The organism is Caballeronia fortuita, from assembly GCF_001544835.2.
In the GTDB taxonomy this organism is placed as follows: Bacteria; Pseudomonadota; Gammaproteobacteria; order Burkholderiales; family Burkholderiaceae; genus Caballeronia; species Caballeronia fortuita.
Window position 1 is genome coordinate 114,359 of record NZ_FCNX02000017.1, and the last position, 54,634, is coordinate 168,992.

59 protein-coding genes (2 of these 59 cut by a window edge) are annotated in these 54,634 nt (G+C 64.1%); 30 read left to right on the forward strand and 29 right to left on the reverse strand.

The window, feature by feature from the left end:
* Window positions 1–307 carry the 5' portion of a hypothetical protein gene (locus AWB77_RS27745; RefSeq protein ID WP_061137669.1) on the reverse strand. The gene continues 32 nt to the left of window position 1, outside the view, so 307 of the gene's 339 nt are visible here — the first part of the coding sequence; its start codon is at window positions 305–307; its stop codon lies beyond the left edge, outside the window.
* A 97-nt stretch (window positions 308–404) separates the two neighbouring features.
* Entirely contained in the window at window positions 405–1,349 is a 945-nt protein-coding gene (locus AWB77_RS27750) for a LysR family transcriptional regulator (RefSeq protein WP_061137738.1), read from the reverse strand.
* 481 nt (window positions 1,350–1,830) lie between these two features.
* On the opposite strand from AWB77_RS27750, the gene oxlT reads away from it, so the two are divergent.
* The 5 genes from oxlT (at window position 1,831) to AWB77_RS27775 (ending at window position 6,336) form a co-directional block, all read left to right on the forward strand.
* A complete protein-coding gene (oxlT, locus tag AWB77_RS27755; RefSeq protein ID WP_061137670.1) occupies window positions 1,831–3,162 on the forward strand; it encodes an oxalate/formate MFS antiporter in 1,332 nt (443 codons plus the stop codon).
* Window positions 3,159–4,094, forward strand: a complete 936-nt coding sequence (locus AWB77_RS27760) for a LysR family transcriptional regulator (protein ID WP_061137671.1) — start codon at window positions 3,159–3,161, stop codon at window positions 4,092–4,094. The genes oxlT and AWB77_RS27760 overlap by 4 nt, the downstream gene beginning before the upstream one ends.
* A 159-nt stretch (window positions 4,095–4,253) precedes the next feature.
* Window positions 4,254–5,267 carry a 2-dehydropantoate 2-reductase gene (locus AWB77_RS27765; protein ID WP_061137672.1) on the forward strand — a complete coding sequence of 338 codons (1,014 nt, stop codon included), beginning with the start codon at window positions 4,254–4,256 and terminating at the stop codon, window positions 5,265–5,267.
* 114 nt (window positions 5,268–5,381) lie between these two features.
* Window positions 5,382–5,603: a hypothetical protein gene (locus AWB77_RS36170; RefSeq protein WP_051079075.1), complete on the forward strand. Its 222-nt coding sequence runs from the start codon at window positions 5,382–5,384 to the stop codon at window positions 5,601–5,603.
* On the forward strand, window positions 5,593–6,336 hold the full coding sequence (locus AWB77_RS27775; RefSeq protein WP_061137673.1) for a GntR family transcriptional regulator: 744 nt from the start codon (window positions 5,593–5,595) through the stop codon (window positions 6,334–6,336). The genes AWB77_RS36170 and AWB77_RS27775 overlap by 11 nt, the downstream gene beginning before the upstream one ends.
* Window positions 6,337–6,403: 67 nt before the next feature.
* Here the strand turns inward: AWB77_RS27775 and sucD are convergent, their stop codons facing one another.
* Together sucD and sucC are read right to left on the reverse strand one after the other, a co-directional pair.
* Window positions 6,404–7,276, reverse strand: coding sequence for a succinate--CoA ligase subunit alpha (gene sucD / locus AWB77_RS27780; protein ID WP_061137674.1), 873 nt, complete (start codon window positions 7,274–7,276; stop codon window positions 6,404–6,406).
* A complete protein-coding gene (gene sucC / locus AWB77_RS27785) occupies window positions 7,273–8,475 on the reverse strand; it encodes an ADP-forming succinate--CoA ligase subunit beta (protein ID WP_061137675.1) in 1,203 nt (400 codons plus the stop codon). The genes sucD and sucC overlap by 4 nt, the downstream gene beginning before the upstream one ends.
* 387 nt (window positions 8,476–8,862) lie before the next feature.
* Between sucC and frc the strand changes: the two genes are divergently transcribed.
* The 3 genes from frc to AWB77_RS27800 all read left to right on the forward strand — a co-directional run bounded on the left by frc (window position 8,863) and on the right by AWB77_RS27800 (window position 11,829).
* Window positions 8,863–10,125: a formyl-CoA transferase gene (gene frc / locus AWB77_RS27790; RefSeq protein ID WP_061137676.1), complete on the forward strand. Its 1,263-nt coding sequence runs from the start codon at window positions 8,863–8,865 to the stop codon at window positions 10,123–10,125.
* Between the two features lie 256 nt (window positions 10,126–10,381).
* Entirely contained in the window at window positions 10,382–11,161 is a 780-nt protein-coding gene (locus AWB77_RS27795) for a fumarylacetoacetate hydrolase family protein (protein ID WP_061137677.1), read from the forward strand.
* Window positions 11,162–11,247: 86 nt separating this feature from the next.
* Window positions 11,248–11,829, forward strand: a complete 582-nt coding sequence (locus tag AWB77_RS27800; RefSeq protein WP_244158671.1) for a hypothetical protein — start codon at window positions 11,248–11,250, stop codon at window positions 11,827–11,829.
* Between the two features lie 57 nt (window positions 11,830–11,886).
* Here the strand turns inward: AWB77_RS27800 and AWB77_RS27805 are convergent, their stop codons facing one another.
* From AWB77_RS27805 to AWB77_RS27815, 3 genes are all read right to left on the reverse strand, one after another.
* The gene (locus AWB77_RS27805) at window positions 11,887–12,141 is read right to left on the reverse strand and encodes a CsbD family protein (protein WP_008353889.1); all 255 of its coding nucleotides are present in this window, start codon (window positions 12,139–12,141) and stop codon (window positions 11,887–11,889) included.
* 85 nt (window positions 12,142–12,226) lie between these two features.
* Complete coding sequence (locus AWB77_RS27810; RefSeq protein WP_061137679.1) at window positions 12,227–12,583, reverse strand: response regulator; 357 nt, start codon at window positions 12,581–12,583, stop codon at window positions 12,227–12,229.
* Window positions 12,580–14,091 (reverse strand): ATPase domain-containing protein, encoded by a 1,512-nt coding sequence (locus AWB77_RS27815; RefSeq protein ID WP_061137680.1) that lies wholly within the window; start codon window positions 14,089–14,091, stop codon window positions 12,580–12,582. Before AWB77_RS27815 ends, AWB77_RS27810 begins: the two co-directional genes overlap by 4 nt.
* 364 nt (window positions 14,092–14,455) lie before the next feature.
* Between AWB77_RS27815 and AWB77_RS27820 the strand changes: the two genes are divergently transcribed.
* The 3 genes from AWB77_RS27820 to AWB77_RS27830 all read left to right on the forward strand — a co-directional run bounded on the left by AWB77_RS27820 (window position 14,456) and on the right by AWB77_RS27830 (window position 16,370).
* Complete coding sequence (locus AWB77_RS27820) at window positions 14,456–14,734, forward strand: hypothetical protein (protein WP_061137681.1); 279 nt, start codon at window positions 14,456–14,458, stop codon at window positions 14,732–14,734.
* 99 nt (window positions 14,735–14,833) lie between these two features.
* Window positions 14,834–15,451 (forward strand): DUF2968 domain-containing protein, encoded by a 618-nt coding sequence (locus tag AWB77_RS27825; RefSeq protein WP_061137682.1) that lies wholly within the window; start codon window positions 14,834–14,836, stop codon window positions 15,449–15,451.
* A 154-nt stretch (window positions 15,452–15,605) separates the two neighbouring features.
* On the forward strand, window positions 15,606–16,370 hold the full coding sequence (locus AWB77_RS27830) for an OmpA family protein (RefSeq protein ID WP_061137683.1): 765 nt from the start codon (window positions 15,606–15,608) through the stop codon (window positions 16,368–16,370).
* 82 nt (window positions 16,371–16,452) lie between these two features.
* On the opposite strand, the gene AWB77_RS27835 is transcribed toward AWB77_RS27830, so the two are convergent.
* The 3 genes from AWB77_RS27835 to AWB77_RS27845 are packed head-to-tail and all read right to left on the reverse strand — an operon-like array spanning window position 16,453 to window position 18,005.
* On the reverse strand, window positions 16,453–16,968 hold the full coding sequence (locus AWB77_RS27835) for a methylated-DNA--[protein]-cysteine S-methyltransferase (protein WP_061137684.1): 516 nt from the start codon (window positions 16,966–16,968) through the stop codon (window positions 16,453–16,455).
* 25 nt (window positions 16,969–16,993) lie between these two features.
* Window positions 16,994–17,221, reverse strand: coding sequence for a hypothetical protein (locus AWB77_RS27840; RefSeq protein WP_061137685.1), 228 nt, complete (start codon window positions 17,219–17,221; stop codon window positions 16,994–16,996).
* Window positions 17,222–17,246: 25 nt separating this feature from the next.
* On the reverse strand, window positions 17,247–18,005 hold the full coding sequence (locus AWB77_RS27845) for a DNA/RNA non-specific endonuclease (RefSeq protein ID WP_061137686.1): 759 nt from the start codon (window positions 18,003–18,005) through the stop codon (window positions 17,247–17,249).
* A gap of 195 nt (window positions 18,006–18,200) precedes the next feature.
* Between AWB77_RS27845 and AWB77_RS27850 the strand changes: the two genes are divergently transcribed.
* Window positions 18,201–19,208 (forward strand): alpha/beta fold hydrolase, encoded by a 1,008-nt coding sequence (locus AWB77_RS27850; RefSeq protein ID WP_244158673.1) that lies wholly within the window; start codon window positions 18,201–18,203, stop codon window positions 19,206–19,208.
* Here the strand turns inward: AWB77_RS27850 and AWB77_RS27855 are convergent, their stop codons facing one another.
* Complete coding sequence (locus tag AWB77_RS27855; RefSeq protein ID WP_061137739.1) at window positions 19,209–20,501, reverse strand: MATE family efflux transporter; 1,293 nt, start codon at window positions 20,499–20,501, stop codon at window positions 19,209–19,211.
* Between the two features lie 162 nt (window positions 20,502–20,663).
* Here AWB77_RS27855 and AWB77_RS27860 point away from each other — a divergent pair, with 162 nt between their 5' ends.
* On the forward strand, window positions 20,664–20,984 hold the full coding sequence (locus AWB77_RS27860; RefSeq protein ID WP_061137740.1) for a YnfA family protein: 321 nt from the start codon (window positions 20,664–20,666) through the stop codon (window positions 20,982–20,984).
* A 6-nt stretch (window positions 20,985–20,990) separates the two neighbouring features.
* Here AWB77_RS27860 and AWB77_RS27865 read toward each other — a convergent pair whose 3' ends face one another.
* The gene (locus AWB77_RS27865) at window positions 20,991–22,013 is read right to left on the reverse strand and encodes a DUF2891 domain-containing protein (RefSeq protein WP_061137688.1); all 1,023 of its coding nucleotides are present in this window, start codon (window positions 22,011–22,013) and stop codon (window positions 20,991–20,993) included.
* A 380-nt stretch (window positions 22,014–22,393) separates the two neighbouring features.
* Between AWB77_RS27865 and AWB77_RS27870 the strand changes: the two genes are divergently transcribed.
* Together AWB77_RS27870 and AWB77_RS27875 are read left to right on the forward strand one after the other, a co-directional pair.
* The gene (locus AWB77_RS27870; RefSeq protein WP_061137689.1) at window positions 22,394–23,689 is read left to right on the forward strand and encodes an MFS family transporter; all 1,296 of its coding nucleotides are present in this window, start codon (window positions 22,394–22,396) and stop codon (window positions 23,687–23,689) included.
* Window positions 23,690–23,899: 210 nt separating this feature from the next.
* Entirely contained in the window at window positions 23,900–24,571 is a 672-nt protein-coding gene (locus AWB77_RS27875) for a hypothetical protein (protein ID WP_061137690.1), read from the forward strand.
* On the opposite strand, the gene AWB77_RS36525 is transcribed toward AWB77_RS27875, so the two are convergent.
* Together AWB77_RS36525 and AWB77_RS27880 are read right to left on the reverse strand one after the other, a co-directional pair.
* On the reverse strand, window positions 24,572–24,748 hold the full coding sequence (locus AWB77_RS36525) for a hypothetical protein (protein ID WP_167354186.1): 177 nt from the start codon (window positions 24,746–24,748) through the stop codon (window positions 24,572–24,574).
* 63 nt (window positions 24,749–24,811) lie between these two features.
* Entirely contained in the window at window positions 24,812–25,834 is a 1,023-nt protein-coding gene (locus tag AWB77_RS27880) for an AraC family transcriptional regulator (protein ID WP_061137691.1), read from the reverse strand.
* Between the two features lie 171 nt (window positions 25,835–26,005).
* Between AWB77_RS27880 and AWB77_RS27885 the strand changes: the two genes are divergently transcribed.
* The 4 genes from AWB77_RS27885 to AWB77_RS27900 all read left to right on the forward strand — a co-directional run bounded on the left by AWB77_RS27885 (window position 26,006) and on the right by AWB77_RS27900 (window position 30,806).
* The gene (locus AWB77_RS27885) at window positions 26,006–27,139 is read left to right on the forward strand and encodes an acyl-CoA dehydrogenase family protein (protein WP_061137741.1); all 1,134 of its coding nucleotides are present in this window, start codon (window positions 26,006–26,008) and stop codon (window positions 27,137–27,139) included.
* 15 nt (window positions 27,140–27,154) lie between these two features.
* Window positions 27,155–28,870, forward strand: a complete 1,716-nt coding sequence (locus AWB77_RS27890; protein ID WP_061137692.1) for an AMP-binding protein — start codon at window positions 27,155–27,157, stop codon at window positions 28,868–28,870.
* Window positions 28,867–29,988 (forward strand): enoyl-CoA hydratase/isomerase family protein, encoded by a 1,122-nt coding sequence (locus tag AWB77_RS27895; RefSeq protein WP_061137693.1) that lies wholly within the window; start codon window positions 28,867–28,869, stop codon window positions 29,986–29,988. Before AWB77_RS27890 ends, AWB77_RS27895 begins: the two co-directional genes overlap by 4 nt.
* Before the next feature lie 110 nt (window positions 29,989–30,098).
* On the forward strand, window positions 30,099–30,806 hold the full coding sequence (locus AWB77_RS27900) for a hypothetical protein (protein WP_061137742.1): 708 nt from the start codon (window positions 30,099–30,101) through the stop codon (window positions 30,804–30,806).
* Window positions 30,807–30,897: 91 nt separating this feature from the next.
* Here the strand turns inward: AWB77_RS27900 and AWB77_RS27905 are convergent, their stop codons facing one another.
* Both AWB77_RS27905 and ydiK read right to left on the reverse strand, forming a co-directional pair.
* Window positions 30,898–31,440, reverse strand: coding sequence for a DUF6572 domain-containing protein (locus AWB77_RS27905; protein WP_061137694.1), 543 nt, complete (start codon window positions 31,438–31,440; stop codon window positions 30,898–30,900).
* Window positions 31,441–31,632: 192 nt separating this feature from the next.
* On the reverse strand, window positions 31,633–32,805 hold the full coding sequence (gene ydiK / locus AWB77_RS27910; RefSeq protein WP_074168981.1) for an AI-2E family transporter YdiK: 1,173 nt from the start codon (window positions 32,803–32,805) through the stop codon (window positions 31,633–31,635).
* 375 nt (window positions 32,806–33,180) lie between these two features.
* Here ydiK and AWB77_RS27915 point away from each other — a divergent pair, with 375 nt between their 5' ends.
* From AWB77_RS27915 to AWB77_RS27925, 3 genes are read left to right on the forward strand one after another with little or no spacing between them, the layout of a single operon-like run.
* Window positions 33,181–34,920: a pyrroloquinoline quinone-dependent dehydrogenase gene (locus AWB77_RS27915; RefSeq protein ID WP_061137696.1), complete on the forward strand. Its 1,740-nt coding sequence runs from the start codon at window positions 33,181–33,183 to the stop codon at window positions 34,918–34,920.
* 2 nt (window positions 34,921–34,922) lie between these two features.
* On the forward strand, window positions 34,923–35,540 hold the full coding sequence (locus tag AWB77_RS27920; RefSeq protein ID WP_374728721.1) for a c-type cytochrome: 618 nt from the start codon (window positions 34,923–34,925) through the stop codon (window positions 35,538–35,540).
* A 3-nt stretch (window positions 35,541–35,543) separates the two neighbouring features.
* The gene (locus AWB77_RS27925; RefSeq protein ID WP_061137697.1) at window positions 35,544–36,191 is read left to right on the forward strand and encodes an ankyrin repeat domain-containing protein; all 648 of its coding nucleotides are present in this window, start codon (window positions 35,544–35,546) and stop codon (window positions 36,189–36,191) included.
* Here the strand turns inward: AWB77_RS27925 and AWB77_RS27930 are convergent.
* The 8 genes from AWB77_RS27930 to AWB77_RS27960 all read right to left on the reverse strand — a co-directional run bounded on the left by AWB77_RS27930 (window position 36,188) and on the right by AWB77_RS27960 (window position 41,840).
* Window positions 36,188–37,336, reverse strand: coding sequence for a DUF1501 domain-containing protein (locus tag AWB77_RS27930; RefSeq protein WP_061137698.1), 1,149 nt, complete (start codon window positions 37,334–37,336; stop codon window positions 36,188–36,190). The two genes, AWB77_RS27925 and AWB77_RS27930, sit on opposite strands and share 4 nt — an antisense overlap.
* A gap of 4 nt (window positions 37,337–37,340) precedes the next feature.
* Window positions 37,341–38,771 carry a DUF1800 domain-containing protein gene (locus tag AWB77_RS27935; protein ID WP_061137699.1) on the reverse strand — a complete coding sequence of 477 codons (1,431 nt, stop codon included), beginning with the start codon at window positions 38,769–38,771 and terminating at the stop codon, window positions 37,341–37,343.
* Between the two features lie 65 nt (window positions 38,772–38,836).
* Window positions 38,837–39,310, reverse strand: coding sequence for a periplasmic heavy metal sensor (locus AWB77_RS27940; protein WP_061137700.1), 474 nt, complete (start codon window positions 39,308–39,310; stop codon window positions 38,837–38,839).
* Window positions 39,307–39,747 (reverse strand): hypothetical protein, encoded by a 441-nt coding sequence (locus AWB77_RS27945; protein ID WP_061137701.1) that lies wholly within the window; start codon window positions 39,745–39,747, stop codon window positions 39,307–39,309. Before AWB77_RS27945 ends, AWB77_RS27940 begins: the two co-directional genes overlap by 4 nt.
* Window positions 39,744–40,307 (reverse strand): RNA polymerase sigma factor, encoded by a 564-nt coding sequence (locus tag AWB77_RS27950; RefSeq protein ID WP_244158675.1) that lies wholly within the window; start codon window positions 40,305–40,307, stop codon window positions 39,744–39,746. The genes AWB77_RS27945 and AWB77_RS27950 overlap by 4 nt, the downstream gene beginning before the upstream one ends.
* A 51-nt stretch (window positions 40,308–40,358) precedes the next feature.
* Window positions 40,359–40,502, reverse strand: a complete 144-nt coding sequence (locus AWB77_RS36175; protein ID WP_157694933.1) for a hypothetical protein — start codon at window positions 40,500–40,502, stop codon at window positions 40,359–40,361.
* A complete protein-coding gene (locus AWB77_RS27955) occupies window positions 40,499–40,831 on the reverse strand; it encodes a YXWGXW repeat-containing protein (RefSeq protein WP_061137703.1) in 333 nt (110 codons plus the stop codon). The genes AWB77_RS36175 and AWB77_RS27955 overlap by 4 nt, the downstream gene beginning before the upstream one ends.
* A 94-nt stretch (window positions 40,832–40,925) precedes the next feature.
* A complete protein-coding gene (locus tag AWB77_RS27960; RefSeq protein ID WP_061137744.1) occupies window positions 40,926–41,840 on the reverse strand; it encodes a LysR family transcriptional regulator in 915 nt (304 codons plus the stop codon).
* 106 nt (window positions 41,841–41,946) lie between these two features.
* Between AWB77_RS27960 and AWB77_RS27965 the strand changes: the two genes are divergently transcribed.
* Both AWB77_RS27965 and AWB77_RS27970 read left to right on the forward strand, forming a co-directional pair.
* A complete protein-coding gene (locus AWB77_RS27965) occupies window positions 41,947–42,909 on the forward strand; it encodes an alpha/beta fold hydrolase (protein ID WP_061137704.1) in 963 nt (320 codons plus the stop codon).
* Window positions 42,910–42,963: 54 nt separating this feature from the next.
* On the forward strand, window positions 42,964–43,905 hold the full coding sequence (locus tag AWB77_RS27970; RefSeq protein WP_061137705.1) for a glutathione S-transferase family protein: 942 nt from the start codon (window positions 42,964–42,966) through the stop codon (window positions 43,903–43,905).
* Here the strand turns inward: AWB77_RS27970 and AWB77_RS27975 are convergent.
* Window positions 43,902–44,753 (reverse strand): 3-hydroxybutyryl-CoA dehydrogenase, encoded by an 852-nt coding sequence (locus tag AWB77_RS27975; RefSeq protein ID WP_061137745.1) that lies wholly within the window; start codon window positions 44,751–44,753, stop codon window positions 43,902–43,904. The genes AWB77_RS27970 and AWB77_RS27975 overlap by 4 nt on opposite strands.
* Before the next feature lie 87 nt (window positions 44,754–44,840).
* The gene (locus AWB77_RS27980) at window positions 44,841–45,326 is read right to left on the reverse strand and encodes a 2,4'-dihydroxyacetophenone dioxygenase family protein (RefSeq protein ID WP_061137706.1); all 486 of its coding nucleotides are present in this window, start codon (window positions 45,324–45,326) and stop codon (window positions 44,841–44,843) included.
* 121 nt (window positions 45,327–45,447) lie between these two features.
* Here AWB77_RS27980 and AWB77_RS27985 point away from each other — a divergent pair, with 121 nt between their 5' ends.
* Genes AWB77_RS27985 through AWB77_RS28000 form a run of 4 tightly spaced genes read left to right on the forward strand, consistent with a single transcriptional unit; the run spans window position 45,448 to window position 48,259 of the window.
* Window positions 45,448–46,374, forward strand: a complete 927-nt coding sequence (locus tag AWB77_RS27985) for an ABC transporter ATP-binding protein (RefSeq protein ID WP_061137707.1) — start codon at window positions 45,448–45,450, stop codon at window positions 46,372–46,374.
* Window positions 46,371–47,132 (forward strand): ABC transporter permease, encoded by a 762-nt coding sequence (locus tag AWB77_RS27990; protein ID WP_061137708.1) that lies wholly within the window; start codon window positions 46,371–46,373, stop codon window positions 47,130–47,132. Before AWB77_RS27985 ends, AWB77_RS27990 begins: the two co-directional genes overlap by 4 nt.
* Before the next feature lie 30 nt (window positions 47,133–47,162).
* The gene (gene msrB / locus AWB77_RS27995; protein WP_063936574.1) at window positions 47,163–47,642 is read left to right on the forward strand and encodes a peptide-methionine (R)-S-oxide reductase MsrB; all 480 of its coding nucleotides are present in this window, start codon (window positions 47,163–47,165) and stop codon (window positions 47,640–47,642) included.
* Between the two features lie 35 nt (window positions 47,643–47,677).
* Window positions 47,678–48,259: a hydrolase gene (locus AWB77_RS28000; protein ID WP_061137709.1), complete on the forward strand. Its 582-nt coding sequence runs from the start codon at window positions 47,678–47,680 to the stop codon at window positions 48,257–48,259.
* Between the two features lie 237 nt (window positions 48,260–48,496).
* Here AWB77_RS28000 and AWB77_RS28005 read toward each other — a convergent pair whose 3' ends face one another.
* Window positions 48,497–49,660, reverse strand: coding sequence for a metallophosphoesterase (locus tag AWB77_RS28005; protein WP_061137710.1), 1,164 nt, complete (start codon window positions 49,658–49,660; stop codon window positions 48,497–48,499).
* Between the two features lie 257 nt (window positions 49,661–49,917).
* Between AWB77_RS28005 and AWB77_RS28010 the strand changes: the two genes are divergently transcribed.
* Window positions 49,918–50,523 carry a hypothetical protein gene (locus AWB77_RS28010; RefSeq protein ID WP_061137711.1) on the forward strand — a complete coding sequence of 202 codons (606 nt, stop codon included), beginning with the start codon at window positions 49,918–49,920 and terminating at the stop codon, window positions 50,521–50,523.
* Between the two features lie 79 nt (window positions 50,524–50,602).
* On the opposite strand, the gene AWB77_RS28015 is transcribed toward AWB77_RS28010, so the two are convergent.
* Both AWB77_RS28015 and gabT read right to left on the reverse strand, forming a co-directional pair.
* Complete coding sequence (locus tag AWB77_RS28015; protein WP_167354187.1) at window positions 50,603–52,057, reverse strand: NAD-dependent succinate-semialdehyde dehydrogenase; 1,455 nt, start codon at window positions 52,055–52,057, stop codon at window positions 50,603–50,605.
* A 722-nt stretch (window positions 52,058–52,779) separates the two neighbouring features.
* Entirely contained in the window at window positions 52,780–54,075 is a 1,296-nt protein-coding gene (gene gabT, locus AWB77_RS28020; protein ID WP_279616196.1) for a 4-aminobutyrate--2-oxoglutarate transaminase, read from the reverse strand.
* Between the two features lie 115 nt (window positions 54,076–54,190).
* Between gabT and pdxR the strand changes: the two genes are divergently transcribed.
* A protein-coding gene (pdxR, locus tag AWB77_RS28025; RefSeq protein ID WP_061137714.1) for a MocR-like pyridoxine biosynthesis transcription factor PdxR crosses the window boundary here: on the forward strand, window positions 54,191–54,634 show its 5' end (the start). 1,044 nt of this gene lie beyond the right edge of the window; the window shows 444 of its 1,488 coding nt (coding positions 1–444); its start codon is at window positions 54,191–54,193; its stop codon lies off the right edge, out of view.

Below are 54,634 nucleotides of genomic sequence, written 5' to 3' on the forward strand. Positions count from 1 at the left end.
GCCAAAGCCGCGCCCGTTGCGCACTGTCTTCGTACTGGACAGTGTTCTGACGGCACGCTTCGATCGTCGAATTCTTGCGTTCGACGATCGCCTGGCACAGAAAGTCCGCGCTGTACGCCGTCAAAAGATGCGGCGTATGACGCTCGATGTATTGCGCAATTTTCCCGTAGTCGCTATCTGCCGATGCGAGCGAGCGGTACGTAGGCGCGTCCCAGCGGAACATCAGGTCGAGTTCTTCGAAAGCGGTGTTGAACGCGCAGACTTGCGCCTGAACTTCGCGGTCGTCGTTGTACATTGCATGGATCATGATCGTCTCCTGTATGGCCGTGGGGCTTGAAGGCAGGATAGGAAAAGCGATCCATAGACGATAGTTAAAGTTTTTTGGTTTATCTATTCATAAAGCGTTATGCATTGGGTTTGCCCGTCTTGGCGACGATCTGCGTGATCGCTTCGATCTGCGCGGCGCCTTCTTCGATCAAAAACTGCTTGAACGCGAGCGCCACCGGTGGGAGGCGTTTGTTGTTCCGATGCACGACGAACCAGCTCAGCATCACGGGAAAACCCTTGATATCCAGTACCGCGAGCTTGCCGACCTGCAACTCCATGCTGATCGTGTGCGCGGACAAAAAACTCAAGCCCATGCCGGCGATCACCGCCTGCTTGATCGTCTCCGTACTGGTGATTTCCATCGCGACGTTCAGGTTCGGAAGCCGACCGCCGAATCCTTCTTCCATCGAATTCCAGGTATCCGAACCACGCTCGCGGACGATGAACGGCTCATCGGCCAGCGCTTCGAGCGGCAGATTCTTTTTTCCGACGAGCGGATGATCCGGCGGCGCGACGATCACGTACGGATGCGGCGCGAAGGAAACGTTTACCGTGTCCATGTCGCGCGGCGGTCGAACCATCACGGCAAGATCGGTGAGATTGTCGGAAAGCTGATGCAGCAATTCCTCGCGATTGTGCACTGCGAGGTTGAGTCTCACGTCAGTGTTGCGCTGCGTGAATGCGGCGAGCAGCCGGGGAAAGAAGTAATCGCCCGCGCTAATCACGGCGACGTTGAGCGTACCGCCCGCGATGCCTTTGAGCCGCGCCATCGCGTCGTCGGCTTCGCGGAATTGCTCGAGGATCGCCCGACTGTAATGGAGCATTTCATTTCCCGCCGGCGTCAGATAAATTTTCTTGCCCAACTGCTCGAACAGCGGCAAACCGGCGTGTTCCTCGAGTTGCTTGACCTGCGTCGAGACCGCGGGCTGCGTGAGGTAAAGCTCCTCGGCGGCGCGCGAGAAGCTCAGCCGGCGAGCGACGGTCTCGAAGATCTTCAGTTGACGCAGGGTGGCGTTCCGCAGCACGGCGATCTCTCATCCATTAACGATTGCTAACTTATACAATAATTTTTTCTAACTTTCCTTAATCGTTTTTCTCCCCCACGATGCTTTCACGTTCGCCAAAGTTGTAAGGCGGACAGTCGCGGAAGGCACGAACGGCCATGCTCCACCCCAGGCATCGCCCGATATTTTCCGCGCAGCAACACGAGTACATTCGCACTACGAGAAGCCCTGTAAAGGCCACATCAACCATCCGGACTCTAGTGGGAACCGCCTGGAAATGATTCTTCGATCGCCTGACGCGGATCTTTGCCCGATGTGCGAATCGATCGCCCACCTCAAGACGCGCGACATGCGCAATACGCGCGACCGGCGGCCTCTCGCCCATGCCGCCTGGACCGAGCATTTCCCCTGACCGACCGCTCGCCGCCGACGCACCGCGCCGGCTTCTCGCAGCACATCAAGCGCCGCACGAGCGCTAAGACAGATAACGGAGACAGACATGGCAAGCGCAGACACGGTTGTGTCCGGGCAATCGCACGGGCGTCATCACAACAGATGGTTCCAACTAGTCATCGGCATCATATGCATGGGGCTGGTCGCGAACCTGCAGTACGCATGGACACTTTTCGTCGTTCCGATGGATGCGAAACACCATTGGGGACAAGCGGCGATCCAGACCGCCTTCACCATCTTCATCGTCACCGAAACATGGCTCGTGCCGGTCGAAGGCTGGCTCGTCGATAAATTCGGACCGCGCCCGGTGGTGATGGGCGGCGCGATCTGTGCCGCCATCGGCTGGATGATCGATGCCCACGCCACCACGCTCATGCACCTGTACATCGCGGCGGTCGTCGCGGGTATCGGCGCGGGCTGCGTGTATGGCACCTGCGTCGGCACGGCGCTCAAGTGGTTCCCGGACAAGCGCGGTCTCGCGGCGGGCATGACGGCGGCGGGCTTCGGTGCGGGCGCGGCTGTCACCGTGATTCCAATCTCGAACATGATCCAGAGCTCCGGCTACGAGCACGCGTTCATGTTCTTCGGCATCCTGCAGGGCGCATGCATCTTCGTGCTCGCGCTGATGCTCGTGCGTCCGAATCCGCCGAAAGGCATCGTGCCGGCCAGGCGCGTCGTGTCGACAAAGATCGATTACACGACCGGACAGATGGTGCGCTCGCCGCTCTTCTGGGTGCTGTATCTGATGTTCGTGTTCGTCGCGGCGGGCGGAGTCATCGCGACGGCGCAGTTCGGGCCGATCGCGAAGGAGTACGGCTTCGCGAAGATGCCGGTGAGCCTCCTTGGCGTGACGTTGCCGCTGCTCGCGATGACCTTGTCCATCGACAATCTGTGCAACGGCTTCACGCGACCGCTCTGCGGCTTCATCTCCGACAAGATCGGCCGCGAGAACACGATGTTCATCATCTTTCTCGGTGAAGGCGTCGCGCTGCTCGGGCTGATGGAATTCGGCCACAATCCGTATCTCTTCATGCTGTTCGCGGCGATGACGTTCCTGTGCTGGGGCGAAATCTTCTCGATCTTCCCGGCAACCTGCGCCGACACCTTCGGCAGCAAGTACGCCGCCGCGAATGCGGGCACGCTCTACACGGCGAAAGGCACGGCGTCGATGCTGGTGCCGCTCGCATCGGTGCTCGCGTCGATCGGTTCGTGGAACGCGGTGTTCATTACGGCGGCAGTGACATCGATCGCGGCGGGACTGTGCGCGAAATTCGTCCTCGCGCCGATGAGAAAGCGCTGGATCGAAAACACCGTCGAGCAGACGTCGGAGGAATCGTCGTCGATCAACGCGTCGTTGCGGACCGGCTCGATTCAATGAAACACGGCGCGCCGACGTTGAGCGTATCGCTGCATCAACTGAGGCTCTTCGTCACCCTCGCGCGGCATCGCAGCTTCACGCGCGCGGGCGACGAATTCGGTATCACGCAATCGGCGGTCAGCCGCGGCATCCGGGAACTCGAAGACGAGATCGCGCTGCGGCTGTTCGATCGCACCACGCGCCAGGTCGCGCTCACCGACACCGGCCGCAAGCTGCTCGCGCGCATCGCGCCGCTCGTCGAAGAGCTGGAGGCCGCCTTGAGGCCGCGCGCGCAGGCGTTCGGCGAGCCGGGCGTCGTGAATCTCGCGAGCAGTTGCGCGCTCACGGCCAGCGTCTTGCCCGCGATGCTCGCGTCGTGCCGCGAGCGCCTGCCGGATATCGCAGTCGTCGTGCTCGACAGGCCGCAGAACGCCGTGCTGCAACTCGTGCGCTCCGGCGAGGCGGAACTGGGCGTCGTCATCGCGCCCGACAAACTCGACGAACTTGTCGCAGAGCCGCTTTTCGCCGATGGACTCGCGGCCGTCGTCAGCGCGTCGCATCGTCTGTCCGTGGCGGCGCACATCGACTGGCAGCAGTTGCGCGGCACACCGCTTCTTCTTCTCGACGACGACACCGGCAGCCTCGGCACGATCGAATCCGCGCTTGCGCTGCATGGCGTAACCGGCGCGGTGCGCCAGAAGTTCACGCAATCGGCGGCGGTTGCGCGCATGGCCGAGGCCGGGCTCGGCGTCGGCATCTTGCCGATGCATGCGCGCGCCGCGTGCGACAGCGCGCGGGCGCGCTTCATTCCGCTCGTGCCCGACACTTCGCGCACCATCATGCTCGTGCGGCGGAAGAGCCGCGCGTTACGCGCGAGCGCGGCGCATGTGTGGTCACATGTCATCGCGTCGGCGTCGCATACTCTGGTTTCGGGTCAGGCCGTCGAAGCCTGACCGTCCCTATCCTCATCGCATTCCAGCCCGCGGCGCGTCCGGCGCATGCGGGTTTTCGCTCGTGCGCGATTGCATATTTCGCCTTGTCCTCATTGCACACGGAATGTAGTATCTTGTATATCAGAAGGAAACAAAGCGATAACCCTCAGGAGACGAAGCATGAAAATCTGCGTGTACGGCGCCGGCGCGATCGGCGGCTATATGGGAGCGCAACTGGCGCGCGCCGGGGCGGACGTCAGTTTTGTGGCGCGCGGCCCGCATCTCGCGGCGATGCAGGCTAATGGCGTCAAGCTTCGAGTCGATGGCGAAGAGCACGTCGTCAAGGTGCGCTGCACGAACGATCCCGCCGAACTCGGCCCGCAGGACTACGTGATCATCGCGCTCAAGGCGCATTCGATTCCGGGCGTCGTCGATCTGATTCCGCCGTTGCTCGGCCCCGAAACGGCGATCGTCACCGCCGTCAACGGCCTGCCTTACTGGTACTTCTACAAGCACGGCGGCGAACTCGAAGGCACGAAGCTGCAAAGCGTCGATCCGGGCGGCCGTCAGTGGGACGTGTTCGGTCCGCAACGCGCTATCGGCTGCGTGCTGCTGCCGGCGGCGGAGATCGCGGAGCCGGGCGTCATCGAACATCACTACGGCAAGAAGTTTCCGATCGGCGAGCCGAGCGGCGAAATCACGCCGCGCCTGCAGGCGCTGCACGACATGATGGCGAAAGCGGACATGGAAGCGCCGATGCGCGACAACATCCGCGACGAAATCTGGCTGAAGCTCTGGGGCAACCTGTGCTTCAACCCGATCAGCGCGCTCACCGGCGCGACGCTCGACGTGCTGACGAGCGATCCCGGCACGCGCGCGCTCTCGAAGGCGATGATGCTGGAAGCGAAGGCCATCGGCGACAAGATCGGCGTGAACTTCCGGGTCGATGTGGAGCGGCGCATCAACGGCGCGGGCGCGGTCGGCGCGCACAAGACCTCGATGCTGATGGACTGCGAGGCGGGACGCCCGATGGAGATCGATCCGCTGATGACCGTCGTGCAGGAAATCGGCCGGCTGGTGCACGTCGACACGCCGATGCTCGATGCGGTTCTCGCATTGATCAAGCTGCGCGAGGGCGTGAATCAGGGCACGGCCAAGCCGTTGCCGCCCCCGCAGTCTCAAAAAGCCGCCTAAACTGCAAGCGAAGGGACCGGCGTTGTTTCTGATATACAAGATGCAAAATATGTTGCGCGCTGTTGCAATGCAGCATATACTGAGGGCTCTTGAGTGATTTAACCGGAGCCTGAAATGAGCATCGCCCTGTTGGTTGTTGTCGGATTCGCGCTGGTTGCCGTGGGTGTAGGTGTTACGTTTATGATTGCGTCGGCGGTGCCGCAGAGCATGCTGCAGCGCGCACAGGATCACGGTCGCTTCGCCGGTCTCGCGGCGGATGACCAGAACGGCGGTTCGGGCAAGCGTGTCGACGCTCGCCGTCCGCACTTGGGAAATCAAGCCATCAATGCCATCTGATACTCAATCCGTAGACAGACCGGAAGTGCGCCCCGATGTACGTCCATCCGGGCTGACGCTTTCGCTGGAGCCGATCAATGCCACGGTTTCGCTGCGCGATCAGGCGTACGCGAAGCTGCGGCAGGCCATCGCCGAGGCGGACATTTATCGCTCGCGTGAAGAAATCCGTCTGGACGAGAAAGAACTGACCGAAGCGCTCGGCGTGTCGCGCACGCCCATCCGCGAGGCCATGACGCTGCTCGAGCAGGAAGGCTTTCTGCGCACCGTGCCGCGCCGTGGCGTTTATATCCTGCGCAAGACCAAGCGCGAGATCGTCGAGATGATTCATATGTGGGCGGCGCTGGAGAGCATGGCGGCGCGCCTCGCGACGCAGCGCGCGACGGACGAGGAAATCGCCCATCTGCGCCACATGTTCGACAATTTCCGCGACTCTACGCCCGCCGAGCATATCGACGAATATTCGGATGCGAATATCGCGTTCCACTCGGCCATCGTGCGGCTGTCGAAGTCGGAAATCATCTTCGAGACGATCAAGAACATCTTCGTGCACGTGCGCGCGATCCGTAAGATGACCATCGCGCAGAGCGACCGGGCGTCGCGCTCGATCGTCGATCACATGCGCATCATCGAAGCGCTGGAAAAGCGCGACACGGAGCTGGTCGAACGACTGGTGAAGCAGCATTCGCTCGATCTCGCGGCGTTCGTCGAGGCGAATTGCGACTTTCTGGACTGATTTCGGATTGAAGTAGCGGCAGTAAAAGAATAGGCCGCGCGGCGTTTGCCGCGCGGCCTTTCTCGTTTCAGCGCATCGCGTGCAGCATGGTTTCGCCGAGCGCGGCCGGCGAATCCGCGACGTAGATCCCCGCTGACTTCATCGCGTCGATCTTCGCGGCAGCCGTGCCCGAGCCGCCCGAGATGATCGCGCCCGCGTGGCCCATGCGCCGTCCCGGCGGCGCGGTCGTTCCAGCGATGAAGCCGACCACCGGCTTCTTCGTCTTTGCGTCCTTCAGGAATTGCGCCGCTTCTTCCTCCGCCGACCCGCCGATCTCGCCGATCATGATGATGCCTTCGGTCGCATCGTCTTCCAGGAAGAGCGCGAGACAGTCGATGAAATTCGTCCCGTTCACCGGATCGCCGCCGATGCCGATGCACGTCGTCTGCCCGAGCCCCGCCGCAGTCGTCTGCGCGACGGCCTCATACGTCAGCGTGCCCGAACGCGACACGACGCCGATCTTCCCCGGCCGATGAATATGCCCCGGCATGATGCCGATCTTGCATTGCCCCGGCGTGATGACACCCGGACAGTTCGGCCCGACGAGCCGGCTTTCCGAACCCGCGAGCGCGCGCTTCACGCGCAGCATGTCGAGCACCGGAATGCCTTCCGTGATGCAGACGATGAGCGGGACGTGCGCATCGATGGCTTCGAGGATCGCATCGGCGGCGAAGGGCGGCGGCACGTAGATCACCGAGGCATCGGCGCCGGTTTTCGCGACCGCATCTGCGACGGTATCGAACACGGGCAGATCGAGATGCGTCGTGCCGCCTTTTCCGGGCGTCACGCCGCCGACCATACGCGTGCCGTACGCGATCGCCTGTTCCGAGTGGAAGGTGCCTTGCGCGCCGGTGAAGCCCTGGCAGATCACTTTCGTATTCTTGTCGATGAGAACGCTCATTTGGACTCTCCTGCAACGACGGCGGAAACGATCTTGTCGGCGGCATCGGCGAGATTTTCGGCGGGGATGATGGCGAGGCCGGACGTGCGCAAAATCTCGCGGCCCGCGTCGACGTTCGTTCCCGCGAGGCGCACGACGAGCGGCACGCTCAGATCGATCTCGCGCGCCGCCGCGACGACGCCTTGCGCGATCACGTCGTAGCGCATGATGCCGCCGAAGATGTTGACGAGAATGCCTTTCACCTTCGGATCGCGCAGGATCAGCTTGAACGCGGTCGCGACGCGTTCCTGCGTCGCGCCGCCGCCGACGTCGAGAAAGTTCGCCGGCTCGCCGCCGTAAAGCTTGATGATGTCCATCGTGGCCATCGCGAGGCCCGCGCCGTTCACCATGCAACCGATGTTGCCGTCGAGCTTCACGTAATTGAGGCCGTGCCTCGCCGCTTCGATTTCGGCGGGATCTTCCTCGTCCTCGTCGCGCAGCTTTTCGATATCGGGATGGCGGTAGAGCGCGTTGTCGTCGAAATTGAGCTTGGCGTCGAGCGCGATGACATCGCCCGAACCGGTCACGACGAGCGGATTCACTTCGACAATCGACGCATCCAGATCGACGAACGCCTGATACAGCGCGCCGATGAATTTGGACGCCGCCTTGACCTGATTCCCGGCGAGCCCGAGTCCGAATGCGATCTGCCGCGTGTGAAAGGGCTGAAGTCCGGTCGCCGGATCGATCGCGACTTTGAGAATTTTCTCCGGCGTGCGATGCGCGACTTCCTCGATTTCCATGCCGCCCTCGGTCGACGCCATGATCGTGATGCGCGAACTCGCGCGATCGACCAGCATGCCGAGATACAGCTCGCGCACGATATCGCAGCCTTCTTCGACGTAGAGACGCTTCACTTCCTTGCCCGCCGGTCCTGTCTGCTTCGTGACGAGCACGGACGCGAGCATCTTCTGGGCGTTCTCACGCACCTCGTCCACCGATTTCACGACGCGCACGCCGCCTTTGCCGTCGGGATCGTTGATGAAGCGGCCCGCGCCGCGGCCGCCCGCGTGAATCTGCGATTTGACGACCCAGGCAGGGCCGGGCATCGCGCTGGCGGCGTCGGCGGCTTCCTGCGCTGAAAAGGCGACACGGCCCTCCGGCACCGCGACGCCGTATTTTCGTAACAGCGCTTTCGCCTGGTATTCGTGGATGTTCATTGCGTCTCCTGATGTCCTCTAATGGGAATTCGCACGGCTCGGAAGAATGCTCGAGTTGTCGTGCTGAAATAAACTTTCGAAGACACTGAAAACGGAAGGCGGGAATTTGTGCGATGCAGTATGAAACGCGCGCGAACTGTTGATGTGTGGGAGGTCCGGTGATTGATGCGGTGCATCACAGGGTTTGTATCAATCGGATGATGCTTGTGTCTGGAATATTGTATATCACAGCGAGTGACACGCAGCGCGGCGTCCTGTGAATGGACGAGCAAGAGCGGTCATCAACATCTGGGTCGATCCGACGGTCTACGCGCCGGGCACGATGGCGCAGACGATGTACATATAAATGTGAACCTATAAACGTCGTAATAGATTGGGAGACAAGCCATGACGGTGAACACTTCTGGCAAGGCGCTGGACGGCGTGCGCATCCTCGATTTCACGCACGTTCAGTCCGGACCGACGTGCACGCAGTTGCTCGCGTGGTTCGGCGCGGACGTCATCAAGGTCGAGCGCGCGGGCTCGGGCGACATTACGCGGGAGCAGTTGCGCGACATTCCCGACGCCGACAGCCTCTACTTCACGATGCTCAACCATAACAAGCGCTCGATCACCATCGACACGAAGAATCCGGAAGGCAAGAAGGTGCTCGAGACGCTCGTCAAGAAGTGCGACGTGCTCGTCGAGAACTTCGCGCCGGGCGCGCTCGATCGCATGGGCTTCACGTGGGAGCGCATCCAGGAGCTGAATCCGCGGATGATCGTCGCGTCGGTGAAGGGCTTCGGGCCGGGACCGTACGAAGACTGCAAGGTGTACGAGAACGTCGCGCAATGCGCGGGCGGCGCGGCATCCACGACCGGTTTCGAAGACGGCCCGCCGACCGTCACCGGCGCGCAGATCGGCGATTCGGGCACCGGACTGCATCTCGCGCTCGGCATCGTCACGGCGCTCTATCAGCGCAACACGAGCGGCCGCGGCCAGAAAGTGCTCGCCGCGATGCAGGACGGCGTGCTCAATCTCTGCCGCGTGAAGCTGCGCGATCAGCAGCGCCTCGAACGCACCGGCGTCATGAAGGAATATCCACAGTATCCGAACGGCACGTTTGGCGAAGCGGTGCCGCGCGCGGGCAACGCGTCCGGCGGCGGTCAGCCGGGCTGGATTCTGAAGTGCAAGGGCTGGGAAACCGATCCGAACGCCTACATCTATTTCATCACGCAGGCGCCGGTGTGGGCCGAAATCTGCAAGGTGATCGGCAAGGAGGAATGGATCGATCATCCGGACTACAAGACGCCGAACGCGCGCCTGCCACATCTGAAGCAGATCTTCGATGAAATCGAGCACTGGACGATGTCGAAGACCAAGTTCCAGGTCATGGAGATTCTCAACAAGCACGACATCCCATGCGGCCCGATTCTCTCGATGAAGGAAATCGCCGAAGAGCCGTCGCTGCGCAAGACGGGAACCGTCGTCGAAGTGGATCATCCGGTGCGCGGCAAGTATTTGACGGTCGGCAATCCGATCAAGCTGTCCGATAGCCCGACCGAAGTCGTGCGCTCGCCGCTGCTCGGCGAACACACCGATGAAGTCATGGCCGAATTGGGCTACACGCCGGACCAGGTCGCCACGCTCCGGAGTCTAGGCGCGATCTGATAGCTCTTACACGCTTGGACGTCCGCCTTTGGAAGAAGGCGGCGCAGGCTCGTGCACGCGCATCAACGGAGACGCGCACGCGGCGTCGGCCATGCCGCTGCATCGGACCGACGCGAACGCCGCGTCGGGCGTACTCGATGAAATTGCGCGTCGCGAAGTACAAGCAGGCGCCGTGCGGGCCTGCTCTGAAGTTTCTGGAGGAGGGGACAGGGGCGCGGACCACGTATGTCCGCGTCCCTTTATAAGGGAGACACACTTGACACACTGGATTCGTTTTCGCGATGCGGGCGGCAGCATCGGCTTCGGCACGCTCGATCAGCATTCGGGCCGCGTCGTGCAGCACGACGGCGCAATGTTCGACAATCCGCGCCCGACCGACATATCGTTCGCCGTCGACGATCTGACGCTGCTCGCGCCGTGCCAGCCGAGCAAGGTCATCGCGCTGTGGAACAACTACTACGCGTTGTCGCAGAAGCTCGATAAAGCGCCGCCGAAGCATCCGCTCTTTCTCATCAAGCCGCCGATGTCGGTGATCGGGCCGGCCGAATCGATCCGCCGGCCGAAGAGCTATCACGGCAAGATCGCGTACGAGGGCGAGTTGGGCATCGTCATCGGCAAGACGGTGAGCGGGGCGTCGGTCGAGGAAGCCGAGCGCGCGATCTTCGGCTATACGTGTGTGAATGACGTGACGGCCATCGAACTGCTGCAGGAAGATCCCAACTTCGCGCAATGGTGCCGCTCGAAGGGCTTCGATACCTTCACGTGCCTGGGACCGTGCATCGCGACCGGGTTCGACTGGCGCACGGCGAACGTGGTCACGACGCTCGAAGGCGTCGAGCGTCAGAACTATCCGCTCGACGACATGATCTTTTCGCCGGCCGAACAGGTGAGCAGGCTGTCGCAGGACATGACGCTCGTGCCCGGCGATGTGATCGCGTGCGGCACGTCGATCGGCGTCGGCTCGATCAAGGACGGCGCGCGTGTGGATGTGTCGATCATGGGGATCGGCACGTTGTCGAATGTGCTTGAGGCATGATCGGCGATGGACTGACCGGCGCGCTGTGCGTGCTCGCGGCATTATCGGCGGGTTCGGCGATGCGAGTCTCGAGCGGATGGCAGGCAATGAGCTTGATCATCGCCGCTGTTTGCTGCGCGAGTGGCGCGCCGGGCGCCATTGCGCTCGCGCTTGCCGTGGTCGCGGCAGTCGTCGGGTGCCGGTCCGGCCGCTTCGCGTCGAGCGCTTCGACGCAATCGCTGCTTGCCACGGTTGCGTTCGTCGCGTGGGCGCTGCCGCAATCTGGCAGCGTGCACGCGATGCTGGCGGGCGGCGCGCTCGCGGCCCTGGCTGGCATTCTTTTCATGCGACGCACGAGCCGCGAGCGTTTGGACGTCCAGTCCGTGCATCTCGCCTGCGCCGGCGCGTGCGCGGCGCTGGCTTACATCCTCGGCGCGCAGTCGGGCGCGCTCGCCGTCCTGCCGGTCGTCGCGATGATCGCGCTCATCGGCGCGCACCTGGCGCTCGCGATGGGCGGCAGCGCGGCTTCGCCGGTCGCGGGTTTATTGAGCGTTACGGCCGCGTGCGGGCTGATGCTCACAGCGGCGGTCGGCGGCCCGCATGGCGCTCTGGTCGTGGCGTGCGCGGCGATCGCCGCCGGTAGCGCGCGATCCGTGGCCTTCGCCGGCCCCCTTCGGGAGACACCATGAAACGACAAAGCCGGCGCAACCCTCGCGCCGGCTCTGCATCGCCATGTCAAATACGTATCAACGATCCCGATTCCACAACGCGCCGAGCACGAAACCCACGGCCGCCGCGATCAGCACGCCCTGAATCGGCTGGCTCGCGACCGCGAGACGCACGTTGTCGACGGTCTGCCCGTAGCTTTGCTGCAAGTTGCCATACGCCTGCCGCACCTTGCCCTCGGCTTGCGTGCCTTCGTCGCCCGTCAGCGCGCCGACCGCGTCCTGCACCTTGCCGACGACCTTCTGTGCCGCGCCTTCCACTTGATCTTGCACCATGGTGCCTCCCTTTCGGTTGAGCGGTTTCTCGTGAGTCCGGATTGCCGGAACGCACCAACACAGCACGTGGCGTGCCCGGATGCCGTCAGGCCGGGCCAATGAGCGTTCTGACAGCGTCGATCAGATCGTCGATCGAAAGCGGCTTGCGCCGGAACTGCGCTTGCGGATGCTCGAGCGCGGGCGCGTTGGCCGCGGCGCTCGTCAGGATTACGGGCACGCTCGCGAGGCCGTCGCTCGCGGCCATTTGCCGAATCAGCTCGACGCCGTCCATGTGCGGCATCATCCAGTCGGTGATGACGAGCGCGGGCGGGTTCGAGCGCGCCGCGTCGAGCGCGCTGCGCCCGTTCGGCGCCGTCGATACCTCGTAGCCCTCCATTTCGAGCACGAGCCGCCATGTGGTCAGGATGTCGAATTCATCGTCGACGACGAGGATCTTTTTCATGCGCGCGCGCCGGGGTCCGATACAGGGAGCGCGGGCGCGATCGACGAATGTCCGGACAGCAGACCCGTCGGGCCGATGAATCCTTCGCTGATATGCAGGCCGCGCGAATCGATCGTCAGGCGGCGGATCGCGGAATCGTGCGGGCCTTCGCGCTGCTTGACGACCGACAGCATGCGATACAGCGCCGAGTTCGCCTCCACGTAACGCATCAGCACGATGTTCTCGGTCATCGCCGACGCGCGCAGTGTCGTGGGCGCCACGACCTCGCCGTAGAGCGGCATTTCCTCGGTGAGCACGGTCGTCACGGCGGCGGCGCGCAGGCGGTGCGTGAGCGCGTTGAGAAAAAGGCCGAAGCGCTCGGTGCGGTTCGCGGACTGAAAGAATCCGTCGATGCCGTCGACCACGAGCCGCGACGCCTGCGCGTTGCCGACCGCGTTCAGCAGCTCGACGGCGAGCTCGTCGATCGCGAGTTCCACAGCCGGATGCCAGTGGATCGCGAGGCGTCCCTCCTGCGCGGCCGGCGCGAGATCGATGCCGACCGACCGCGCCTTCGCCAGCAGCCGCTCCGGCGATTCGTAGAGACCGAAGTAGACGCAGCGCTCGCCGCGTTCGACGCCCGCCTGCAGAAATTTGAGCCCAAGCAGCGTCTTGCCGATGCCCGACGGCCCGACGAGCGTGGTGGTCGAGCCGCGCACGACGCCGCCGCCGAGCATCTGGTCGAAATCGGGAAAGCCGAAGCCTAGCTGGTTCGTGAAGTCCGGCGTGCATGCGTCCTTCGCCGGCGACGCCTCGATGCGCGGATACGTCACGAGTCCGTTATCGGTGATCTTGAAGAAGTGCTTGCCGAGCAGATGATCGCGGGCGCGCAGCTTGTGGACCTCGATTTCGCGAGCGCGCCGCATGCCGGTGTTATAGCGGTTCAGTTCGATGAGTCCGTCGACGAGCGTGTGCTCCGGATGCGGCTCGTTGCCTGAAAGCGGCGCGAGGATCAGCGTCGTGCAGCGCGCGGCGCTCACGAAGGCCGAAAGCTCGTGGATGAACTGCGAGAGCTCGAGTTCCGTCGAACTGAATTCGCGCGCGCTGCGAAAGCCGTCGATGACCATGAAGCGCGGCCGGCTCGTCTTGATGGTCGATGCGATCAGCGCAAGAAAACCGGACAGCCCGTCGCGCATCAGCTCATGGTAGCCGGAGACGAACAGCATGCGGTCGGAGATGGCGTCGGCGTTGTAGAACGACAGTGCGCGCAGATGCGACAACAGTTTCGTATGCGATTCGGCGATCAACGTGATGTACAGGACCGTGTCGCCCTGCGCGACACGATGAAAACCGACCTGCGACGAAAGAATCGTCTTGCCCGCGCCCGCCATCCCTTCGATCAGATACAGACCGCCCTCGACAAGGCCACCGCCCAGTATTTCGTCCAGGCCCGTGACGCCGGTCGTCACGTTGCCGTCGCCGGCGGCTTGCGGCCAGGGTTGGTCGGAAGAGTGCTTGTCGTCGTGGCTCATGGATGTGCGTTTTTTACTCGGCGTAGCGGCCTTTTTGAGAAGGCGCATTATGGCTGACTCTCGGCAAGCTGTGGCGGCTGCCATGACGGTCGCCCTTGCGCAGCGGATTCTCGCGCCTTCTTGTGCCTATCTTTGTCGCTCCGTGCATCGCGTGCTTCTGCGAACGCCTTTTGTACGCATTTTTCACGCCCAATCTGCTTGGCAGATGAGAGAGACTGCCCGCCGACAGGAATTCTTTGAGAACTCTCTCATGGGCAGACGGCGCGGCGGCTGGTGAAATAGCGCTCCATGTCGTACACGGACGCCGTGTTTTCTCCGGTTGCTCCTTCCGGCGCTCGTGCGCCCTCATTGCCTTCTATTTGCCATGCACCGTTCGCACTCGATTCCGGGCGTCTTTGCGCTCGCCGCCAGTCTTTTTGCAGTCTTTGCCGCGGCCGCCACGCCGGTTCACGCCGTCGAGAACGTGCCCGACGCTCGTATCTTGTCGGCTGCGCCGTTCGTTTATCAGGGCGATCGCGGCATCTTCTCGCGCATGCCCGTCGAACCGTCCGATTCGCGCATTCTGAAGCCGATCGCGCCGATTCAGGATGCGAGCGATTTCCGCGTGCCGCAAGATCGTTTCAAGCGCCAGTCGGCTATCTGAAGACGCGCGCGTTCATTGCGGTGTTCGGCTGGAATCGGAAGCTATAGCGCGCCATAATGTTTTCCGGGCGACATGTTTTGTCGTTACGGGAAAATCGCAATGAAGCGTCTCGTGGTTGCGCAAATCGTGGTAATTGCCGCCGGCCTGTCGGCGCCATTGGCGCGGGGCGAGGATCCGTTATCGAATAATGCCGAAGTATCCGCGAAAAATGGCGATGTCGCGGAATTCGAGAATCTGAGTTCGGGCAATCAATTAACGGCGCTGCGTAAGACTTTCAATGGCACTTTCGGCGCGAGTCTTTCGTATTATCCCGGTCAGATGACTTACTACGCCGCGTTGTTTCAGCAACGGACGATCTGGCGCGTATTCAAATCGCAAAACGACGCGCGCGCCGAAGCGATCTATTCGGATTTCGCCAAGACATCCAGCACGCTCGCCGACGCGGAAATCAGGCGCATCAAGCTGGAAGCGGAAAAGGCATATGCCGATCGGCAGATCGCCGCCCAGCAGGATCGCGCAAGCCGGCTGCAAGCGGACCTCGATATTGCCCGTGCGCAGCAGACCCAAGTGACGAGCTACCAACTGGAGCAGCAGAACGCGATCCGTGAACTGCGCACCGAGCAGGCCGCCGCGCAGGCGCAGCTTCGGGCACTGCAGATTCGTGTGCAGGAACTGCAAAAGCAGTCCGACAGCGATCTTCCCGCCGCGACCAGATAGCGCTTTCGAGACGAACCTACGCACGTCATCAATTTGGGAGTTGTCCGCTTAAAGCCTGCAAATCATGGCGCTACAATCCGGCAGCTTCTGGATCGCTCATCGACTGCGTAGACGCTTCGAGATCGATTCATGAATCTGCCTTCCGCCCCCAGGAATGGTCTCTGAACTGAGGTGCGCGCTCAGCGGCTCCCGCCTGAATTTGAAACGCATGAACTCCAAGATGCTTACGAAAACCCTCGCCGTTAGTCTCATCTCCGCTGCCGTACTCGCGGGCTGCTCGTCCGTTTCGGGACCGGCTTTCAATATCAGCGAAATCACGACGTCGAACGGTCAGAAGGCCTTCCGCGCTGAGCGCTATGGCCTGTTCGAAAACGGCAGCGCCTGTATGACCGCAGCCCAGAAAATATGCGGCAATCAGCCGGTGAACGTGTTGCAGACGATCGCCGGCACGAATGCCGCGAAGGATCCGCGCAATGTGATCTTCAACTGCGCGGCGCCTGTCCAGCCGGCTCCCGCAGCGCCTGCTGCACCGGTGGCTGAGCCGCAACCGGCTCCGGTGGTCGTGCCGGCTGCTCCGCGCAAGGTCGTGCTGGATGAGAAGACCAATTTCGACTTCGACAGTGCAGATCTGAAGCCCAAGGCCAAAGCTACGCTCGACAAACTCGTCGCTGATGCGGGCGGTGTAAGGTTCGGATCGGTCACGGTCGAGGGTTACACGGACTCGACAGGCCCGAGCGCCTATAACGTCGGTCTGTCGCAGCGCCGCGCTGCCGCCGTGGTCGACTATCTGCGCAGCCATGGTCTGAACGCTGACAATTACTCGGTGAAGGGCTTCGGCAAGTCGAACCCGGTCGCGACGAATGCAACGACCGTCGGCCGCGCGGAAAATCGTCGCGTCGAAGTCACGCTCACGCCGTAAGACGTCACATCAGAGGTCGATAAGAGAACCCGCGAGCTAACCGGCTCGCGGGTTTTTTTTGTTTTGTGCCGCCGCGCAACAATCAGAAAAGCGCAAGTTGTTCGCGTCCCGGTCCGCCTTCCAGCGTGAGCAAATGCCGCTTGCGGTCGACGCCGCCGGCATAACCGGTCAGTGCGCCGTCGATGCCGATCACGCGATGACACGGCACGATGATCGAAACGGGATTGCGCCCGTTCGCGCCGCCGACCGCCCGCGCCGCTCCCGCCGGCAAGCCGAGACGGCGCGCGAGATCGCCGTAAGTCCAGGCGTCGCCGAACGGAATCTGCCGCAGCGCATCCCAGACTTGCCGCTGAAACACGGTGCCCTGAAGTTGCAGCGCGATCGAAAACTCCGTGCGCGCTCCGGCGAAATATTCGTCGATCTGCTCACGCGCGTGCGCAATCACGCGGGCTCTGGGCGCCGTGTCGGACAAACCGGATTCCGGCGCGCCAGCGGGACAATGCTTCTGCCCGACGAAGAAGATGCCTGTCAGACAGTCGTTCTCGGCGCGATACAGAATGCGTCCGAGCGGGCTCGGGCCGACATGACATTCGATCACTTCGACGCTCCGCGCGACGGCCGTTTCAGATGAACGGATTGTCGGCGGTGCCGGACGGCGCGGCCGGTTCGTCGGGCAGCTTCGCAGGCAGCGACGCATCGCTTTGCAGCGCTTCGACGATCGCGCCGATCGCTTTCTGCAACGCCAGCGCATTCGCGAGACCGGATTTGTCGCGCGAGATCGTCAGGTCGCCGCTGATCGTCAGGCGCTTCGTGCCGTTCTCGATGTTGATCGCGTCGCCGGCGATGTTCATCACGTCCGTATCGTTTGCAAATGGCTTAAACACCGCGCAATCCTCCAATTCGCTTGTCCTTCAGGCCGTCTGGGATGCCCGGAAACGCGAGACCGCTCATCGCTTCCAGTTCGCGCACGGTTTTCATCGTGTACGCGTTCGTCGGCGTATTTTCGATTACCACCGCGAACGCGATCTGCCGCTGCGGCAAATAGACTACTTTATATAGTTGCGTCGGCACGAACACGCGCGATTCGCCGATCGTCTGCAACTGGCGTCCCGAGAAGAGCGGGCCGGTGACGACATACGCTTCGCCCGAGTCCTCCGTCAGCCGGCGCACCGCTTCCTCGATACGCGACCAGATGCGCCGGTTGTTCGACGGATCCTGCGGCACGATGTTCGCCAGCGAGAACGATTCCGCCATGCCTTTCTTGCTCGCGCGATCGCCCGCGGGACTCATGTGGCCGCGATCGTAGCCGCTCCTTTTGTAATCGGAGAGCTGCGCGCTGTCGCCGGGCGGAAGACGCTTGTCGACGAAGAACCGGTTCGTGCGCGTGTTGTTCTTCGCTTCATCGACGCTATTCGCGGTCAGATGTTCCGCCGACCACAGCGGCCCTTTGGTGATGCCGGAGTGCAGCAGCGCAAAGTCGGTGTAACAGACTTCCTGCGTGGCCGCGCGCATCTTCGAATTGACGACGACCGGCGCGCGGCCGTTCGGGCTGAACTGCGGGCAGTCGTTCGCGAATGCGCCGATGCTCGCGAAAGCGAAGAGCGCGGCGGCGAAAGCCTTGATGCGGAGTTGCATGCTTGTGAAGATCCTGACGACGATCGGGGCGCAAAGTATAAGCGCTGAGGGCGGCGCGCGGCGCGGGCGAAGGTATGGCCGCGTGTGAAATTCAGCCGCGCTAGAATGCGTCGGCCGACGTCATCCCGATATCAAAAAATGAATCCACTGCGCAGCAAGCCGTCCGCCGTAAGATCGCTCGTGTTGTCGCTCGCAATGTCCTTCGCGTTCCATGCGAATGCTCAAGACACTGCACAAGCGCCGGGCAACGAGGGTCCCGCCTACGGTCCCGAGTTGCAGGGCTTCGATTATCCGTATCCGGTCGCGAATTTCGCGCTGACGTCGCAACGTCAAGTGGTGCGCATGGCGTACATGGACGTGCATCCGCCGCATCCGAACGGCCGCACCGCGGTGCTGCTGCACGGCAAGAACTTCTGTTCGGCCACGTGGAAGCAGACCATCGATACGTTGACGAACGCGGGTTATCGCGTGATCGCGCCGGATCAGATCGGCTTTTGCAAGTCGACCAAACCCGCGCGATATCAATACAGCTTCCAGCAGCTTGCTCGCAACACGCACGCGCTGCTGGCGGCGCTCGGCGTATCGAGGGCGACGCTCATCGCGCATTCGACGGGCGGCATGCTCGCCGTGCGCTATGCGCTCATGTATCCGCGCGAGACGGAGCAGCTCGTGCTCGTCAATCCGATTGGACTAGAGGACTGGAAGGCGAAGGGCGTGCCGTCGATTTCCGTCGACGACTGGTATGCACGCGAATTGAAGACGAGCGCCGACGGCATTCGCCGGTATGAGACGAGCACGTACTACGCGGGACAGTGGCGCGCCGATTACGAGCCGTGGGTGCAGATGCTCGCGGGGATGTATCGCGGGCCGGGCAAGGATATCGTCGCGTGGAATTCGGCGTTGTTGTACGACATGATCTACACGCAGCCCGTCGTCTACGATTTCGACCAGTTGAAAACCCCGACGCTCTTGCTCATCGGCGACAAGGACACGACCGCGATCGGCAAGGATTTCGCACCGCCTGAAATTCGCCCGACGCTCGGCCGATATCCCGATCTCGCGAAACTGGCGAAGGAGCGCATCGAAGGGGCGAAGCTCGTCGAGTTTCCGGAACTGGGGCACGCGCCGCAGATGCAGGATCCGGCGGCGTTTCATAAGGCGCTGCTCGATGGCCTCGCCGCATTGCGGCCCAACGCGCCGTAATCAGCCACGCCCGGGCGCGCACGAGGCCCGCTCGATCTCCGGCAACTGAACCGCCAGCGTGATCCCGCGCGCGACCATGAAGATCGCGAGCGCGAGCCACAGTCCGTGATTGCCGAGCGATCCCGCCAGCGCCCACGCGGCCACAACGAACACGACGATCGACACGGCCATCGCCTTCATGAGTTCGTGCGTGCGCGTCGCGCCGATGAACACGCCGTCGAGCAGAAAGCCCGCGACGGACGCGAGCGGCAGAACCGACGCCCACGGCAGATAACGCACCGCCGCCGCGCGCACGACGGCCTGATCCGTCAACCTGCCGATGATCCATTCGCCGCCGATCCAGAAGACGATGGAAAAGCCCGCGGCGCCGATCGCCGACCAGAGCATCGTCACCTTCACCGCCTGCCGGAACGCGTGACGGTCGCGCGCGCCCGCCGCCGCGCCGACGAGCGCTTCGGCCGCGTGCGCGAAGCCATCGAGCCCGAAGGCCATGAAGGTCTGGAAGTTCAGCAGGACGGCATTGGCGGCGAGAATCGCATCGCCCTGACGTGCGCCGAGATGCGCGAACCACGCATACGAGCCGAGCAGGCAGATCGTGCGAATGAAGATGTCGCGGTTGATCGCGACGAGCCACCCGAGCGCGCGCGTATCGAACAGCACGCTCCACGCGAGCGGAGCGAGGCCGCGCGGACGCAGATGCCAGAGCAGCGCGAGACCGAGCGCGAAGCCGCAGAAGTCCGCGAACGCCGTCGCCGCGCCGATGCCCGCGATGCCCCAATCGAAGCGATACACGAACAGCAGCACCGCGACGATGTTCACCACGTTGATGAAAACCTGCGTGAGAAGCGCAAGCCGCACGCGCTGGCAGCCGAGCAGATAGCCGAGCACGACGTAATTGCCGAGCGCGAACGGCGCGGCCCAGATACGCGCGTGGCAATACGCGCTCGCGGTGTCCCGAACGGCGGCGCTGCCGCCCAGCGCAACGAGCGCGTAACGGACGATCGGCACTTGCAGCGCGAGCACCGCCGCGCCGATCGCGAGTCCGAGCAGCAGCGCGCGCAACACGCTGGCGCGCAGTGCGTCGTCGTCGCGGGCGCCGAACGACTGCGCGACGAGGCCCGTCGTTCCCATGCGCAAAAAGCCGAAGCCCCAGAACACGAAGCTGAAGACGAGCCCGCCGAGCGCGACGCCGCCGAGATATTGCGGACCATCGAGATGGCCGGCGACAGCCGTATCGACGGCGCCGAGAATCGGCTGCGTCAGGTTCGCGAGGACGATCGGAAACGCGAGCATCAGCACGCGCTTGTGCCAGTGGACGGGCAACGCGGCGTCTTCGGCCGATTCGTTCTGTCGGGTAGTCTGCAAAGTGTCCGGCGTTTTTCTCGTGGGAAGGGCGTCATTGTCCGGAGCGCGCGCGCATCACGCAACCTCGCCCGACCGTCGATAATGCGCGTCATGAAAACGTTCGCGCTCTACGTCGTCACGGCCTTCGCGGAAATCGCCGGCTGCTACTTTCCCTATCGATGGCTGAAAGAGGGCGGCTCGCCGTGGCTCGTCGTGCCCGGCGCGCTCTCGCTCGCGCTGTTCGCATGGCTCCTCACGCTGCACGCGACGGCCGCCGGGCGCGTCTACGCGGCTTACGGCGGCGTGTATATCGGCGTGGCGATTGCGTGGCTGTGGGCCGTCGACCGCATCCGGCCGACGGCGTGGGACGTCGCGGGCGCGGCGATCGCGCTCATCGGCATGGGCGTGATCGCGTTTCAGCCGCGCGCGTAGCGGCCCTCACGCCTCCAGCGCGAGCAGCGCGAACGTCGCGAGCCAGTGCTCGCCCATGTAATCGCCCGCGACATGCGCAATGCCAGACGCCAGATGTGCCTGCGCGGCGGCATCGAGCACGGCGATGCGCGCGTCGCCCGCTGGCAGCGCCCGCGCGATCGTCCGCTGGCACCATGCGCGCGAAAGGTTCAGGCCGTCGAGATGCGCGAGCTTGCCGTCGCTGCGGTCGGTGACGGTGGCGGGCGTGAAGAGCGTCGCGGGCTCGCGCGCGGCGATGCGCGGCAGGAACCGGTCGAACCAGCCGACGAAACGTTCGTCCGGCAGCACATGGCGCATCAGCACGGCCTCCATCAACGACGGCGACAGGAACTCATCGCCCGCCGGCTCCCAAGCCTGGCAAGCCTCGTCGTGTTCGAACCAGCGCAAGGCGGTGTCGCGCAGCAAACGCTCGAAACCGGCGTTTCGTGCGACGCGCGCGTAACCCATCGCGAGGCTCAGCGCGAACGCCATGTTGAAGTGCGTGCCGACGCGAAGCGGATACGTCGACTTCGGCAGGAATTCCTCGAACCGCGCGACGAAGGCGTCGGCGAGCGGCTGGAGCGTGCGGGCCCAGCGCGCGCCGTCACCGGCGCGCATCGAATGGAGTTGGCCGGCGAGCGCGAGCAGCCACGCCCAGCCGTAAGGCCGCTCGAAGCCGCGCGCGGCGGGGCGCTCCAGATACGCGACCTCGGCAGCAACGTTGGCGGCGGTGAAATGCTCGTCGATGACCGCGCGAATGCGCGACGCCTCGGGCAGATCGGGAAAGCGATCCAGCAGCCGCGCGATCAGCCAGTAACCGTGTACGCACGAATGCCAGTCGAAGCTGCCGTAGAAAATCGGATGCAGCGCGCGCGGGCTCGCGACGTCCGCGGCGCCCGCCATCACATGATCGAGCTTGTTCGGGTATTCACGCGTCAGATGGCCGAGCGCGACCTGCGCGAATTTCGACGCCAGCGCGGCGTCGAGCGTAAAGGGTTGATGCAGGTTCATGCTTTCCTCGTCGATGCAAATCGTGGTTTCGAGACTTTATCGATAATTATTCGACAAAATCTGTCATAAGGGTAATACCTATGACGATCGGCCGGTGCTCTGATGGGTTATGCCGAACGCGCCGCAAAAAACCGTCGCAAGCGCGGCGAAGGCTTTTGCCGCAAGCCTAAGCGGGCGGCGCGCGTGATCGGCGGATAGGAAACGTGTGTAGCTCCAAGAGGAGTTTCCTACGCCACCTGGCCGTGTTGCGCGCGCCACGATCGCGCGCGTACAGCCGGAGCGCGTATAAACTTGCGCCCGAACGCCGCCAAGAGCGTTCGGACCGGAGCCGCGAGCCCCGGCAAACGCCATCCAGACAGTGACAAGAGACTAGAAACGACATGACCGACCTTCCCGCTTATTCCGCAGAGGACACCCGGCGCCGCGTGTTCGCCATTGTCGGCGCTTCATCGGGCAACCTCGTCGAGTGGTTCGACTTTTACATCTATTCGTTCCTCGCGCTGTACTTCTCGGCGGCGTTCTTCCCCGGCGGCAATCCGACGGTGCAGTTGCTCAACACGGCGGGCGTGTTCGCGGCGGGCTTCCTGATGCGCCCGATCGGCGGCTGGCTGTTCGGCCGCATCGCCGACAAGCACGGCCGCCGCAACGCGATGATGATCTCCGTGCTGATGATGTGCGGCGGCTCGCTCGTCATTACGTTCCTGCCGACGTACGCATCGATCGGCGCGTGGGCGCCGTTCCTGCTGCTGATCGCACGCCTGTTCCAGGGTTTGTCGGTCGGCGGCGAATACGGCACCAGCGCGACCTACATGAGTGAAGTCGCGCTGCGCGGCCGGCGCGGCTTTTTCGCGTCGTTCCAGTATGTGACGCTGATCGGCGGCCAGCTCGCCGCGCTGCTCGTGCTCGTGATCCTGCAACTGTTTCTGTCGACCGAAGAATTGAAGGCGTGGGGCTGGCGCGTGCCGTTTTTCATCGGCGCGTGCGCGGCGCTGATTTCGCTGTACCTGCGCCGTTCGCTCGATGAAACCTCGACCGCCGAGACGCGCGACCGCAAGGAAGCGGGCACGCTCGCCGGCCTGATGCAGCACAAGGCCGCGTTCATGACGGTCGTCGGCTTCACGGCGGGCGGCTCGCTCATCTTCTACACGTTCACGACCTACATGCAGAAGTATCTGGTCAACACGGCGGGTATGCACGCGAAGACCGCCAGCAACGTGATGACCGCCGCGCTCTTCGTCTACATGCTGTTGCAGCCGCTTTTCGGCGCGCTGTCGGACCGCATCGGCCGCCGCGCATCGATGCTGTGGTTCGGCGCGCTGGCGACTGTTTGCACGGTGCCGCTGCTGCACGCGCTCTCGACGGTGACGAGCCCGGTCATGGCGTTCGTGCTCGTCGTGATCGCGCTCGCGATCGTGAGCTTCTACACGTCGATCAGCGGTCTCATCAAGGCGGAAATGTTCCCGCCGGAAGTGCGCGCGCTGGGCGTCGGGCTGTCGTATGCGGTCGCCAATGCGGTGTTCGGCGGTTCGGCGGAATACGTGGCGCTGTGGCTGAAATCGGCGGGCAGCGAATCGACGTTCTTCTGGTACGTCACGGTGATGTGCGCGATTTCGCTCATCGTTTCCTGGCGCATGCTCGATCCGAGCAAGGAAGGTTATTTGCGCAACGAGCCGTAAACGGCGCGCGGCGGGCGCGGCTCATGCCGTTGTCCGCCCGTCTTGCCGATGAAGGTAGTATGGTGTTTTATGCGATATGTAGGCAACGCACCGGTCGAGGTGCGAGATGGTCATCGGAAAGCGCGGGAACCGGATACGCATGCGCGCAGCGCCGCCGCGCGCAAATCCGATGCGCCCCTTCGGGAGCGTCGGACTGCCTGGAGCCTGTTCATGGAAGATTTCGACGAAACGCTGTTCATAGTCTGGCGAAACAATCTGAACGTCCTGGTCGGAACGCCCGGAGGCGCCGCGCGCCTCGCGCGCATGATGAACTTCTCGCCGACGTTCATGAAGCTGATCGTCGCCGGCCAGCGCGATTTCAACGAGGAATTCGTGCGCGGCATCGAACTGGTGACCGGTCTGCCGCCACACTGGATGGACGAGCGCCGCACGCTGGACGAGATTCCGCACGACGTCCTGCGCGCGATCGACGAGGAAACGCCGATGGCCATCTTCCGCGGCACGGCTCATCCGGCGCCGAAGCGTTCCGTGCTGCGCGGCCCCGAACCGCTGCTTTCGCAGACGGAAGCCACGCGCCGCGTCGCCGATCAGGCGCAGCAACAGGCCGAGGCGAACCGCCGCGATCTGCTTTTCCGCAAGAATCGCGATCTGATGTCTCAGGATTTGCGCCGTCTGGAGCGCCAGCTCGGGCTGTTGCAGGTCGAGTCGATGCAGCCCAAAGCCGATGAACTCATCGCGTCCGATCGCATGAGCGAGGCGGCGAAGGCCGATCTGGCCGGGCGTCTCGAACAGATCGACAAGCACGTGAAGCTCTTGCACCAACATGTCGAGAAGCTCGTGGTGCTGCTGTCGAGTCCGGACGAACCCGACGCGGGCGAATAGCTATTTCTTCTTGCCGTCTTTCGGCGTTTCCGGCTCCGGATGCACGGCGATCGGATCGCTCGCGGGAAACGTTTCTTCCAGCGCTTCGTCGAGCAGGTCTTCCTCGTTTTCCTTCTTCGGCTGATCTTTCTTCGGCTGATCCTGCTTCGAACGCTCGTCTCGGCTGTCTCGGGTCATGGCGCGCTCCGTGATGCGAAGTCGTGATCGGTTCAATATAGCAGCCTCGATGTCCGCACGCTGTCAGCCTTCGCGTCGATAATCGGCGGGGCGCACGCCCGTCCACTTTCTGAACGCGCGCCGGAACGCACTCGGTTCCGCGAAGCCGAGCGCATCGGCGATCTGCGGAATCGTCTCCCGCGTATGCGCGAGGCGCGCAATCGCCAGATCGCGCCGCAGCGCATCCTTGATCGTCTGATAGGTCAACCCTTCCTGTTTCAGCCGCCGACGCAGCGTCGCCTCGGCCATATGGAGCGCGGCCGCGATGCTCTCGGCTTCCGGCCAGTCCGTCGGCGCGGTTTGCCGCAGGCGCGTCCTGATGCGCGCCGCGAGCGAATCCGGATTGCGATATTTCACGATGAAATTCGCCGGTGCATCGCGCAGGAAGCGCTTGAGCGTGGCAGGCGTCTGCACGACGGGAAGCTCCGCGCAGTCCGCCGGCAGATCGACGAACGAGCGCGCGGCGTGAAAGCGCAGATCGTTGCAGAACATGAGGCGATATTCGTCGCTGTCGACAGGCTCGGCGCAGCGCATATGCGCCGCGAGCACCGGAATGCGCCGCCCGACCAGCCAGCACAGAAGCCCGTACACGAGGATGAAGCCCGTCGCGTAGGCGAACATCGTCTTGGGCTCGCCTTTGTCCGCGAGCCAGATGCGCACGCGCTCGCCGTCGATGTCCGGCTCGAAGCGCAGATCGTCGAGCACGAGGCGCATGAAATTTGCGATGCGCCCGAGCGCCTGAGCGCCGTCGCGCGACGACAGCGCCGCGTGGCACAGCAGCACGAAGCTGCCGCGCCGCATCGGATGCGTGTCCTGGCCGAAGAACTCGTCGTCGAGCGCGTCGGCGGTGGCGTTCCACAGGTTGCCGTACTGCACCGGCGACACGCGCGCGCGGGGCGAATCGAGCGTCGCCGGCGCGATGCCCGCCGCGGCCAGCAAGCCCTCCCGCGCGACGCCGCGCTTTAGCGCGCACTGCAACGCCGCTTCGACGAGGCTCACGGAAATCGAGTCGCGCTCGATCTTCTTCTTGGGACTTGGGGTTGTCACTAGGTGGCCAAAGCGCTCAGTTAGCGTGATCGTTTTGGGCATCGGCGAATGTCCGGCGATTGCCTAGACTCGTGCGCAGGCCCATCCGCCCGACCGCCGGCGGCCAGAAAGTGTATCCGATCGATACCGAGCCGCTCGCCGCCCCGACCCAACCATCGAAATCGAAACATGATCGACGCATTCCTCACCGAAGAGCAGCGCATGATCCGCGACGCGGCCCGCCAGTTCGCAACAGAAGTGCTCGCGCCGAACGCGGGCCAGTGGGACAAGGACGGCGCGATTCCCGACGCGGTCGTGCGCCAGTTGGGCGAGCTCGGCCTGCTCGGGATGATCGTGCCCGCCGAGCTCGGCGGCACCTTCAGCGACTACACCGCCTACGCCCTCGCGATGGAAGAGATCGCCGCCGGCTGCGCGTCCTGCGCGACGATGATGAGCGTGCACAACTCCGTCGGCTGCGGCCCGATCCTCGCCTACGGCACCGATGCGCAAAAAGCCGAATGGCTGCCGAAGCTCGCGAGCGGCGAGGTTATCGGCGCATTCTGTTTGACGGAGCCGCAGGCGGGCTCGGAGGCGAACAATCTGCGCGTGCGCGCCGTCGAGAAAGACGGCCAATGGGTCATTTCCGGCAGCAAGCAGTTCGTGACGAACGGCGCGCGCGCGGGCGTGGCGATCGTCTTCGCCGTCACCGATCCGGATCAGGGCAAGCGCGGCCTCTCCGCGTTCATCGTCCCGACGAATACGCCAGGCTTCAACGTCGGCGCACCGGAGCACAAGCTCGGCATCCGCGCGTCGGATACGTGTCCCATCAACTTCGACGATTGCGCGATTCCCGCCGCGAATCTGCTCGGCAAGCGCGGCGAGGGTTTGAAGATCGCGCTGGCGAATCTGGAGGGCGGGCGCATCGGCATTGCGGCGCAGGCGCTCGGCATCGCGCGCGCGGCCTTCGATGCGGCGCGCGCGTATGCGAAGGAGCGCGTGCAGTTCGGCAAGCCCATCCACGAACATCAGTCGGTCGCGAACATGCTCGCCGACATGCAGACACAGATCAACGCCGCGCGCCTGCTGATCCATCACGCGGCGCGCATGCGCACGGAAGGCGTGCCGTGCCTGTCGGAGGCGTCGCAGGCGAAGCTGTTCGCGTCGGAAATGGCGGAACGCGTGTGCTCGGACGCGATCCAGATTCACGGCGGCTACGGCTATCTGCAGGATTATCCGGTGGAGCGGCATTATCGCGATGCGCGCATCACGCAGATTTACGAAGGCACGAGCGAAGTGCAACGGATGGTGATCGCACGGAACGTATAAATCTTTGGAGACGCAATGACCGCCCAGGCATTCATCGAGGCAAGAGACTTTCTGTTCGCCCATCGTACCGATTACGACACCGCGTATCGCGACTTCAGATGGCCGTCGCTCGACCGCTTCAACTGGGCGCTCGATTATTTCGATCCGATGGCGCGCGGCAACGACGCGCCCGCGCTCCATATCGTGAACGAGAGCGGCGACGAGACGCGGCTGTCGTTCGCGCAGATGAGCGAACGCTCGGCGCGCGTGGCGAACCATCTGCGCGCGCTGAACGTGAAGCGCGGCGAGCGCATCCTGCTGATGCTGCCGAACCGCGTCGAACTCTGGGACACGATGCTTGCCGCAATGAAGCTCGGCGCGATCGTCCTGCCCGCGACGACGCAGCTCGCGAGCGCCGATCTGCGCGATCGCATCGCGCTCGGCGGCGTGCAGCACGTGATCGTCGATGCGGGCGAGACGCAGAAATTCGATGACATCGACCTGCCGGGTCTGCGCATCGCCGTCGGCGGCGCGCGGGATGGCTGGCTCGCGTTCGAAGCCGCGTACCACGCAGCGCCGGCATTCCTGAAGGATGCCGAAACGAACGCGAACGATCCGTATCTGCTGTACTTCACGTCCGGCACGACCTCGAAGCCGAAGCTCGTCGCGCATACGCATCAGAGCTATCCGGTCGGGCATCTCTCGACGATGTACTGGATCGGCCTGCAACCCGGCGACGTCCACTGGAACATCAGTTCGCCCGGCTGGGCGAAACACGCTTGGAGCTGCTTCTTTGCGCCGTGGAACGCGCAGGCGTGCGTCTTCATCTACAACTTCAGCCGTTTCGATGCCGCGCGCGCGCTCGACGTGCTCGTGAAGCACGACGTCACCACGCTGTGCGCGCCGCCGACCGTGTGGCGCATGCTCGTGCAGGAGCCGCTCGCGTCGTACGAGGTGAAGCTGCGCGAGATCGTCGGAGCGGGCGAGCCGCTGAATCCGGAGATCATCGAGCGCGTGCAGCACGCATGGGGATTGCCGATCCGCGACGGCTACGGCCAGACCGAAACCACCGCGCAGATCGCCAACACGCCGGGCCAGCGGCTCGTGCCCGGTTCGATGGGCCGTCCGCTGCCGGGTTATCGCGTGGCCTTGCTCGATCCCGACGGCAATCCGGCTGAAGAAGGCGAAATCGCGCTCGCGCTCGATCCGCCGCCGCTCGGCCTGATGACCGGTTACGCCGATAACCCCAAGGCCACCGAAAACGCGATGCGCGGCGGCTTCTATCGCACGTCGGATGTCGCTTCGCGCGGCGCGGACGGCTATTTCGTCTACGTCGGCCGCGCGGACGACGTGTTCAAGTCGTCGGATTATCGACTGAGCCCGTTCGAACTCGAAAGCGTGCTGATCGAGCACGAAGCGATCGCGGAAGCGGCCGTCGTGCCGAGTCCCGATCCGCTGCGGCTATCGGTGCCGAAGGCGTTCGTCATGCTGCGGCACGGCTATTCGATCGGACCGGAACTCGCGAAAAGCGTGTTCGCGTTCTCGCGCGAACGGCTCGCGCCGTACAAGCGCATCCGTCGCCTCGAATTCGCGGATTTGCCGAAGACGATCTCGGGCAAGATTCGCCGCGTCGATCTGCGCAGACAGGAAAACGCGCGCGCACAGGACGGCGCGCGCGGCGAGTTCGAGTTCTGGGAAGAGGATTTTCCGGAGTTGCGCCAGGCGAGCCAGATCGACCAAGGGCATTCATGAGGACGCAAGGACTGTTGCGCGACGCGCCCGAAGTCGCTCTCGAAGTCGTGAATCGCGTGGCGATCGTGACGCTCGACCGGCCGCGGGCATTGAACGCGCTGTCGCACGACATGATCGCGCTGCTCGCCGATATCTTCGCGCAATGCGCCGCCGACGATGCCATCGCCGCGGTCGTGCTGCGCGGCGCGGGCACGGCGGAGAAGCCCGCGTTCTGCGCGGGCGGCGACGTGCGCAAGCTCTATCACGCGGCGCGCAACGATCCGCATCACGAGACGCCGTGGCTGAAGTTCTTCATCGATGAATACCGGCTCGACTTCACGATACATCGCTTCGCGAAGCCGGTTGTCGCGCTAATGGACGGCATCGTGATGGGCGGCGGCATGGGGCTCGCGCAAGGCGCGTCGCTGCGCATCGCGACGGAGCACACGCGCATGGCGATGCCGGAGACGCGCATCGGCTTGCTGCCCGACGTCGGCGCGACGCATTTTCTGCGCGTGCTGCCGCGCGAACTCGCGCTATATGTGGGATTGACCGGCGCGCGGCTGTCGGGCGCGGACGCGAGAAGCGTCGGACTCGCGGATGCCTGCGTGCCGTCGACATGGCTGCGCGGCTTCGTCGAGCGGCTCGAAAAAATCCGTTGGGACGACGGCGCGCCCGCGCTGACGCACCTGAAGCGCGTCTTCGTGCCGTGCGCGAACATCGAACGGCACGCGCCGCTCGACGAACTTCGCGCGCAGATCAGGCGGCACTTCGCCGTCTGCGTGACGGGCGGCGTGGAGCGCATCGCCGCGTCGCTCGCGACGGATGACTCGGACTGGGCGCGCGCGACGCTCGCGCTCATCGAAAGCCATTCGCCGACGATGCTCGAAGTTACCTATCACGCATTGCTGCGCGGCCGGCAGATGTCGCTTGCGGAATGCTTCCGGATGGAGTTGGGCGTCGTGTACCGCGCGATCGACGACGGCGATTTCGTCGAAGGCGTGCGCGCGCTCATCATCGACAAGGACGCGCGCCCGCGTTTCGCGCCGACGACGCTCGCGCAAGTGCGCGCCGAGCGCGTGCAGCACTTTCTCTCGTCGCCGTGGCGCAGGCAGATGCATCCGCTCGCGGATCTCTGATCAACCGTCCGAGGAAAAACGCAAGCAAATGTTTCTGCGGCGAACCGCCGAAATGGCCGATGGTCGAACCGGGCTTATCGATCATCGGACAATTCAAGGGGGAACCGACCATGCCGAACCGTACGACCGGAAGGGCGCTTTTGTCGGCGGGCATCGCATTCGCGTTGATCGCGCCGGCAGCTTCGTACGCGCAACTCAACCTGCAACAGTTCGGCTTCGGCAGCGGCAAATCCGACGTGGCCTCGGACGCGAACGGCGCGGCGCAGCCTTCGGCGCTGAACTCGCTCGTGCAGAGCTACGTCGGCGCGAACCAGCAAGTGCTGTCGGGGCAGTCCAGTCTCGCATCGGCGATGGGCATGTCGAGCGTCGCGAGTCAGGCGCAATCGGCGGCGGGTGCGCTGTCGGGCGCATCGGGCGGCAGCCTGCCGAGCACGAGCGTGCTGTCGCAACTCGGCGGCACGCAGCAAAGCGTGTCGCAATCGTTGTTGCAGGCATTCTCAAACGGTTCCGCGACGCCGCCGACGGCTGCGAGCAAGAAGACTTTCAGCGACGGTCTCGCGTCGCTCGGGCAGGGCGTGAAGCAGTACGCCGGCTTGCAGTCGAATCTCGGCGCGGTGACGAACTCGATGAACATGTCGTCGCTGCTGCAGGCTGGATCGAACCCGTCGACGGCGCAGGCCGCGACCTACATCGCGCAATCGGCGCCGGGACAGATGCAGTCGCTCGTGCAGACGCTCGCGCAGGCGGTGCAGTATGCGAAGACCAATAACATTTCGGTGCCGTCGATCGCGACATCGGCGTTGAGCAGCGTCAGATGATGTGAGTCGAACGGGCGTTCACGCGCCTGAAAAAAAGCGGCGCCGCTCGTTTCGAGCCGCGCCGCTTTCTTTATTTTTGAAATCATTCGAGTCAGTGAGTGGCGACCTGACGAATCGCGAGACGTTTGAGCACGGGCAGCGTCTGGCGCCGGCGCGTATCGCTCGACAAGGGCGGAAGATAGGCGATGTCGGCGATGTCGGTGAGCGCTTGCGTGCTCGGGTCGGCATCGAGGACTTCGAGCGCGGGCGGCTCGACCGGTTCCGCATCGACGTGTTCCGGTTTCTCGACGGAAATGCCGAGCGCCGGACGCACGTCGACGCCGCGGATGTGCGCTTTATAACCCGCTTCGCCCAGCACACGCTCGCGCGATTTCCAGAACTCGAGTCCGGAAGGCGTCATGGGATGCATCGACACGTATTCGAGCACGATCTCATAGCCGCGAACTTTCGGATAATTGAGCAGCAATTGGCCGGAGCGAATATAACGAATGTAGCGATCGATCTTCTTGGTGAGCAAATCTCGATGCTCGTTCTCGTCGCGCCGGTCGAGGTCGTCAAAGAGTCCGACGTACACGCGTTTGAAGAGAATGTTTATCCCGATGTAATCGACGGCGTCCACGTCGCGCAAAGACATGGTCAATCCCCCAAAACCCGCTGACGGGCAATTAGCAATGGAATGCATTGTAACGGATGAATTCCGTCGAATAATCGTGAAACACCGTGTTAACTCGGAGAAAGTCTCATATTAGTAAGACTCCTAATTCGTGATTTCGGCTTAATCTGATTGCTGACAACAAATACAACAAACCACGAAGATAATTATCAATCAGGTCCGTTTTCTCGTTGCATCGGCGAAATCCCGTGTGGGCGCGGTTTTGGCGATTTCTTCGTTACTCATCGCTTCGACTTGAGGAAGCGGCGGCTGCTCGTTGATCCACGCATTCAGAATCGTGGACGTCACCGCGAGAATCACCGGTCCGATGAACAATCCGACTATTCCGAACGCGAACATGCCGCCGAGCACGCCGGAGAGAATCAGCAACATCGAGAGATTGACGCCGCGCTTGATGAGAATCGGGCGCAGGAAATTGTCGAGCATCGCGATCATCACCGACCAGACGAGCAGCAGCGACGCGGCGACGTTCGAGCCGTGCCAGAAGAGCCACGCGACGCCGCCGAGCAGCGGCAGCAGCGGGCCGATCTGCGCGAGGCACAGCATCAGCATGACCGCCGTGATGATGCCCGCGGCGGGCACGCCGGCGACCGCAAGCCCGATGCCGCCGAGCGCCGACTGCGTCACCGCCGTCACGACGATGCCGAGCGCCACCGCGCGGATCGCAAGACCGGCGAGCTTGACGGCTTCGGCGCCGCGCTGCGCGGCGATGCGCGTGGCGAAGCGCTCGACGAAGCGGCCGGCCGCCTCGCCGTTCATATACAGAATGCCGGAGATGATGACGGTGATCACCATGTGCATCACGAACACGCCGACGACCGCGGCATGCGACAGCATCCAGCGCGCGGCGATCGTCACGTAGGGTTCGAGCTTCGCGAGCAGGCCGCCCGGGCCGGCATCGGACAGCGACTGCCATTCCTTCGCGATGCGCGCGCCCGCGACGGGCACGTCGTGCACCCATCCCGGCGGCGGCGGCAGCGCATAGCTCGGCAGGCTCTTGATCGCGGCCATGATCTCGCCGCCATGCAGTGCGAGCGTCGAGATCGCTTCATAGAGCGGCAATACGATGACGATCAGCAGCATCAGCAGCATCACGGTGGTCGCGATCCAGCGCCGGTTGCCCACGCGCCGCTGCACGCCGAGCATGAGCGGCCAGGTCGCGACGACGATCGTCGTGGCCCAGATGAGGCCCGGCAGGAACGGGCGCAGAACGTAGAGGCTGCCGACGGTCAGCGCGGTCAGGATCGTGATGACGAGCAGGATGCGCGCGATATCCACCGGCTGGCGGGGACTCGGATTGGGCTGCCCGTTGATGGGAGTTGGCATGATGCGTCCGGATGAAGGTGATGATCGACGCGGCGCCCGGCCACGGACACGTACACGGGTGCAGCCAGCGACGAACGATGAACGAGCCAGGAACAAGCGATAAGCCAAAGCCGGCGATCCGGCAAGCCGTTCGCGTCGTGACGGGCGCAATCATAACGGCACACCAATCCATACTACTAAAAATCGCGGCGCGCCTGCCCGCGAAATGCCATTGGTTCGATGCGTGACGGGTCGAACGAAGTCGTTTCGAGAATCCTGGAAATGCGTTTTTAAATTGCCTATTCTTTTTTGCGGGCGCAGAAGAGGACACGCAATGTTCCGCCGCGCATAACGAGGACTGACAAGAACGATCCAAGAACGATTTGGGAGACTGACATGGCCGGTTTTTCCCGTACCTCGCTCGCTCCATTCATTCTCGCCGCCGGTGCTTTCGGGATGATGACATCGCCCGGAATCAAGGCCGCCGACGAAATCCAGAACGCCAACACCACGCAGGCTTCGCCGGTTCCAGGCACGTTGCGGCCCGTTTCGCAGCAACAGCTCGACGGCGCCGCGGGAGACAGCGCATCGTGGCTGCATTCGAACGGATCGTATGCCGAAACCCGCTACGCGAGCGCGACGCAGATCAATACGTCGAACGTCGCGAAGCTCAAACCGGCGTTCATCTTCCAGACCGCCGTGATGGAGTCGATGGAAACCGCGCCGATCGTCTCGAACGGCGTCATGTTCCTCACGACGTCCTACAACCACGTCTATGCAATCGATGCGGTCACGGGCAAGGAGTTCTGGCATTACAAGCACAAGATGGGTCCGGTCACGACCTTCTGCTGCGGCCCGAACAATCGCGGCGTGGCGATCTCGGGCAATCGCCTGTTCATGGGCACGCTCGATTCGAAGCTCGTCGCGCTCGACGCCAAGACCGGCAACGTGCTGTGGTCGACGCAGATCGCCGATCCGGAAGAAGGCTATTCGGAGACGATGGCGCCCGTCGTCGTGGATGACAAGGTGTTGATCGGCACGAACGGCGGCGAGTACGGCATACGCGGCTTCGTGAAGGCGTTCGACGCGAACTCCGGCCAGTTGCTATGGACCTTCTATACGATTCCCGACACCGGCAGCGAAGGCGTGTGGGCGGAGAACGATGCCGTCGGCCGCAACATGAAGCGCGATATCGAGGCGGAGAAGAAGACGCTTGCCGAAAAGGGTACCGATTTCAACAAGACGCTCGGCGGTGGCGTGTGGATGGCGCCCGCGATCGATCGCAAGACGCGCACGGTGTATTTCGTCGTCGGCAATCCGTCGCCGGACCTCTACGGCGCGATTCGACCCGGCGACAATCTCTATACCGATTCGCTCGTCGCCATCGATCTCGATACCGGCAAGTACAAGTGGCACTTCCAGTACATCGCGCATGATGTCTGGGATCTCGACGCGGTGAGCCCGCCGATTCTCATCGACGTGAAGGACAAGACCGGGCAGATGATTCCCGGCATCATCCACGGCGGCAAGACGGGCTTCGTCTACGTGCACGACCGCCGCGACGGCAAGCTGATTCGCGTCTCCGAAGCCATGATCCCGCAGGAAGGCGTCTGGACCCTGCCGACGTCCACCGGCGCGCGCATGCTACCGGGCGCGAACGGCGGCGTCGAATGGTCGCCGATGGCCTTCAGCCCGAAGACGCGCATGGCCTACGCGGCGAACCTGCATCAGCCGATGACGTATCAGGTCGAGGAAGCCGCGTATCCCGGCGGCAAGCTGTGGCTCGGCGGCGCGTTCAAGGTGATTCCGTCCGAGCAGCAATGGGGCAGGCTCGTCGCGGTGAATGTCGATACCGGCAAGATCGCGTGGGGCTTCAAGACGGATCAGCCGCTGATCGGCGGCGTGCTCGCGACCGCGGGCGGGCTCGTCTTCAACGGCGAAGGCAATGGCCTCTTCCGCGCGTTCGACGCCGCCACCGGCCGCAAGCTGTGGGAGTTCCAGTGCGGCGCGGGAGTGAATGCGCCGGCGGTGTCGTACATGGTGAACGGCAAGCAGTACATCGCCGTCGCGGCGGGCGGCAACACGCAGCTCGACTTCAAGCGCGGCAACAGCCTGCTCGTGTTTGCGCTGCCTTGATGATGACGCGATCATCGAAGCGGTCGAAACGCGTGCGTGTCTGGTTCGTCTACGCGCTGTGGCTCGTCGCGTGCCTGCTGCTGTCGCTGCCGTCGATGTCGCGCGCCGATGCGCAGTCGGCCGCGACGAAAGCCGCCGTCTGCACGTCGTGTCACGGGCTCGGCGGCAATTCGACGACGGGGGAGTATCCGTCGCTCGCGGGGCAGACGTCGCGTTACTTGTATCTGCAATTGCGCGACTTCAAGGCGGGCCGCCGCAGCGATCCGCGCATGTCGCCGATGGCCGCGAATCTCACGCCCGACGACATGCACGATCTCGCCGATTACTTCGCCGCGCAAAAGCCTATCGCCATTGACTTCAAGGCGGACCCGGTGAAAGTGGAGGCGGGCAGGAAGAAGTCCGAAGAGATCCTCTGCACGATGTGTCATCTCGGCGGCTTCGCGGGCCAGAACGAGATTCCGCGCGTGGCGGGGCAGCAATACGCGTACATCGTGAAGCAGTTGCAGGATTTCCGCGACAGGAAGCGCACCAACGACGCGGGCAACATGACGAGCGTGTCGAAGAATCTCACCGACGCGGACATCGAGAATCTCGCGAATTACATCGCGAATCTGCAATGACGCATGATAAAAACTCTTCGCTTGCTGACCCTTACCCTGTCGATGACTTGCGCGCTCGCTCACGCGCAGCAGGACGCCTACGCGCTCAACGAGCGCCTGCTTTCGGCCACGCGCGAAGGCGATCAGGCGTCGGTCGCGCGGTTGCTCGGTGAAGGCGCGTCGATCGATTCGCGCAACCGCATCGGCGACACGCCGCTCATCAGCGCGTGCAAGAAGGGCCTCACGCCGATGGCGCGCATGTTGATCGAGCGCGGCGCGAACGTGAGCCAGGCGAACGTGCAGGGCATCACGCCGCTGATGGCCGCGGCCTTCGACGGCAACGACGAAATCACCGCGCTGCTCATCGCGCATCGTGCGGATGTCGCGGCGACGGATCGCGTCGGCAAGACCGCGATCGAATATGCGGCGGGGCAAGGGCGCACGGCCGTCGTGCAGCGTCTGCTCGATGCGGGCGTCGACGTGAACGCGGCGTATCGCAATCACCTCACGGCGTTGATGTGGGCGGCGGGCTACGACCGCGACGAAACCGCGTCGATGCTGCTCGCGCGCGGCGCAAAACGCGAACTGCGCGACGATCGCGGCATGACCGCGAAGAACATCGCCGAACAGACGCATTCGATGCGCGTCGTCGAACTGCTCTCGAAAGGCTAGGTTCTCAGGATTCGCTGTCCGAACCGTTGCGTGCGGCCGTCCGGAAACAGCGCCGCGCCGACGCGTTGCGGGTCGATGCCGAACGTCTCGCCCGCCGCGCTCGCGATCACCGTGTCGAGCCCGGTCGTCGGCTGTAGATCGCGCGCCTGATACAGCGACGCGTTCGCGAGTCCCGGCCAGTCCGCGAGCACGCGGCCGCCCGACACCGCGCCGCCGACGATCATCGCCGCCGACGCCGTCCCGTGATCCGTCCCGCCCGTGCCGTTCGCCGCCGCCGTGCGGCCGAACTCGGTCGCGACGAGCACCGTCGTGTTCGCCCAATGCCCGGCGAGGCCGTCGCGCAACGCGGCGAGCATCGTGTCGAGCGCCTTCAGTTGCGTGGCGAGACGCGGATTCTGCGCGCTGTGCGTGTCCCAGCCGCCGGTTTCGATCATCGCGATGCGCGGACCGTCGGGCTTCGCGAGAAAGCTCGCCGCGAGCTTGCCGAGACTCGCCGGATCCTGACGCGCGCGCGCATCGGCGGCGAGTGCGCGTGCCTGCATCGCGGCATCCCAGAGCGGATGAAGCTGCGCATCGCCCGCATAGAGCTGCGACACGCGCGCGATGAGATCGTCGGGCGCCTGCGGCAACGACGACGGCGCGTACGACGTTACTTCCGCTTGGCCGCGCAGCGCGAGCGGCACGGTCGGCGCGAACGCGATGGCATCGGCGCGCGGTGCGGGCAGCATCGAAAGAAGCCGGTTCATCCAGCCGTCTCTCAACCGATACGGCGCGTTGCCGCCGGTTTCGAGCACGTTCTGGCCGTCGAAATGCGAGCGCTCGCGATACGGCGACGCCACCGCGTGCACGAAAAGCGCCTCTTTTCCGGCATACATCTGCGCGACCTGCTTCAGCGACGGATGCAGCGCGAACGTGCCGTCGAGCTTCGCCGCCGTCGACGGATCGATGGCGAGCGGGCCGCGCAACGCGGCATAAGCGGGATCGCCATACGGCACCACGATGTTCAGCCCGTCCGCCGCGCCGCGCTGGATCACGAAGACGAAGCGGCGGTCGGTTTCGGCCGATGCGAACACGAGGCGCGGCGCGACGAGCATCGCACCGGCGCTCGCGCCCGCGCACCAGAGGAATCGGCGGCGCGTCAGCATGGTTTCATCTCCTCAGAAAATCGGGCGACACGAGCAGCAGCGCGAGCGCGGTCGGCGCGCTTTCCGCGCGGGCGACGGCGCTCGCGGTCGATTCGGACAACGAACCCGCGAGCAGTTGCGGACCGAGCGCGCGGGCGTCGAGCGTATCGCCGGCGGACTGGCCGAAACGCGCCGCAAAACGTTGCGCAAGCTCGACGCGGCGCACGAGCGCATCGGGCGCGGCCCAGCTCGCGGCGATATCGTCGTAACCGGCGGGCGAACCCGGACGCCACACTTGCTGGCCAAGCTGCGTGAGAAGCGGCGCGGCGCGCATGTCCTGCACACCGGTGCGCCCGAGCCCGCGCAGCGACGACACGGTCCAGTCCCACGGCGTCTTGAACTTGAGCGCCGCGCCCGACCACGCTTCGGGAGCGTCGATAAGCGCGCGATACATCGACGGCAGATCGCCGCCCGTATCGCTGAAGACGTTCGCTAGCCGTTCGACGAGCGCGGGCGGCGGCGTATCCGCGACGAAATGGCGCGTGAGCTTCTCCGCAATGTGATGCGCCGTCGCACGCGATGCCGCCAGATCGCGCAGCACGGCGAGCGGCTGCGCTTCGTCGGCTTGCGCGTATTGCCTGCCCAGCACGGTGCGCGCGCCCGGCTCGTGCAGACGCGCGCGAAACACGAACGCGCCGGGCGGCGTTGCATCGCCGGAAGTATTCCCTGCGTTTGCGTTCATCGCGCCGAGGCTCCAGCCGGTCAGCGCGCGGGCGAACTCGGTTACGTCGGTCTGCGTGTAGCCGCTGCGCACGCCGAGCGTGTGCAGCTCCATGATTTCGCGCGCGAGGTTTTCGTTGAGGCCGCGCCTGTTGTCAGGATTTTTCATCGCGGCGCGCTCGGCGGCGGGACTGTCGGGGCCGACCGAGCGCGGCTGATCGAGAAAAATCTGCATCGCCGGATGCCGTTCGGCCGCGACCAGCATGTCCTCGAAGCGTCCGAGCACGTGCGGACGGATCGCCTCGTTCTCGAACGAACCGGCGAGCATCGCGACGGGCGGCTTTTCGATCGACACGGCGAAGTGGTTCGCCCAAAAGTGCACCAGACGTTCGATGAACGGCGCGCCCGTCGTGAGCGCGCTCGTCATGCGCGCATCGACGGCATTGCGATAGACGTCGCGGATCTGCTCGCCGTATTGCTTGCGCACGGCGGGCTTGTCGGCGTCGCTCGCGTCGCGCAGCGCACGCTGGCGTTCGGCGAACTGCGCGGCGAGCGCGGTGCTCGACGGCTGGCTGCTCAGCGCGGGCGGCATCGGCTGATAGGCGCTCGCGCGCGGATCGGCCTGTGCGATGAGCCAGCCGCGCGGATCGGCGGGTAACGGCTCGCCTGCACGCGCGCCGAGCCCGAAGCGATTCACCGCGATGGCGGCAGGCGAAACTTGCGGCGCGATGGCCATGACGTGCTCCGAAGTGCTCGATGCGGGTTAAACGCGTGTGCGCGCGAAATCCGTCGCGTCACGCGTCATTGCTGTGGCCGTTCGCCGGGCGGCACGGCGCGCAGCGGACCGTATCGCTCCATCGCGCCGACGAGCTTCACGCGCTCGTCGGGCGTGAGCGTCGATGCGAAGTCCGCGACCGCGCCTTCGATGCGCGCGCGCAATGCGACGTCGGCATCGCGCGTGCGGGCGAGAGCATCGTCGAGCGCACGGCGATCGAACTCGCGCGCCGCGAGAATGCGCGCGAGGTCGATGCGTCCGTCCCGCGCATCGCGGATCAGCGGCGCGCTTTCACGGCGCGTCTTGCGCAGCGCGTCGCGCAACTCGCGCTGACGTTCGGCGGACAGATCGGCGGCGGCGAAGCGGATGCCGCGTTGCTGCGCTGTCTCCGTGCGCTGATGCGCGAACAGCCGGTACGCGCCGCCCGCGATCGATCCGATCAAGAAGACGTTCAGCACGAGCGACACCACCGCGAGCGTCTTCAGCGTGCGTGGACTCATTGATCGCTCCAGTCGGAAGGGGCGCCGCCGAAGGCCGTGCCCGTATAGGATTGCTCGGACCAGCCTCCGTGCGCTTCGTCGCCGGGGACGGGTGCGGGCGCGAGCAGCGAAACCAGGAGCGCGCCCGCCGCGACGCCGGCCGCGCCCGCGCCGACGAAGCCCACGCCCGAAAACCAGATGCGAGGACGCCGCCAGAAGGCGCGCGCGGGTTGCATCGGCGCCGAATCGACGATGCGCCGCGCGAGCGCCGCACTCGGCGCGGCGACGGCGTGGGCGTCGAGCAGTCCGTCGAGCGCGCGGGCTTTGGCGAGCGCGGCGAGCGCATCGGCGTCGCGTGCTTCAACGAGCGCGAGCGCGGCGTCGCGTTCGTCCGCGGGCCAGCGCGCGGGCGACGCGCCGTAAGCCTCGGTGATGTCGCGGAATCGTTGTGGTGTCATCGATGTTCCTTCGGGGCGTCGAGCGCGGCTCGCAGATTGCGGCGCGCGCGGGCGAGCAGGCTTTCGAGCGCTTCGACGCTGATGCCCATCAAGGCCGCCGCTTGCGCGTTCGGCAATTCCTGGTAGTACTGCAGCACGAGCGCCTCGCGTTGACGCACGGGCAGTGTCGCGAGCGCCTGTTGCATGCGCTCGTTTGCGTGCGCCGCGGCGAGACGCTCGTCGGGGAGCGGGGCGAGGTCGGGCTCTTCGGGCATATCGTCGGAGAGCGGCGTTTCTCGATGCCGGCGCAGACGGTCGTAGCACAGATTGAGCGTCACGCGATGCAGCCACGTATCGAAGCGCGCTTCGCCGCGCCGCCATGTCGGTGCGATCTTCCAGATGCGCAGAAAGGCTTCCTGAGCCACGTCGTCGGCCTCGTTACGGTCGCCGAGCAGGCGCGACGCAAGCGCGACGATACGCGGGAGCTTGCGCGCGACGATCTCGCGCACGGCTCCCGGTTCCCGATTGCCGACGCGGGCAATGAGCGCGGTATCTGGATCTTCTTCTTCGTTCAAAGTGATGTCGGGTTTCGTTGCGCATGTCGGACTGTTCGAACGACGCCGTCCGCATCCTCAGTAAACGGCGACCGGCCCGCGATAGTAGACCGGATGCGCCGGATGGACGACGCATCCGGCGAGCGTCGCGGCGTGCAAAGCCTTCGACATGATGTTCGGCTCCGGTTCGATCGTGCTGCGGCGCGCGTGCGCGCGCTTCACGCCCAGTGACCTTCGACCCAGCGCCAGTTCGGCCCGCGCTGCACCCAATGACCCGGAATCCAGCGATAACCCGCGCGCATCGGCCGCCAGTGTCCCGGTGCCCAGACATAGCCGCCGCGCGCGTAGCGCCAGTGGCCCGGATCCCACGCATAGCCCGCGCGCGGCGGCGGTGGCTGCTCGACGCGCGGCGGCGGCGGGGCAGCCGGCGCGACGATGATGGCTTGCGCGTCTGCCGGCCCGCTGTGCAGCGCCGCGAACGATACCGCGACGACCGGCGCGAGTACGGCTGCCGAAAGCGCCGCGCGCAGCGGCGAACGTGTTTTTCTCATGATGTGTCCCGTCGGTTCAGGTTGCGACGAGAACTTGAACGCGGCGACTGCGCGATTGCCGTCGCCCGATCGGCGGCGAATTTGTAACCGCTTCTTACGCGAAAGCGTCGATGCCGTCGACGAGACGTTTCGACAGGCGCGGCTGGCGCAACTGCTCGGTCCACCATTGCAGCGCGCGGCCTTCGTGATCGCCGCGCCACGCGACGTACAGCACGTTCGGCTCGCGCGGATCGGCGGTTACCTTTTCGATGAGTTCGCCGCGCGCGAGCAGCGCTTCCACGCGATGCCGCGGCACCCAGCCCGTGCCGAGACCTTGCCGCTGCGCGAGGATTTTCGCGCGCATCGTCGGGACGGCGAGCGCGGCCTGGCCGCCGAGTACGCCGTACGCGCGTCCCGCCGAGCGCGACGAATCCGCGACGACGACCGCCCGGTGCGCCGCGATCTGCTCGCGTTTCAGCGGCCCGCTCACGCTGGCGAGCGGATGACGCGGCGACACGGCGAACACCCACTGCATCACGCCGAGCTCGAACCAGCGGAGACCGGGAATCGCGGGCGGCTCGTTGGTGGCGCCGACGATCAGGTCCGCGCGGCCATCGCGCAACGCTTCCCAGGTGCCGGAAAGCACCTCGTGCGTCATGCGCAGCGCGACGCCGGAATCGAGCGCATCGAACGCCTGCACGACGGGCAGCAGCGTCTCGAATTCGAGGATTTCGTCGCAGACGATCCACAGCCGGTCTTCCCAGCCGCTCGCGATCTGCTTCACGCGCTGCGCGAGCCGCGTGACGTCGAGCATCAGGCGCGATGCTTCATCGGCGAGAAGATGGCCGGCAGGCGTCAGTTGCAGGCGATAGCGCCGCCGGTCGAAAAGAAGCGCGTCGAAGCGCGTTTCCAGTTGCCGCGCGGCGTGCGACACCGTGGACGGCGCCTTGCCGAGACGCGCCGCCGCGCGGGACAGGCTGCCGGTTTCGCGGATCGCGTCGAGCAGCGAAAGTTCTTCCTCTGACAACATGTTCGACTCCATCGAACGAGTGCATCGTCCCGATCGTACGGCAAAAGCACGGTGCCGGTCCAATATCAGCCCATCGGACAAACCAAACTTTCGATGGAGCTGAACGATGAAAACCTTCCTCAATACGATCCGCCGCGCCATTGGCGTGCTGCTCGCCGCCGCCGCGCTGCAACCGTCGGCGCATGCCGCAAACGCGCCGCGCCCGCCGCAACCCGTCGCGGCCGCGAGCGCGATCCAGTCGCGCACGATCGATGCGAACGGCGTCGAGCTGCACTATCTGCAAGCCGGGCACGGCGATGCGACGCCGGTCGTCCTGCTGCATGGCTACACGGAAACGAGCCACATGTGGCAGCCGCTGATGACGCGCCTCGCGGGCGAGCGCGTCGTGCTCGCGCCGGATCTGCCGGGCGCGGGCGCTTCGGCGATGCCCGTTTCCGGCTACGACAAGAAAACGCTCGCGCAGGACATTCACGCGATGGTGCGGGCGCTGGGTTATCGCAAGGTGAAGCTCGTCGGGCACGACATCGGGCTGATGGTGGCGTATGCGTACGCGGCGCAGTATCCCGACGAAGTCGAGAGCATCGTGCTGATGGACGCATTTCTGCCGGGCGTCGGCGACTGGCAGAAAGTCTGGCTGTTGCGCGACAAGTGGCACTTCAACTTCTACGGCGACACGCCGGAACAACTGGTGCGCGGCCGCGAGCGCGTTTATTTCGAGCACTTCTGGAACGACTTTGCCGCCGATCCCGCGCATTCGGTGAGCGAAGCCGATCGCCGCTATTATTCGGCGCAATATGCGCGCAATGGCCGCATGCGCGCGGGCTTCGAGTACTTCCACACGTTCACGCAAGACGCCGGCGATTTCGCCGTTTTCGCAAAAACGCCGCTGCCGATGCCGATGCTCGTTCTCGCCGGCGAGCGCGCTTCGGGCACGTTCCTGATCGATCAGGCGAAGCTCGTCGCGACGAACGTGCAGGGCGTGGTCGTGCCGGGCGCGGGCCACTGGCTGATGGAAGAAGCACCGGACGCGACGATGGGACAACTCGTGCGCTTCATCGAACAGAACTGATGGATGGGTTGCCGTGGCGCGTCGATTGCGCAACGGCTTTCAAGGAGAATCGAAATGGGACTACTCGTCGACGGAAAGTGGCAGGACAAGTGGTACGACACGTCGTCCACGGGCGGGCGCTTCGTGCGCAAGGACGCGGCGTATCGGCATTGGGTGACGGCGGACGGCGAAGGCGGCTTCAAGGCCGAGGCGGGGCGCTATCACTTGTATGTGAGTCTTGCATGCCCGTGGGCGCATCGCACGCTCATCATGCGCGCGTTGAAAGGGCTGGAAGAGATGATCGACGTATCGGTCGTGAACTGGCTGATGCTCGAAAACGGCTGGACCTTCGACGAAGCGCCGGGCGTCGTGCCCGATACGGTCAACGGCGCGCGCTATCTGCATCAGGTCTATACCGCCGCCGATCCGCATTACACGGGCCGCGTGACCGTGCCGATTCTCTGGGACAAACAGCGCGGGACGATCGTGAACAACGAATCGTCGGAAATCATCCGTATGCTGAATTCGGCGTTCGACGGCATCGGTGCGAAACCGGGCGATTTTTATCCGCGCGCGTTGCGCGAAGAGATCGACGCGCTCAACGCGCGCATCTACGACACGGTCAACAACGGCGTGTATAAGGCGGGCTTCGCGACGACGCAAGCCGCGTACGAGGAAGCGGTGACGCCGCTCTTCGAGACGCTCGACTTTCTCGAGCAGCGCTTGAGCACGCACCGCTACCTGACGGGCGATCGCTTCACCGAAGCTGATATCCGCCTTTTCACGACGCTCGTGCGTTTCGACGCGGTGTATGTCGGCCACTTCAAATGCAATCTGCGGCGCATCGCCGACTATCCGAATCTGTCGACGTTCACGCGCGACGTCTACCGGATGCCAGGCGTCGCCGCGACGGTGAACTTCGAGCACATCAAGCGGCACTATTACGAGAGCCACCGGACGATCAATCCGACGGGCATCGTGCCCGCCGGACCGCTGCTCGATTTCGCTGCCGGCTAATCGTACCGATACACGCCGCGCTTGGTCTTGCGCCCGAGCCGCCCCGCCGACACCAGTTCGCGCAGCAGCGGGCACGCGCGGTACTTCGAATCGCCGAAGTCCTTGAGGAACACGTCCATCACGGAGAGGCACACGTCGAGGCCGATCAGGTCCGCGAGCGCGAGCGGGCCGATCGGATGATTCGCGCCGAGCTTCATGCCTGCGTCGATTTCCTCCGCGCTCGCGACACCTTCGTAAAGCACGAAGAACGCTTCGTTGATCATCGGCACGAGAATGCGGTTGACGACGAAGCCCGGCGAATTGCGCACGCCGATCGGCGATTTGTCGAGCTTCTCGGTAAGCTCGCGCACGGCGGCGGCGGTTTCGTCGCTCGTCTGCACGCCGCGAATCACCTCGACGAGTTGCAGGAGCGGCACCGGATTGAAGAAGTGCATGCCGATGAAGCGCTCCGGCGTGGCGAGCGTCGCGGCGAGCGCGGTGATCGAAATGGACGACGTGTTCGACGCGATGATGGCATCGGCGCGCGCGGCGCCTTCGATCTGCTTCAGGATGCGGTTCTTGAGCTCGGCGTTTTCGGTCGCGGCTTCGATCACGATATCGGCTGCGGAAAGACGCCCGTAATCGGTCGATGTCTCGATGCGCGTCAAGGCCGCGTCGCGCGCCGATGCCGCGAGCTTGTCCTTCGACACGAGCCGCTCGAGGCTGCCCGTGAGCGTGGCGATGCCTTTCGCGAGCGCGGCGTCGGTGACGTCGATCATCACGACCTTGAAGCCCGCGACGGCCGCGACCTGCGCGATGCCGTTGCCCATGGTTCCCGCGCCGACGATGCCGACGGTCTGAATCTTCATGCTTTTGCTCCTCCAGAATTGCGCCGGCGCGTAGGCCGGCAAACCGGTAATGGTCGAAAGCGCGCGAGGCGCGTCCAGGCATCGATTTTAACCAGCGGCGAAGCCGGTCAGATCTTTTGGCGCGATGCCGTTTGCATGACAGAAAGCAAGGTATCGGTCCAGACCGGTCTTCCAGTTTTCGGCGGCGAGCACGCGGTCATCGTCGTTCACGAAAAGCAGCTCGCCCTGAATGATGTTGAGCGTGACGATGTCGGCGCCCGCCGCATCCGACGGCAGCGCCTCGGGCGTGTGGCTCGATCCGGCCGTTTCGTAGACGATGCTGCCCGGCGCCGCGATCCACTCGTGCTCCCGATACTTCCAGCGCCCTTCGACCGTGTAGACGATCACCGTTCCCGTATGACGATGACGCGGCATGCTGCCTTGCGCGGGCGCCTTCATCATCGCGATCACCTCGCCACGGATCGGATCGAGCTTGAAATACTTGACGAGCACGCGCTCGCTGTATGGCGTGAAAGGCACCCACGGCAGGTCGTCGTCGTTGATGCATGTGGTGTGAATCTGTTCGAACAGCATGATGTCGGCTCCTGGCATTCAGCAGTGCATTGTAGGCAGCGCCGCGCGCTTCGGACATTGGCCGAACGGACGACCCCTTTCATCCAAGCCGGATCGCGCCGTATCTGCTATCGTCCACGCCATGCCAACCATCATCACCATTTCGAATCTGTCCAAGACCTACGGGTCGGGCTTCCGCGCGCTCCGGGACGTGAACCTGGAGATCCGTCGCGGCGAGATTTTTGCGCTGCTCGGCCCGAACGGCGCGGGCAAGACGACGCTCATCAGCACCGTGTGCGGCATCGTCAATCCGAGCGAGGGCAAGGTGACCGTCGCGGGTCACGACATCCTGACCGACTATCGCGCCGCGCGCGCGATGATCGGCCTCGTGCCGCAGGAACTCACCACCGACGCCTTCGAAACCGTCTGGGCGACCGTGTCGTTCAGCCGTGGCTTATTCGGCCGCCCGAAGAATCCGGCGTACGTTGAGAAGGTGCTGAAGTCGCTCTCGCTCTGGGCCAAGAAAGACAACAAGATCATGACGCTTTCAGGCGGCATGAAGCGGCGCGTGCTGATCGCCAAGGCGCTCGCGCACGAACCGGAAATCCTCTTTCTCGACGAGCCCACGGCGGGCGTCGACGTCGAACTGCGCCGCGACATGTGGGACCTCGTGCGCGAGCTGCAACGCAACGGCGTGACCATCATCCTGACGACGCATTACATCGAGGAAGCGGAGGAGATGGCGGACCGCATCGGCGTCATCAACCGTGGCGAGATCGTGCTCGTCGAGGAGAAGCGCGAACTGATGCGCAAGCTCGGGCAAAAGAAGCTCACGCTGCAACTGGAGCATCCGCTCGCGGAGATCCCCGCGCCGCTCGTGCCTTACGGCCTCGCGCGTTCGCCGGACGGCAGCGAGCTCACGTACACGTACGATGCGCAAGACGAGCCGGGCCGCATCATCGCGCTGTTGCGCCACGTCGACGAAGCCGGCGTGCGTTTCAAGGATCTGCAAACGACGCAAAGCTCGCTCGAAGACATCTTCGTGAGCCTCGTCAGGGAAGCCAAATGAATCTATACGCCGTTCGCGCCATCTACCGTTTCGAAATGGCGCGCGCCGGACGCACGCTGATGCAGAGCATCGTGTCGCCGGTCATTTCCACGTCGCTTTACTTCGTCGTGTTCGGGGCGGCCATCGGCTCGCGCATTCCGGAAGTCGACGGCATCAGCTACGGCGCGTTCATCGTGCCGGGCCTCGTGATGTTGTCGCTGCTCACGCAGAGCATCGCCAATGCCTCGTTCGGCATCTATTTCCCGAAATTCACGGGCACCATATACGAACTGCTGTCCGCGCCGGTGTCGTACTTCGAACTCGTGGTGAGTTACGTGGGCGCGGCGGCGACCAAATCGGTCATTCTCGGGCTGATCATTCTTCTGACCGCACGTTTATTCGTCCCGCTCAGAATCGATCATCCTTTCTGGATGATCGTGTTTCTGCTGCTGACGTCGGTGACATTCAGCCTGCTCGGGTTCATCATCGGCATCTGGGCCGACGGCTTCGAAAAGCTGCAGATCATCCCGCTTCTGATCGTCACGCCGCTCACGTTCCTCGGCGGCAGCTTCTATTCGATCCACATCCTGCCGCCGTTCTGGAAGACCGTCGCGCTGTTCAATCCGGTCGTCTATCTGATCAGCGGCTTTCGGTGGAGCTTTTACGGACTCGCCGATGTCCATGTCGGCGTGAGTTTCGGCATGACGCTGGTCTTTCTGGCGGTGTTCATCGGGATCGTCGCATGGATCTTCAAGACGGGATACCGCTTCAAGACGTAGCGCGGCGAATCGGACGAGGGCGTTCAGCGGATGAAAATCATGAAACGCACGAAGCGCAATTTTCTCGGCATCATGGCGGCCGCCTTCGCGGGCGGCGCTCCTTCGGCGCCCGCCCGATCGTACGAAATAGACCATAGCAGCGCCGACTGGCGACGCCGTCTGTCCTCGGAGCAATACCGCGTGCTCAGGCGCGGCGGCACGGAACCGCCTTTCGCGAGTCCGCTGTTGAAGGAACATCGCGACGGCACGTACGCGTGCGCGGGATGCGGGCTCGCGCTGTTTTCATCGGCGACGAAATTCGATAGCGGCACCGGCTGGCCGAGCTTCTGGAAACCGGTCGACGGCGCTGTCGCGACGCACGCCGACGCGACCGGCCACATGCGCAACGAGGTGCATTGCCGGCGTTGCGGCGGCCATCTCGGTCATGTTTTCGACGATGGTCCGAAGCCCACCGGCCTGCGCTACTGCATGAACGGCGCGGCGCTCGAATTCCTGCGCGACGAAGCCTGATTCGCGCATTCATCCACCTTTCTCGCGACCGTCTTATGAACGTACCCGAACTCAAGCTCGATCCGGCGAGAACCGCGCTCGTGCTGATCGATTTGCAGGCCGGCATCGCCGCGTTGCCCGTGCAACCTCACGATGCCGCGAGCGTGCTCGCCAACGCGCGCGCGCTCGCCGACCGCTTTCGCGCGCTCGGTGCGCCGGTCGTGCTCGTCAAGGTCGCGTTTCCGAACGGTCCCGGCGGCCTGCGTCCGATCACCGACGCGGGCCAGGCGCAGGAAGCGCCGGAACCCGCGGGCTGGAGCGAATTGTGTGCGGAGCTGGATGTGCGGGCGTCGGATATCGTCGTCGTCAAACGGCAGTGGGGCGCGTTCTACAACACGGATCTCGACTCGCATTTGCGGCGGCGAGGCATCGGCACGATCGTGCTGGGCGGCATCGCGACGGCCATCGGCGTCGATTCGACCGCGCGCGGCGCGCACGAGCGCGGCTATCAGCAAATCTTCGTCGAAGATGCGATGAGCGATCTCAACGCCGACACGCACGAATCGACCTGCCGCTACATCTTTCCGCGCATCGGGCGCATCCGGTCGACGCAGGAAGTGCTCGCGGCGCTGGCGTAGCGGCGCGGCGTCTTTCGGCAGCATCCGTTCGATGTCGACGAACGGAAGAGAAAATACTTCGTACTCCGTTATTTTCGGACAATTCGGCTGTTCGCGGCTTGGCCGTTCGCATACTTTTAATTACTCGCTGACGGGTCCCCGCCTGTCAGTCCGAGTAGCCGGTCAAACCAAGATCGGGCCTGGCGCTTCTCCCCGAGCGCTGGACGCGCGCCGTACCCTCGCGGCGCGCGTCCTTTTTTATGCCGATGCCGATGCAACCAGCCGGACGAGCGTGATCTCGGAAGGCGCGCCGAGGCGCTTCGGCGGTCCCCAATAGCCGGTTCCCCGGCTCGTATAGACCCACAACCCGTTGAACTTTACGAGCCCCGCGACGAACGGCTGCTGTAGTCGCACGAAGAAGTTCCACGGCAGGAATTGCCCGCCGTGCGTGTGCCCGGAAAGCTGAAGCGTGAAGCCCGCTTCGGCGGCAGCGGCGGCGCTGCGCGGCTGATGCGCGAGCAGCACGCGCACGGTGGCGTCGTCGGGCGCGCCGCTGATCGCTTTGGCGGGATCACTGCGATGCGCGGGATCGAAACTGCCCGCGCTGAAATCGGTGACGCCCGCGACCACGGCCTGCGCGCCGTCGTGATTGAGCACGACATGCTGATTCATCAGCACGGTCAGCCCGAGACGCCGGAACTCGGCGATCCACTTGTCGGCGCCCGAGTAGTACTCGTGATTGCCGGTGACGAGAAACGTGCCGTGCCGCGCGCTGAGGCCCGCGAGCGGGCGCGTGTGGTCCGCGAGATTCGGCACGGTGCCGTCGACGACATCGCCCGTCACGGCGATCAGATCCGGCGAAAGCCCGTTCACCGCCGCGACGATGCGCTCCACATAGTGACGCTTGATCGTCGGTCCTACGTGGATATCGCTGATCTGCGCGATCGTGAAACCGTTGAGCGCGGCCGGCAAGTTGTCGATCGGCACATCCACGCTCACGACCGGCGCGCGCCGCCGCGCGTTGTAGAAACCGATTGCGGAGAAGAGCACGGCCAGAAGCGGCACGGCGAGCGCGCTATAGGCGACGAACTTCGGCGAGCCGACGGGCACGCCGCGCATCCAGTCGGCGAGATGCACGAACAGGAGCAGCACGTCGCGCGCGAAGGTCAGAAGCAGCAGGGACGAGAAGAAACCGAGCGCCGTCAGGCCGAACCAGGCGAGGCGGTCGGCGAGCGCCTGCGGTTCGATCTGGCGCGCGGCCATCCCGAGCGGAATGACGATGACGGAGGCCGCGAGCAGGACCGCCGCCAGCACCTTGAGCGGCAGGCCGACGGGCGCATCCGGGATCAGCCGGATGCCGACGTAAATGTGGAACAGAACGCCGATGCCGATGAAGCGGAGAAAGAATGCCGAGCGTCGCATAGCGCTCCTGGAGGGATCGAAGAAGCGGCAAGGAAACGGGCGGCGCGCGCCCGTGCCGGATATGGCGCTGATTTTACCGGTTCGACGCCGGGCCTGCCTTCGGCGCTCTCGGCGAGGCGTGCGGCGAGTCGTAACATATCGTGTGATGAGTTGGATTCGCACCGGGTCGCACGGTATAAATAACGTTGTGCCATCGCCAGCGCGATGGTCCGAAACCGGTCGTTGGTAGTCCAAATTTCAAACGAGGGAATAATTCAATGAACGTGAAACTGTCTGCCATTTCATTGCTTTGCGCGTCGGCAATCGTTGCGTCGATGGGCTCCGCCGTGGCGCAGAGCGCGCCGCTGGCAAAGACCGCCGACAAGGTCGTGAGCCTTGCCGATCCGATTCACGTGCAGGCGACCATCGTCGGTATCGACGCCGCCAATCGCACGCTCATGATTCGTGGCCCGCGCGGTGACGCAGCCGTGCTCGTGAACAAGGAAGTCACGAACTTCGACAAACTGCATATCGGCGACAAGGTCGACGTGCTCTATAAGAACGCGCTGCTCGTGAGCGCGGAGAAGGTGAAGGGCGGCGGCAAGGGCGAGCGCGAGCGTATCGATACGGTCACGTATCAGCCGACTTCAGGGGCGAACGGCGCGACCGGCTTCGACGCGACGCGTCAGGTCGAGATCATCGCGACGGTCGAGAACGTGAACAGCAAGAAGCGCACGATCACGCTGCGCGGACCGTGGCGCACCGAGACGTTCGATCTCACGCCTGACTTCGCGGCGGAGAAGCTGAAGAAGGGTGACAAGATCCACGCGGTGTTCGTGTCCGCGACGGCGGTGGGCGTCACGCCGGTCGCATCGGCGAACTGAAGCGGCGCCGCATCGAAAGAAAAAGCCTCGGCATTGAAGTGCCGAGGCTTTTGTGCATGACTTGCGAAAACGCGCGCGATCAGACCGCCATGCAGAGATACTTGATGACGACGTAATCGTCGATGCCGTAGTGCGAGCCTTCGCGCCCCAAGCCCGATTGCTTTACGCCGCCGAACGGCGCGACTTCGTTCGAGATCAGTCCGGTGTTGATGCCGACCATGCCGTATTCGAGCGCTTCGGCCACGCGCCAGATGCGGCCGATGTCGCGGCTATAGAAGTAAGCGGCGAGGCCGAATTCGGTGTCGTTGGCGAGGCGCACGACTTCGTCGTCGGAAGCGAATTTGAAGATCGGCGCGAGCGGTCCGAACGTCTCTTCCTTCGCCACTTTCATGTCGGGCGTGACGCCGGTCAGCACGGTCGGCTCGAAGAAGCCGTGGCCGAGCGCGTGGCGCTTGCCACCGGAGGCGAGCGCGGCGCCTTTCGCGAGCGCATCTTCGATATGCGATTCGACTTTCTGCACGGCTGCTTCGTTGATGAGCGGCCCGAGCGCCACGCCGCTTTCCGTGCCGAGTCCGACCTTGAGCTTGCTCGCGGCCGCCGCCAGCTTCTGCGCGAATGCATCGTAGACGCGTTCGTGCACGTAAAAGCGGTTCGTGCAGACGCAGGTCTGGCCGCTGTTGCGATATTTCGATGCGATCGCGCCTTCCACGGCGGCGTCGAGATCGGCGTCGTCGAACACGATGAAGGGCGCGTTGCCGCCGAGTTCGAGTGTCACCTTCTTGACCGTCGGCGCGCTTTGGGCCATCAGCAGGCGGCCGACCGCCGTCGATCCGGTGAAGGACAGCTTGCGCACGACGGGATTGCTGGTCATCTCGCCGCCGATTGCTTTCGGGTCGCCGGTGATGACGCTGAGCACGCCTTTGGGCAGACCGGCGCGTTCCGCGAGCACGGCGAGCGCGAAGGCGGAGAGGGGCGTTGCTTCGGCGGGTTTGACGACGATCGGGCAACCGGCTGCGAGTGCCGGTCCGACTTTGCGTGTGATCATCGCGGCGGGGAAGTTCCACGGCGTGATGGCGGCGCAGACACCGATCGGTTCTTTCGTCACGACGATGCGCTTGTCGGCGGCGGGTGTGGCGAGCGTATCGCCGGCGACGCGTTTGCCTTCTTCCGCGAACCATTCGATGAACGAGGCTGCGTATGCGATTTCGCCTTTGGCTTCGGCGAGCGGCTTGCCTTGTTCACTCGTGAGGATGAGTGCGAGATCATCGGCGTTGGCCATCATCAGGTCGAACCAGCGACGCAGGATGATTGCGCGTTCCTTGGCGGTTTTTTTGCGCCACGCGGGCCAGGCGGTGTTGGCTGCATCGATTGCGCGGCGGGTTTCCGATGCGCCCATTTTGGGCACTGTGCCAAGGGATTCGCCGGTTGCCGGATTGATGACTTCGAAGGTTTCGGCGTTGTCGGCTTGTTGCCATTCACCATCGATGTAGGCTGCGTTGCGCAGCAGTGTTGGGTCTTTCAGTTGTTCTTCCATTGCTAGTCCTTTTTTTGTTGGCTCGATGTTGTTGTCGCCGGATCCCGTTTTCATGTTGGTCTATTAGCACTGCCCCTGTGCGGGGCGGCAGTCACTTTCTTTGCTGCTGCAAAGAAAGTAACCAAAGAAAGCAGCTTTTCAAGCCCGCGGTCACACGCAGTTTGGGTAGTTCTCTCGTCCACCGTGGCACTCGCCTAAAGAGTACCCTCATAGGACCAATCGGGCTTGGATCGCGCACGGTCCGTCACATCGCACCACTTAACAAACCGGTTCAGCACCAAATAGCTCCGGCCCGCTACGCGGCCGACAGGTCAATCGGGAACGCGCGGGCATCTCTACTGACACTTCCATCGCACCGCACATGCATCATGTTGGTTTCCCCCGCAGACCCAGCGGCAGCGCGTAGCGCTGAGCCGATGCTCTTTCGTGCTGAACCAGCGCCCTGAAACGACTAGCTTGTCAGACCGTGCGCGAGCCAAGTCGGGCTAGTCCTCCGAGGGCACTCTTTAGGCGAGTGCCACCTTGGATGAAAGGACTACCCAAACTGCGTGTGACCGCGGGCCTGAAGAGCTGCTTTCTTTGGTTACTTTCTTTGCAGCAGCAAAGAAAGTGACTGCCGCCCCGCACAGGGGCAGTGCCAATAAACCAAAACGAAAACGGGATCCGGCGACAAAAGCAGACCCACCGACCCCGCCCTGCGAAAAACGAAAAAGCAAAAACAATCAGACCGCGACGCCGACAGTCTCCGTCAACACATCTTCGAGAATAGCCAAAGCCTCATCGAAAACCGCATCCTGAATCGTGAGCGGAAACAGGAACCGAACCACGTTCGAATAAACTCCACACACCAGCAGCAGCAACCCACGCTCCAGCGCCCGCGTTTGCACGAGCTTGGCAAAACCAGCATCCGCATCATGGGAACTGGGCTTGCAAAACTCCACCGCGATCATCGCGCCGGGCCCTCGCACATCGGCGATTTGCGGCACATCGCCCTTGAGTGCTTCGAGCTTCGCCGTCAGCTTGTCGCCGAGCACAGCCGCACGCTCGCAGAGCCTCTCTTCGTCGATGATATCGAGCACCGCATGCGCCGCCGCCACCGCCAGCGGGTTGCCCGCATACGTGCCGCCGAGTCCGCCCGGCGCGGCCGCATCCATGATGTCCGCGCCTCCGACGACGCCCGACAGCGGCATCCCGCCCGCCAGCGATTTCGCAATCGTCATCAGATCCGGCACGACGCCGTGGTGCTCCATCGCGAAAAGCTTGCCGGTGCGCGCAAAACCGGTCTGCACTTCATCGGCGATGAGCAGAATGCCATGGTCGTCGCAAATCTTGCGCAAGCCGCGCACGAACTCCGTGGGCGCGGGAACGAAGCCGCCTTCGCCCTGCACCGGTTCGAAGATGATCGCGGCAACGCGCGTCGCTTCGATATCGGCCTTGAACAGATGCTCGATCGCGCGCAGCGAATCCGCCACCGACACGCCATGCAGCGGATTCGGGAACGGCGCGTGATACACGTCCGACGGGAACGGCCCGAAGCCGATCTTGTACGGCGCAACCTTGCCGGTCAGCGCCATGCCCATCAGCGTGCGGCCGTGAAAGCCGCCCGTGAATGCGATCACGCCCGGCCGGCCCGTCGCGGCGCGCGCGATCTTCACCGCGTTCTCGACCGCCTCCGCGCCCGTCGTGAAAAACGCCGTCTTCTTTGCATGCGAACCCGGCGCGCGGGCGCTGATCTTCTCGGCGAGCGACACGTACGACTCGTACGGCACGATCTGATACGCCGTGTGCGTGAAGCAATCGAGCTGCGCGCGGATCGCCTCGACAATCTTCGGATGACGATGCCCCGTGTTGCACACCGCGATGCCCGCCGCGAAATCGATGAAGCGGCGGCCCTCGACATCCCACAATTCCGCGTTCTCGGCGCGCGCGGCGTAGAAATCGCACATTACGCCGACACCGCGCGGGGTCGCGGCGTTCTTGCGGGCTTGCAGATCGGCGTTTTTGAGGGTCGTGCTCACGGATATCTCCTTGATCGTGTGTGGCCGCATCGGCGGACTGGATTCAAGGTCGACTATAGTAAGATTTGGCCCTCAAGTTCAGAGCCATTTCAATAAATCTATAGGAGCCAATTCGATGTCGACGCGCGCAAGCGTGCTTTCCGACTGGCTGGTGCAGCGCATCGACCGCACGAACGGCCAGCCGATCTACCGGCAATTGCACGGCCTTTTGCAGCAGGCGATCCTCACGCGCGAACTCGCGGCGGGCGCGAAAGTGCCGTCGTCGCGGTTGCTGGCGGCTGAACTGGGCGTCGGGCGCAACACCGTGACGCAGGTCTACGAGCAGCTCGCGCTCGAAGGCTATGTATCGTCGGCGACGGGGCGCGGCACGTTCGTCGCGGACAGCACGCCCGACGAAATCCTCTTCGACGATGCCCCGCCCGACACCGCGACGCCGTCCGATGCGCACTCGACGCTCTCCACGCGCGGCGCGCGGCTGATCTCGGGCGCGGGCGTCTCGAAGCGTCAGGGTGGCGCGTTCATGCCGGGTGTGCCGGACGTGTCGCGGTTTCCGTCGCGC

Excerpts from the sequence above, each read along its gene's own strand:
- AWB77_RS27865 (WP_061137688.1), bottom strand. The coding sequence starts at position 22,013 with ATGAACCTGCATCAACCCTTTACGCTCGACGCCGCGCTGGCGTCGAAA.
- AWB77_RS28005 (WP_061137710.1), bottom strand. The coding sequence starts at position 49,660 with ATGCGACGCTCGGCATTCTTTCTCCGCTTCATCGGCATCGGCGTTCTG.
- AWB77_RS27855 (WP_061137739.1), bottom strand. The coding sequence starts at position 20,501 with ATGCTCGCGTTTCCGATCGTCCTCGCGAACCTGACGCAGCCGATTCTC.
- AWB77_RS27775 (WP_061137673.1), top strand. The coding sequence starts at position 5,593 with ATGCCATCTGATACTCAATCCGTAGACAGACCGGAAGTGCGCCCCGAT.
- AWB77_RS27945 (WP_061137701.1), bottom strand. The coding sequence starts at position 39,747 with ATGACACCACAACGATTCCGCGACATCACCGAGGCTTACGGCGCGTCG.
- AWB77_RS27925 (WP_061137697.1), top strand. The coding sequence starts at position 35,544 with ATGATAAAAACTCTTCGCTTGCTGACCCTTACCCTGTCGATGACTTGC.
- ydiK (WP_074168981.1), bottom strand. The coding sequence starts at position 32,805 with ATGCCAACTCCCATCAACGGGCAGCCCAATCCGAGTCCCCGCCAGCCG.
- AWB77_RS27905 (WP_061137694.1), bottom strand. The coding sequence starts at position 31,440 with ATGTCTTTGCGCGACGTGGACGCCGTCGATTACATCGGGATAAACATT.
- AWB77_RS28010 (WP_061137711.1), top strand. The coding sequence starts at position 49,918 with ATGAACGTGAAACTGTCTGCCATTTCATTGCTTTGCGCGTCGGCAATC.
- AWB77_RS36170 (WP_051079075.1), top strand. The coding sequence starts at position 5,382 with ATGAGCATCGCCCTGTTGGTTGTTGTCGGATTCGCGCTGGTTGCCGTG.
- AWB77_RS27800 (WP_244158671.1), top strand. The coding sequence starts at position 11,248 with ATGAGCTTGATCATCGCCGCTGTTTGCTGCGCGAGTGGCGCGCCGGGC.
- AWB77_RS27990 (WP_061137708.1), top strand. The coding sequence starts at position 46,371 with ATGAATCTATACGCCGTTCGCGCCATCTACCGTTTCGAAATGGCGCGC.
- AWB77_RS27985 (WP_061137707.1), top strand. The coding sequence starts at position 45,448 with ATGCCAACCATCATCACCATTTCGAATCTGTCCAAGACCTACGGGTCG.
- AWB77_RS27940 (WP_061137700.1), bottom strand. The coding sequence starts at position 39,310 with ATGAGTCCACGCACGCTGAAGACGCTCGCGGTGGTGTCGCTCGTGCTG.
- msrB (WP_063936574.1), top strand. The coding sequence starts at position 47,163 with ATGAAAATCATGAAACGCACGAAGCGCAATTTTCTCGGCATCATGGCG.
- oxlT (WP_061137670.1), top strand. The coding sequence starts at position 1,831 with ATGGCAAGCGCAGACACGGTTGTGTCCGGGCAATCGCACGGGCGTCAT.
- AWB77_RS27970 (WP_061137705.1), top strand. The coding sequence starts at position 42,964 with ATGGGACTACTCGTCGACGGAAAGTGGCAGGACAAGTGGTACGACACG.
- AWB77_RS28000 (WP_061137709.1), top strand. The coding sequence starts at position 47,678 with ATGAACGTACCCGAACTCAAGCTCGATCCGGCGAGAACCGCGCTCGTG.
- frc (WP_061137676.1), top strand. The coding sequence starts at position 8,863 with ATGACGGTGAACACTTCTGGCAAGGCGCTGGACGGCGTGCGCATCCTC.
- AWB77_RS36525 (WP_167354186.1), bottom strand. The coding sequence starts at position 24,748 with ATGACCCGAGACAGCCGAGACGAGCGTTCGAAGCAGGATCAGCCGAAG.
- AWB77_RS27875 (WP_061137690.1), top strand. The coding sequence starts at position 23,900 with ATGGAAGATTTCGACGAAACGCTGTTCATAGTCTGGCGAAACAATCTG.
- AWB77_RS27840 (WP_061137685.1), bottom strand. The coding sequence starts at position 17,221 with ATGAACATCGCCGGCGACGCGATCAACATCGAGAACGGCACGAAGCGC.
- AWB77_RS27760 (WP_061137671.1), top strand. The coding sequence starts at position 3,159 with ATGAAACACGGCGCGCCGACGTTGAGCGTATCGCTGCATCAACTGAGG.
- AWB77_RS27870 (WP_061137689.1), top strand. The coding sequence starts at position 22,394 with ATGACCGACCTTCCCGCTTATTCCGCAGAGGACACCCGGCGCCGCGTG.
- AWB77_RS27830 (WP_061137683.1), top strand. The coding sequence starts at position 15,606 with ATGGTCTCTGAACTGAGGTGCGCGCTCAGCGGCTCCCGCCTGAATTTG.
- AWB77_RS27820 (WP_061137681.1), top strand. The coding sequence starts at position 14,456 with ATGCACCGTTCGCACTCGATTCCGGGCGTCTTTGCGCTCGCCGCCAGT.
- AWB77_RS27810 (WP_061137679.1), bottom strand. The coding sequence starts at position 12,583 with ATGAAAAAGATCCTCGTCGTCGACGATGAATTCGACATCCTGACCACA.
- AWB77_RS27845 (WP_061137686.1), bottom strand. The coding sequence starts at position 18,005 with ATGCAACTCCGCATCAAGGCTTTCGCCGCCGCGCTCTTCGCTTTCGCG.
- AWB77_RS27890 (WP_061137692.1), top strand. The coding sequence starts at position 27,155 with ATGACCGCCCAGGCATTCATCGAGGCAAGAGACTTTCTGTTCGCCCAT.
- AWB77_RS27805 (WP_008353889.1), bottom strand. The coding sequence starts at position 12,141 with ATGGTGCAAGATCAAGTGGAAGGCGCGGCACAGAAGGTCGTCGGCAAG.
- AWB77_RS27935 (WP_061137699.1), bottom strand. The coding sequence starts at position 38,771 with ATGGCCATCGCGCCGCAAGTTTCGCCTGCCGCCATCGCGGTGAATCGC.
- AWB77_RS27765 (WP_061137672.1), top strand. The coding sequence starts at position 4,254 with ATGAAAATCTGCGTGTACGGCGCCGGCGCGATCGGCGGCTATATGGGA.
- sucC (WP_061137675.1), bottom strand. The coding sequence starts at position 8,475 with ATGAACATCCACGAATACCAGGCGAAAGCGCTGTTACGAAAATACGGC.
- AWB77_RS27850 (WP_244158673.1), top strand. The coding sequence starts at position 18,201 with ATGTCCTTCGCGTTCCATGCGAATGCTCAAGACACTGCACAAGCGCCG.
- AWB77_RS27920 (WP_374728721.1), top strand. The coding sequence starts at position 34,923 with ATGACGCGATCATCGAAGCGGTCGAAACGCGTGCGTGTCTGGTTCGTC.
- AWB77_RS27930 (WP_061137698.1), bottom strand. The coding sequence starts at position 37,336 with ATGCTGACGCGCCGCCGATTCCTCTGGTGCGCGGGCGCGAGCGCCGGT.
- AWB77_RS27895 (WP_061137693.1), top strand. The coding sequence starts at position 28,867 with ATGAGGACGCAAGGACTGTTGCGCGACGCGCCCGAAGTCGCTCTCGAA.
- AWB77_RS27960 (WP_061137744.1), bottom strand. The coding sequence starts at position 41,840 with ATGTTGTCAGAGGAAGAACTTTCGCTGCTCGACGCGATCCGCGAAACC.
- AWB77_RS28015 (WP_167354187.1), bottom strand. The coding sequence starts at position 52,057 with ATGGAAGAACAACTGAAAGACCCAACACTGCTGCGCAACGCAGCCTAC.
- AWB77_RS27975 (WP_061137745.1), bottom strand. The coding sequence starts at position 44,753 with ATGAAGATTCAGACCGTCGGCATCGTCGGCGCGGGAACCATGGGCAAC.
- AWB77_RS27825 (WP_061137682.1), top strand. The coding sequence starts at position 14,834 with ATGAAGCGTCTCGTGGTTGCGCAAATCGTGGTAATTGCCGCCGGCCTG.
- AWB77_RS27955 (WP_061137703.1), bottom strand. The coding sequence starts at position 40,831 with ATGAGAAAAACACGTTCGCCGCTGCGCGCGGCGCTTTCGGCAGCCGTA.
- sucD (WP_061137674.1), bottom strand. The coding sequence starts at position 7,276 with ATGAGCGTTCTCATCGACAAGAATACGAAAGTGATCTGCCAGGGCTTC.
- AWB77_RS27815 (WP_061137680.1), bottom strand. The coding sequence starts at position 14,091 with ATGAGCCACGACGACAAGCACTCTTCCGACCAACCCTGGCCGCAAGCC.
- AWB77_RS27860 (WP_061137740.1), top strand. The coding sequence starts at position 20,664 with ATGAAAACGTTCGCGCTCTACGTCGTCACGGCCTTCGCGGAAATCGCC.
- AWB77_RS27915 (WP_061137696.1), top strand. The coding sequence starts at position 33,181 with ATGGCCGGTTTTTCCCGTACCTCGCTCGCTCCATTCATTCTCGCCGCC.
- AWB77_RS27980 (WP_061137706.1), bottom strand. The coding sequence starts at position 45,326 with ATGCTGTTCGAACAGATTCACACCACATGCATCAACGACGACGACCTG.
- AWB77_RS27965 (WP_061137704.1), top strand. The coding sequence starts at position 41,947 with ATGAAAACCTTCCTCAATACGATCCGCCGCGCCATTGGCGTGCTGCTC.
- AWB77_RS27900 (WP_061137742.1), top strand. The coding sequence starts at position 30,099 with ATGCCGAACCGTACGACCGGAAGGGCGCTTTTGTCGGCGGGCATCGCA.